General features: G+C 31.4%; 37 protein-coding genes, 3 tRNA genes and 2 pseudogenes (1 of these 42 running past the window's edge). 22 read left to right on the top strand and 20 right to left on the bottom strand.

Features of this window, described 5'->3' with window-relative positions; genetic code table 11:
• Positions 1-400 precede the first annotated feature (400 nt).
• The 3 genes and pseudogenes from cgtA to WOVOC_RS04060 all read right to left on the bottom strand — a co-directional run bounded on the left by cgtA (position 401) and on the right by WOVOC_RS04060 (position 4,194).
• Complete coding sequence (gene cgtA, locus WOVOC_RS04070) at positions 401-1,426, bottom strand: Obg family GTPase CgtA (protein ID WP_025264393.1); 1,026 nt, start codon at positions 1,424-1,426, stop codon at positions 401-403.
• Complete coding sequence (gene eno, locus WOVOC_RS04065) at positions 1,423-2,691, bottom strand: phosphopyruvate hydratase (RefSeq protein ID WP_025264392.1); 1,269 nt, start codon at positions 2,689-2,691, stop codon at positions 1,423-1,425. Before eno ends, cgtA begins: the two co-directional genes overlap by 4 nt.
• A gap of 1 nt (position 2,692) precedes the next feature.
• Positions 2,693-4,194: pseudogene (locus WOVOC_RS04060) on the bottom strand (UDP-N-acetylmuramate--L-alanine ligase).
• Positions 4,195-4,241: 47 nt separating this feature from the next.
• Between WOVOC_RS04060 and WOVOC_RS04055 the strand changes: the two are divergent.
• The 3 genes from WOVOC_RS04055 (at position 4,242) to WOVOC_RS04875 (ending at position 7,462) form a co-directional block, all read left to right on the top strand.
• A complete protein-coding gene (locus WOVOC_RS04055) occupies positions 4,242-4,916 on the top strand; it encodes a septal ring lytic transglycosylase RlpA family protein (protein ID WP_014868903.1) in 675 nt (224 codons plus the stop codon).
• Between the two features lie 840 nt (positions 4,917-5,756).
• Positions 5,757-5,894, top strand: coding sequence for a hypothetical protein (locus tag WOVOC_RS04880; RefSeq protein ID WP_232500391.1), 138 nt, complete (start codon positions 5,757-5,759; stop codon positions 5,892-5,894).
• Between the two features lie 1,373 nt (positions 5,895-7,267).
• The gene (locus tag WOVOC_RS04875) at positions 7,268-7,462 is read left to right on the top strand and encodes an ankyrin repeat domain-containing protein (RefSeq protein WP_025264391.1); all 195 of its coding nucleotides are present in this window, start codon (positions 7,268-7,270) and stop codon (positions 7,460-7,462) included.
• Positions 7,463-8,069: 607 nt separating this feature from the next.
• Here the strand turns inward: WOVOC_RS04875 and rsmH are convergent.
• Positions 8,070-9,044: a 16S rRNA (cytosine(1402)-N(4))-methyltransferase RsmH gene (rsmH, locus tag WOVOC_RS04040; RefSeq protein WP_025264390.1), complete on the bottom strand. Its 975-nt coding sequence runs from the start codon at positions 9,042-9,044 to the stop codon at positions 8,070-8,072.
• A gap of 1,215 nt (positions 9,045-10,259) precedes the next feature.
• Between rsmH and gpmI the strand changes: the two genes are divergently transcribed.
• The gene (gpmI, locus tag WOVOC_RS04035; RefSeq protein WP_025264389.1) at positions 10,260-11,765 is read left to right on the top strand and encodes a 2,3-bisphosphoglycerate-independent phosphoglycerate mutase; all 1,506 of its coding nucleotides are present in this window, start codon (positions 10,260-10,262) and stop codon (positions 11,763-11,765) included.
• Between the two features lie 40 nt (positions 11,766-11,805).
• Here the strand turns inward: gpmI and fabD are convergent, their stop codons facing one another.
• The gene (fabD, locus tag WOVOC_RS04030) at positions 11,806-12,783 is read right to left on the bottom strand and encodes an ACP S-malonyltransferase (RefSeq protein ID WP_025264388.1); all 978 of its coding nucleotides are present in this window, start codon (positions 12,781-12,783) and stop codon (positions 11,806-11,808) included.
• A 128-nt stretch (positions 12,784-12,911) separates the two neighbouring features.
• On the opposite strand from fabD, the gene rpmE reads away from it, so the two are divergent.
• The 7 genes from rpmE (at position 12,912) to WOVOC_RS04700 (ending at position 22,664) form a co-directional block, all read left to right on the top strand.
• Positions 12,912-13,124: a 50S ribosomal protein L31 gene (gene rpmE, locus WOVOC_RS04025; RefSeq protein ID WP_025264387.1), complete on the top strand. Its 213-nt coding sequence runs from the start codon at positions 12,912-12,914 to the stop codon at positions 13,122-13,124.
• 32 nt (positions 13,125-13,156) lie between these two features.
• A complete protein-coding gene (locus WOVOC_RS04020; RefSeq protein ID WP_025264386.1) occupies positions 13,157-13,951 on the top strand; it encodes an NAD kinase in 795 nt (264 codons plus the stop codon).
• Between the two features lie 1,486 nt (positions 13,952-15,437).
• The gene (locus tag WOVOC_RS04005; RefSeq protein ID WP_025264384.1) at positions 15,438-16,469 is read left to right on the top strand and encodes a Fe(3+) ABC transporter substrate-binding protein; all 1,032 of its coding nucleotides are present in this window, start codon (positions 15,438-15,440) and stop codon (positions 16,467-16,469) included.
• An 834-nt stretch (positions 16,470-17,303) separates the two neighbouring features.
• On the top strand, positions 17,304-18,200 hold the full coding sequence (locus tag WOVOC_RS04000) for an aspartate carbamoyltransferase catalytic subunit (RefSeq protein ID WP_025264383.1): 897 nt from the start codon (positions 17,304-17,306) through the stop codon (positions 18,198-18,200).
• A gap of 2,766 nt (positions 18,201-20,966) precedes the next feature.
• Positions 20,967-21,039: transfer RNA gene (locus tag WOVOC_RS03985), tRNA-Val, on the top strand.
• A gap of 24 nt (positions 21,040-21,063) precedes the next feature.
• Positions 21,064-21,960 (top strand): cation diffusion facilitator family transporter, encoded by an 897-nt coding sequence (locus WOVOC_RS03980; protein ID WP_014868895.1) that lies wholly within the window; start codon positions 21,064-21,066, stop codon positions 21,958-21,960.
• A gap of 560 nt (positions 21,961-22,520) precedes the next feature.
• Complete coding sequence (locus WOVOC_RS04700) at positions 22,521-22,664, top strand: hypothetical protein (protein WP_198642984.1); 144 nt, start codon at positions 22,521-22,523, stop codon at positions 22,662-22,664.
• A gap of 1,049 nt (positions 22,665-23,713) precedes the next feature.
• Here WOVOC_RS04700 and WOVOC_RS03960 read toward each other — a convergent pair.
• From WOVOC_RS03960 to yajC, 7 genes are all read right to left on the bottom strand, one after another.
• On the bottom strand, positions 23,714-24,523 hold the full coding sequence (locus tag WOVOC_RS03960) for a P44/Msp2 family outer membrane protein (RefSeq protein WP_025264381.1): 810 nt from the start codon (positions 24,521-24,523) through the stop codon (positions 23,714-23,716).
• Positions 24,524-24,575: 52 nt separating this feature from the next.
• A complete protein-coding gene (mtaB, locus tag WOVOC_RS03955) occupies positions 24,576-25,802 on the bottom strand; it encodes a tRNA (N(6)-L-threonylcarbamoyladenosine(37)-C(2))-methylthiotransferase MtaB (RefSeq protein ID WP_025264380.1) in 1,227 nt (408 codons plus the stop codon).
• A 182-nt stretch (positions 25,803-25,984) separates the two neighbouring features.
• Complete coding sequence (locus WOVOC_RS03950; protein WP_025264379.1) at positions 25,985-26,338, bottom strand: Asp-tRNA(Asn)/Glu-tRNA(Gln) amidotransferase subunit GatC; 354 nt, start codon at positions 26,336-26,338, stop codon at positions 25,985-25,987.
• Complete coding sequence (locus tag WOVOC_RS03945; protein WP_025264378.1) at positions 26,328-27,254, bottom strand: ribose-phosphate diphosphokinase; 927 nt, start codon at positions 27,252-27,254, stop codon at positions 26,328-26,330. Before WOVOC_RS03945 ends, WOVOC_RS03950 begins: the two co-directional genes overlap by 11 nt.
• 566 nt (positions 27,255-27,820) lie before the next feature.
• Complete coding sequence (locus WOVOC_RS03940) at positions 27,821-28,645, bottom strand: 3'-5' exonuclease (RefSeq protein ID WP_025264377.1); 825 nt, start codon at positions 28,643-28,645, stop codon at positions 27,821-27,823.
• On the bottom strand, positions 28,638-29,522 hold the full coding sequence (gene era, locus WOVOC_RS03935; RefSeq protein ID WP_025264376.1) for a GTPase Era: 885 nt from the start codon (positions 29,520-29,522) through the stop codon (positions 28,638-28,640). Before era ends, WOVOC_RS03940 begins: the two co-directional genes overlap by 8 nt.
• A gap of 2,087 nt (positions 29,523-31,609) precedes the next feature.
• Positions 31,610-32,035 (bottom strand): preprotein translocase subunit YajC, encoded by a 426-nt coding sequence (yajC, locus tag WOVOC_RS03930; RefSeq protein ID WP_014868887.1) that lies wholly within the window; start codon positions 32,033-32,035, stop codon positions 31,610-31,612.
• 165 nt (positions 32,036-32,200) lie between these two features.
• Here yajC and WOVOC_RS03925 point away from each other — a divergent pair, with 165 nt between their 5' ends.
• From WOVOC_RS03925 to WOVOC_RS03915, 3 genes are all read left to right on the top strand, one after another.
• Positions 32,201-32,785, top strand: coding sequence for an L-threonylcarbamoyladenylate synthase (locus WOVOC_RS03925; protein ID WP_014868886.1), 585 nt, complete (start codon positions 32,201-32,203; stop codon positions 32,783-32,785).
• 22 nt (positions 32,786-32,807) lie between these two features.
• A complete protein-coding gene (locus tag WOVOC_RS03920; RefSeq protein WP_014868885.1) occupies positions 32,808-33,638 on the top strand; it encodes a DNA polymerase III subunit delta' in 831 nt (276 codons plus the stop codon).
• Between the two features lie 910 nt (positions 33,639-34,548).
• Positions 34,549-35,229, top strand: a complete 681-nt coding sequence (locus WOVOC_RS03915) for a VirB8/TrbF family protein (RefSeq protein ID WP_025264375.1) — start codon at positions 34,549-34,551, stop codon at positions 35,227-35,229.
• A gap of 1 nt (position 35,230) precedes the next feature.
• Here WOVOC_RS03915 and WOVOC_RS03910 read toward each other — a convergent pair whose 3' ends face one another.
• The 4 genes from WOVOC_RS03910 to WOVOC_RS04595 all read right to left on the bottom strand — a co-directional run bounded on the left by WOVOC_RS03910 (position 35,231) and on the right by WOVOC_RS04595 (position 39,286).
• The gene (locus WOVOC_RS03910) at positions 35,231-35,827 is read right to left on the bottom strand and encodes a ribonuclease HII (protein WP_025264374.1); all 597 of its coding nucleotides are present in this window, start codon (positions 35,825-35,827) and stop codon (positions 35,231-35,233) included.
• A 6-nt stretch (positions 35,828-35,833) separates the two neighbouring features.
• Positions 35,834-36,814, bottom strand: a complete 981-nt coding sequence (gene mraY, locus WOVOC_RS03905; protein WP_014868882.1) for a phospho-N-acetylmuramoyl-pentapeptide-transferase — start codon at positions 36,812-36,814, stop codon at positions 35,834-35,836.
• A gap of 68 nt (positions 36,815-36,882) precedes the next feature.
• Positions 36,883-39,006, bottom strand: a complete 2,124-nt coding sequence (locus WOVOC_RS03900) for an FtsK/SpoIIIE family DNA translocase (protein WP_025264373.1) — start codon at positions 39,004-39,006, stop codon at positions 36,883-36,885.
• 4 nt (positions 39,007-39,010) lie between these two features.
• Positions 39,011-39,286, bottom strand: a complete 276-nt coding sequence (locus WOVOC_RS04595) for a YggT family protein (RefSeq protein ID WP_014868880.1) — start codon at positions 39,284-39,286, stop codon at positions 39,011-39,013.
• A gap of 310 nt (positions 39,287-39,596) precedes the next feature.
• Between WOVOC_RS04595 and dnaN the strand changes: the two genes are divergently transcribed.
• A complete protein-coding gene (gene dnaN, locus WOVOC_RS03895) occupies positions 39,597-40,754 on the top strand; it encodes a DNA polymerase III subunit beta (protein WP_025264372.1) in 1,158 nt (385 codons plus the stop codon).
• Between the two features lies 1 nt (position 40,755).
• Here dnaN and truA read toward each other — a convergent pair whose 3' ends face one another.
• Complete coding sequence (truA, locus tag WOVOC_RS03890) at positions 40,756-41,493, bottom strand: tRNA pseudouridine(38-40) synthase TruA (protein ID WP_014868878.1); 738 nt, start codon at positions 41,491-41,493, stop codon at positions 40,756-40,758.
• A gap of 239 nt (positions 41,494-41,732) precedes the next feature.
• Here truA and WOVOC_RS05000 point away from each other — a divergent pair.
• Positions 41,733-41,954, top strand: a pseudogene (locus tag WOVOC_RS05000) (hypothetical protein).
• Between the two features lie 207 nt (positions 41,955-42,161).
• Positions 42,162-42,302, top strand: a complete 141-nt coding sequence (locus WOVOC_RS04995) for a hypothetical protein (RefSeq protein ID WP_410543212.1) — start codon at positions 42,162-42,164, stop codon at positions 42,300-42,302.
• Positions 42,303-44,760: 2,458 nt separating this feature from the next.
• Here WOVOC_RS04995 and WOVOC_RS03885 read toward each other — a convergent pair.
• Complete coding sequence (locus WOVOC_RS03885; RefSeq protein ID WP_025264371.1) at positions 44,761-44,973, bottom strand: hypothetical protein; 213 nt, start codon at positions 44,971-44,973, stop codon at positions 44,761-44,763.
• A 973-nt stretch (positions 44,974-45,946) separates the two neighbouring features.
• Positions 45,947-46,019: transfer RNA gene (locus WOVOC_RS03880), tRNA-Lys, on the bottom strand.
• A 161-nt stretch (positions 46,020-46,180) separates the two neighbouring features.
• Between WOVOC_RS03880 and WOVOC_RS03875 the strand changes: the two genes are divergently transcribed.
• Positions 46,181-46,254, top strand: a tRNA-Ala gene (locus WOVOC_RS03875).
• 177 nt (positions 46,255-46,431) lie between these two features.
• Positions 46,432-48,084, top strand: coding sequence for a 30S ribosomal protein S1 (locus WOVOC_RS03870; RefSeq protein ID WP_014868876.1), 1,653 nt, complete (start codon positions 46,432-46,434; stop codon positions 48,082-48,084).
• Between the two features lie 489 nt (positions 48,085-48,573).
• Here WOVOC_RS03870 and WOVOC_RS03865 read toward each other — a convergent pair whose 3' ends face one another.
• Positions 48,574-48,846 (bottom strand): succinate dehydrogenase assembly factor 2, encoded by a 273-nt coding sequence (locus tag WOVOC_RS03865; RefSeq protein ID WP_014868875.1) that lies wholly within the window; start codon positions 48,844-48,846, stop codon positions 48,574-48,576.
• Positions 48,847-48,944: 98 nt separating this feature from the next.
• Here WOVOC_RS03865 and rseP point away from each other — a divergent pair, with 98 nt between their 5' ends.
• The 3 genes in view from rseP to WOVOC_RS03850 are tightly spaced (at most 7 nt apart) and all read left to right on the top strand, a layout consistent with a single transcriptional unit that may run on beyond the window.
• On the top strand, positions 48,945-50,069 hold the full coding sequence (gene rseP / locus WOVOC_RS03860) for an RIP metalloprotease RseP (protein WP_025264370.1): 1,125 nt from the start codon (positions 48,945-48,947) through the stop codon (positions 50,067-50,069).
• A gap of 7 nt (positions 50,070-50,076) precedes the next feature.
• On the top strand, positions 50,077-52,389 hold the full coding sequence (bamA, locus tag WOVOC_RS03855; RefSeq protein WP_025264369.1) for an outer membrane protein assembly factor BamA: 2,313 nt from the start codon (positions 50,077-50,079) through the stop codon (positions 52,387-52,389).
• Positions 52,390-52,690, top strand: the 5' portion of a protein-coding gene (locus WOVOC_RS03850) for an OmpH/Skp family outer membrane protein (protein ID WP_014868872.1). The gene runs 260 nt beyond the window's last position; 301 of the gene's 561 nt are visible here — the first part of the coding sequence; it begins with the start codon at positions 52,390-52,392; its stop codon lies off the right edge, out of view.

The following is a 52,690-nucleotide window of genomic DNA, read 5'->3' as shown; positions in this document are numbered from 1 at the left end:
CAGAGATAAATTTTAAGCTCTCTAAATACCTTTATTGTAACCAGTAGTATGATTAATAACTAAAGTAAAATTAAGATTTCTTAGTATAAAGAGATTACTTTATTTGTTTATTTAATGATACTACTGGTTACAATAAAGGTATTTAGAGAGCTTAAAATTTATCTCTGCCTACAGGTTTTTATCTAAATTTCAGTTAAAATGAAGTGTACACATTTTTTAATGTACATAGGTGCGTATACACGTGTTTAATCTCTTTCACGTATGCATTACATTTTTTTTGAATCTTTTTTTATGTGGTGGACCTTATGTCTAAAATTTTATACTCTTAATAAAAAACCACTTAAGCTATTAAAATCCTTAATTATCACATGCCTGTATAAGTATTGAATAGGGGGGGAGTTTATATCTTGAAAGGGTCGTATACATTAGTAGTTCTTTTTGAGTCGCTTTTTTTTAATTTCTCACTTAATAATCTTAGAATAGGCTGTAAATCATCATTAATTGATAAACATAGTATTTCTTTATTAAGATAATTAACTAAGTAATTTCTCTTTTTAAGAATTTCTGCTTCTTGCAACAAGTCGCATTTGTTTAATACTACAATTTCTTCCTTTTTAATGAGATTATAATTGTAAAGCTTCAACTCATTGCGTGTACAATTATAAGCTGAAATAACATCATCATGAATTATGTCAATAAAGTGTAGTAAAATTTTGCATCTTTCTATATGTTTTAAAAACTTGTGACCGAGCCCAACTCCAAGATGAGCATCAATAATGATTCCAGGAATATCTGTTATCACAATCTTGCTGTCATCCACCTTTGCTACACCTAAATGTGGCCTGATGGTGGTGAATGGATAATTTTCTACCCTTGTATCTGCATTTGAACAACGAGTTAAAAATTTTGATTTACCTACATTTGGCATGCCAATAATACCGACATCCGATAAAACTTTCAGCTTTAATGTTATGTTTCTTTTCTCACCAAGCTGACCGTAAGTAAAACATCTTGGTGCCTTATTAGTAGAGGATTTAAAATTAGTATTTCCAAGTCCACCTTTACCACCTTGTGCTACTTGAAATTTCATATCAGGTTTGTCGAAATCTACTATTACTTCCTCATTTTCTTCATCGATTATTTGTGTACCAACTGGAACTTTAAGTATAATATCCTTCCCTGCTGTACCAGATCTGCCTCTGCTTGCACCATTTTTTCCATCATTTGCTTTAATGTGTCTCATATAACGAAAGTTAAGTAAAGTATTGAGATTTGCATCGCTGACAAAAACTATGTTTCCTCCCTTTCCTCCGTTACCGCCGTTTGGACCACCAAATTCAACAAATTTTTCTCGACGAAAGCTTGCGCAGCCATCACCTCCATCGCCTGCTTCTAAATATAATTCAACTTCGTCTATGAAATTCATACTAACTTATGATAATATTTGGCGTTTTCTCCCAGTGTGCTTTCTATTCTCATTAGTTCGTTATACTTTGCAAGCCTATCGGAACGCGATAGCGAACCAGTTTTTATTTGTCCGCAATTTGATGCAACTGCTATGTGAGATATTGTTGTGTCTTCTGTTTCACCTGAGCGATGAGAAATAATAGCTTTATAGTCATTTAATCTTGCCATTTCGATAGCAGCTAAGGTTTCTGTTAATGTTCCTATCTGATTTGGTTTGATCAATACAGCATTTGCCATGTTTTCTTCTATTCCTTTACGTATTAGTTGACAATTTGTAGTAAACAGATCATCTCCGACCAGTTGAATTTTATTTCCTAGTCTTGCAGTGAGTAATTTCCAACCTTCATAATCGTCTTCGCTCATTGCATCTTCTATAGAGGTTATTGGATATTTTTCTACAAGGTTAAAATAATACTCAGCCAATTCTTCTGAGGTGAGCTCTCCATTTTTAAATTTATAAACTCTATCTTCATAGAAGGTAGATGAAGCAACATCAAGACCTAATGTGAAGTGATTGTGCACTGAATAACCAGAAAATTCTATAGCGTATATAATCAGGTCAAGTACTTCTTCGGTGCTTTCAATGTTTGGTGCAAAGCCACCTTCATCTCCTACGTTTGTACTGTAACCATTTTTCTTAAGAATATTGCGCAAATTGTGAAACACTTCCGTGGACATTCTGATTGCTTCACTTAGAGTCTCAGCTCCAACAGGGAGAATCATGAACTCCTGAAAATCAAGTTTATTATCTGCATGTACTCCTCCGTTAATTATGTTAATGAGTGGACCTGGTATAACATTTGCCTGTTCGCCTCCTAAATACTTATATAGTGGTATTTTAAAACTATTTGCTGCTGCTTTTGCAACTGCAAGAGACACCCCTAAGGTTGTATTTGCTCCAAGTTTAGATTTATTTTTCGTTTCATCGAGTTCAATTAAAGTTTGATCGATTATACTTTGGTTTGTTGCATCCATGCCAATGATCCTATTTGCTATCACTACGTTTGCAGCTTGAACTGCTTTCAATACTCCCTTACCACAATATCTTTTTTCATCTTGATCTCTCAATTCTAAGGCTTCTAGTTTGCCGGTTGAAGCTCCAGAGGGTACAGATGCTCTACCTATTGCTCCATCACAGAGTTCAATCTCTACTTCAATAGTTGGATAACCTCTACTATCTAAAATTTCTCTTGCGAACACACTGTTGATCATCTTTTTCATTATATTAAACTTTTATTTTTGACATGAGTGTTGTAGTTTCTCTTGCTAGTTTAGCTATGTTATTGCTAAGACCAATAAATAGTACTACATCGCCTGAATTTGTCAAATTACTAATAAGATGTGAAATGAGCAAAGCATCATCCGCAGTCTTTACACTATTAAACCCGTTACTTAATAGAGCTTTTTGTATATCGTCGATCCCGCAACCAGGAATGGGTTTATCTTCTAGAGGATGGATAGGGGTGAGGATGATATAGTCAAACATCATCAAAATCCGTATAAATTCATCAAAAAAATTATGAATACGAACAAAACGAAATAGCTCGATGACTCCTATTACTTTTTCTTTAGCGATTAAACGCGCTGCTGTCAGAGTTGCTTGTATTTCATTAGGATGATGCGCATAATCCTCAATTAATTTGAGGCCTTTGATGTTAGCGATTAAAGAAAATCTTCTTGCTACTCCTTTAAATTCCAAGAGACCTTTTTTAATCTCTTTATCACTGATTCCTAGTTTTATCGCAGTGGATATTGCAGCTAAGGCGTTACTGATTTTATGCATTCCTATTGCATTTGGTAGTACCACATTTTTTATTCTATGGTTATTATTAACTAACACATCGAAACTAATACTAATACTGTTAGCATACTGCTTAATGTTGCTAGCTTTAATATTACCACCTTCAAGCCCAAACGTTATAGAATTACTTGCATCATGATCAATGCTTACAGAATCAGGTAGAATTGCAAAATCTGCTTCATTTGTAAACTGAAAAAATGCATTTTTGAGGTTACTAAATGTTCTATAATATTCTATGTGGTCGTTATTGATACTCGTTATGACAGCAATATTTGCAGGAATTTTTAGCATAGTTCCATCAGACTCATCAGCTTCGATTAAAAAAATGTCACTCTTTCCAAGTTTTAAGTTACTCTGATAGGAGTTTAATATGCCTCCTACAATTACGGTTGCATCAATTCCTATGTTGGTGTTATTCTGGAGCGTGACGCTAGAATCTAAATCTTTTTTTTTGCTACTAGCATCAGCTATTTGGATAGCGGAAAGTGGTCCACTGGAATAATCCAAAATGGAAGCAATCATAGCAGTTGTTGTTGTCTTTCCACTTGAGCCTGAAACTGCTATTACATATTTATCTTTCATAATTTCAGCAAGTATATCTGACCTATGCAAAATGGTTTTGTTGTTATCTTTTGCTGTAACTAATTCAACATTATCAGATTTTATTGCAGAAGAATATACGACCACTTGAGCTTGCTTGATATTATTAGCATTATGACCAATATAGATCTCTATGCCTAACTTTTGTAACCTATCTACATTGGCGTTTGATCGTACATCACTGCCTTGAACTTTATAGTTGGAGTTGTGAAGGATTTCAGCGATTGCGCTCATTCCAATTCCTCCTATGCCAATTAGGTATATTGTTTCTTTTCGAGTATCGTTCATATTTAATGTAAAAGTTTACTTATTACTAAATCTATTATAGTTTAATTTAAAATACTATAGTAATTAAGCCTTTTCACTGAATGTAATGATTAAAAACCTAGTTTTGCTGTGTCTAATATTTGTTTTAGTAAGTAGTTGTGGTCTTAGCAGCAGGTGCAATAGCACTGCAGGTCACTATAAAATCGGTAATAGCTACACAATAAATGGTGTAACTTATCATCCAAAACACTGTAACCATTACGAAGAGGTGGGGATAGCATCATGGTACGGAATAGAAGGCCATAGTACAATTACAGCAAACGGTGAAGTATTTAACCGTCACTTGATTTCTGCAGCGCATAGAACTCTGCCTTTACCATGTTTTATTCTTGTTACTAACTTAAAAAATGGAAGAAAACTTGTTGTAAGGGTTAACGATAGAGGGCCCTTTGTTGAAGGTAGGTTAATAGATCTATCGGAAAAAGCAGCAAAAATTTTAGGATTTCATAAATCTGGACTGACAAAAGTAAAAGTTCAATATTTAAGAAAGATGTCTGAACGATTAGTACAAAAGACTCCTCATTATAGAAAGCAGTATGAGAAAGAAATGCAAAAACGTCACCCAAAACAAGATAATGTAGAAAGTAAAGGATATATCGCATATTTTGAAAATATTCAAGCTGCTAAATCAGTTGCATCGAAGCTTCGTGATCAAGGAATGAAAAATGTTAGATTTTTTTTTAGGGATGGTCAATATTGTGTGAAGGTGAATTATAAATAATAGTGAAAACTGGATTTATTATGAAGAAAGCTATGATATTGATATTTTAGTATTATGGAAACAAAGATCTATATTTTGTATTTTATGTTGTTAGTAGACAAGTTAAATTAAAGGAATTGTTAGAGCTTGCAGAAAAGAATGCTATATCTTTTATAGTAGTCAAAGAAGAAGATATAGTATAGAAAAAAGTCGTTTATTTTAAGAGTTTAGTAAGCATTTTGAACAATGTTACTCATTGTAGGTTTGCCATCAGAACTAGGATGGCATGTTATGATATCTCATCAGCTAATGAATTTTCCAAGTAAATTGCTAGACAATTTAATGTATCTTTTACAGGGTATGTGACTAAAGTGATTTGCTATGAATAGTTGTAAGTGTCTATTGCTGGATATAATGTTATTATACTATTTTAGTGAAGTTTTTCATGATTTTTTTTAAAAATTTAACTTCTTTAAGAAGAATGAAGTATTTTTGAAATACACAGCTGAAAAATAAATAAGCTAATTTTTGTTGTTTATGGATCTGCATCATCTTGTATTGAAAAGAATATATTCAGTAGTGCTGATTTCGTAGGGAAGAGTATGATTAATTTTAACGTTTGAGGAGTTTATCGCTTTCTAGTTGCAGTAAATTTTGACTGAAAATATTTCAGCATGTAGAGAATTTAAGGCATTTATAGTAATCGGCAGAATTCTGAAGTGGTTAGAAGGGGTATGTTTTAAATATAGTTCTGAGGAAAGATATCGAAAACCTTTCTTTTACAAGAGATAGGCTTTTAGTTGAGAAATTTAATCAAATATTCTCGGGTTTTTTCATGTGAAAACAGTTTTTTATAAGCAAATGCTCAGAAATCTTTTACCTTGGGCTGAAGAACAGGAAAAAATTTGTGCTGCTTTAGATATTACAAGATATGGATACATTTCTAAGTATCTACATAAGCTCGAGCTTGCTGGTTTTGTTGCAAAGGATTACACTTAGAGTATGAAGGCTGGTGCTGATTCATGATTGAAGAAGTACAAACTTAAAGATAATCATTTAAAACTTAATCTAAAATATATTTAAAAAAAAATCTAAGGAAAATTAACCTTGTACCTATTTTATTAGATTATTTACCTCCTATTGAAGGTATATACAGCCACCAGACTTTAGTTTGAGAGCTTCTTGGCGGGCTTAGCAATAGAAAGAGCACATATTATAATATATTGGGAATTGATGGAAAATAAGGAAAAAATTTCTTTTGTTGAAGAAAGACAGGTACCGAAGTGTCAAATTGATTATATGTGGTTCAAACCAAATTTTAAAAAATAAAACTGACTGTTTAGTGATGTAAGAGGTGCAAGAGAAGATAGATGAATTAAAATGCTTAAAAGGTATTTTCAATGTTGCCTAGTTCTTGTTTACATTAATGGTATAAGTGATTATGTTATAGATAGCGGTTGTTTCCTGACACAATTGATTTTAGAGAACTATTAAATTTGAAATAATTTTAACTCTGCTTTTTTAATTTTGAATTGTCTAGTGTTGTAATAAAATATAAGCATCAGCTACTTTCATGATATTTTGTTAAATTTTGTAGCAATATTCATGCAAGCTATGGCTTGGAGGGGTACTATTCTTTAATGAAGGGTACTCGTACAACCGTGGTGATGCTTTAGTATGCTACATTTTTCTCACTGATTTACTTAAACTTAATCTAAGTGGAGTATTGTTGATACTAAAGTGGTTTAATTCAGATGGTATGCACATAGGAAAACATAAAATCAATTAGTCGAAAGTGGATTTGATATTAATTCAAAAGGTACAAATGAAGTCGCTTTTTTCATAAATTTTTACAAAAGAAGGTGATATGGTTAGAGTGAAGTCATTGCTAGAGCATATGAAGGTGATTTTATGTAGGTAGTGAAAATAAGAGTCGACTGTATTATGCTATTATGTATGAGTGTAAGAAAACACTAAATCTCTTGTTGATTAATTATAATTAATTTCAAAAATAGAAACGGGTTTGTTCTACCGTGCCTTGCTACGTTGTAAGACGATAAGGAATTAATAAATTTCCTAATCTTAAAAGGCGTAGAAATTAATGAAAGAGATGTTAAAGAAAAGGTTATAAAAATGTAGGGAGCAAAAGATGAAAAAATAATATCTTAACCTTTTCTAGCAGGATATGATAATAAAGTGCAAATAACGAGACTTATTGTAAAAAAACAGCAAGCAAAAACTAACTTAAAAAGATTTATCTGTGCAGAAAATAACTGTGGTTTTGATTCATTAGATATACTATTGATCTTAATAGTAGAAAATGGTAGTATTTTTTATTTTAAAGGAAATAGAAACAAACGATCAAGATTTTGATGGTATATGCTCAGTTACATAAAGCTAATTATAATAATGACACTAAAGTAGTTAGGCTCTTATTTAAACTTAAAGTGAATGTTAATGTTGTAACTAAATGTAACAGAACTCCTTTGCTACTAGCTTTTAAAAAAAGTTCATATAAAAATTGTAAGAATATTATTGGAAGTTGGACTCAATATAAATATCTATGAGCAACGGAGGCATACACTTCTACGTCTTGCCGTTTAAAAGAGTTATTTTGATACAGCTCAGCTGTTAATAGAAATAAGAAGCAGACCTTAACGTAAAATACAAAAATGTCCACACTGTAATAGATATGTTTGTTAACAAAACGAAGAGCTACACGGTAAATACAAAGTTTCTTGTATTTAGCTTTAAACTTAATACTTCTGGAGTTGTTTTTTATTTTTGGCCTATAATCAAATGCAGAAAAAAAGATAAAAGATATAGAAAAACTAAAACTATACTAGAAGACTTATCCTATATTTGACTATAGCTTTATTGTAGAATCTTCGATCGCTTTTTTAAAATTGTGCTCTAACACAGTACGATTTAAAAAAAAATTAAAATTTTTAACTTAACTAATTAGTATCAAAGAATTGCTTTTTAAATGTCTCTTAATGGATATTACTTAAATAATTACATTTTACTTATAAGACTTTTATATTGCTTTGCATTAAGTTAATTTCATATTTTGTTTCTGTTAGATCCTTGTTTAATAATTAGACGTGTAGTTTTACTTTAAATAGTTTTATAACATTGAAAAAGTATCCCTATTGAGGGTAATATAGAAAGTTTTCATAATAACCTTTGTATAGCTCTTAGTTTTGCTGAACGCGCACGTGGATTTGCACTTATTTCTTCTGCGCTTGCCTTGATTACTTTTTTATTCAGAAGAGAAAACGTTCTACAGTTGGTGAATTTTGGCTCACATAAGCCTTTAAAAAAGGTCTTGACTATACGATCTTCCAAGGAATGAAAAGTAATGACAATCAGCTTGCCATTCCTATTTAAGATTTTGGATGCAGCTTTAATACCCTTTTCAAGCTCTCTAAGCTCATCGTTTACCCATATTCTGATTGCTTGAAATGTCCTAGTTGCAGGATCAATCTTGCTTTTTCCGCGAGATACCACGGAACGTACAATGTCTGCAAGCTCAAATGTAGTGTTGATAGTTTTTTTCTTACGTACGTTCACTATTGCTCTTGCAATTTTGCGAGAATAACGTTCACCTCCATAGCTATATATAGTGTTTGCAATTTCTTCTTCGCGTAAGGCATTAACAAATATTGAAGCGTTAATGTGAGAAGAGGTATCCATGCGCATATCAAGCGGACTGTTATGTAAAAATGAAAATCCTCTATTTTCTTCATCAAGCTGCATAGACGATACTCCTATATCGAACACAACTCCATCTACGGTATTACTTTGTATCATCTCGGTGCTTGACCTTACATTTTTTTTCTGAATTCCAGCTGAAACAATGACGGAAGGTTCTGTAAAGTGTTTGAGATTACTACTGTTTAGTATAGTTTGAATATTGCTAAACTTTTCAATAAATAATTTTATTTTACCGTGGTACTTGGTATTCAAACTATTATAAAATTTAATAACCGTTTCATCTCTGTCGATTGCATACACTCTGCAATCAGCTGACTCCAATATTGCTTTACTATATCCTCCAGCTCCAAATGTGGCATCCACATATACACTACCATTTTGTGGTGAAAGTTGCGATAGCATTTCTTTTAGTAAAACCGGTATGTGTGTCATAGCACTTTATTGAAAGCTTTTGTGTAGGAAAGTGAAGATAACTTTCTCATTTAAGTATGGTGAAATATATGATATCAAAATACTTAATATAGTCAACTATATAAAAATGCTAGAATTTAGTAAGATACTATCATTAGTATAGTGTTTATATTTATAAGATAAATTATTATTATATTAAGTAAATTGTGAAAAGCTGATGCAACAGATAATGAAAATAATATTTTTAAGTTTAGCGTTTATGGCTTTTACAGTAGTGGTTATCCAGTTTTCTCAATGATTTATAAAATTTAATTTGTTAACCATAATGATACATATTCTTTATTATAATTTTAGTAGCTATGTTGCTTACTTCTGTCAGTGTACTTATGTATGAATTATTCCTAATAAAAGGACAGGTATAACCTCATGATTCTGTTTATCAAGAAATATGGCTGCGCTGGACTTTTGTAGTTTTTTAACCATTCATATGGATAACAATTGTCAAGGTTACAGAACAAGAGACTTCACAAGCTTTTACATAATTTTCTGTGTATTAATTGGGGGTGATTGCTATATCGTAAATTAAGGAATTGCAACTGATCTTTAGCTTAAATGTTGAGGAATCTGTACTGTGCAAGAAAAGGTAGAAAAGGTTTTAATTAATATCTATTCAAAAACATTAGTGTTTTTTTATGTTTTAAGCATTTAATAACCGTAATTCAGTTGTTTTTTAATTCGATTAGTTATAGAGGTTTAAAAATTTACTAAGTAGAAGAAAGAGCAAGAGAGGTTTCATGGCAGCTAGTTATTCACTATCTCTATCTAACACCATATAAACTGATGCTCTTATTGTCTTGGACGCTTTGTAAGCGCTTCTAGCTTACATGGGTAAAAACAACCTGGAAATGTTGTAAAACATGAGGTACATGTAACGCGAAAAATTAGACATAAGAAGCAGGCTGCCGTAGTACTTTCGTTGCTTAATTTATATAGATTGAAGGTAATAAAACAATCTAGAGTTAAGGTAAGGGGATAGTAAAAGTTTGTTAAGTAATTTTTCGAGTTTTTCGTTTCTGAAGGTTTGCGTATGCTTGGGTATTCTACTAGAAATTTGTTATACGGTTTTATATGAGAGATTTGATATCATAAATGTAGAGGTTGTTAAGAGAGTTTGTTTTTAGTATTATTAGAGAACATTATATTTATAGGATTCCGTTATTAATGTGATAATTTTGTATGAACTTTAAATCAGTCGTTTTATGTATATTGGATGGCTGGGGGAATGGAATAGAGAATAGCAAACATAATGCTATTAGCAATGCTAACCCACCCTGTTGGCAACATATTAGCTCTAATTATCCGAAATGCAGTTTATCTGCCTGTGGAATTGACGTTGGGTTACCAGATGGCCAAATAGGTAACTCAGAAGTTGGTCATATAAACATTGGCGGTGGCAGAATGGAGATACAAAGCCTACAGCGTATTAATCAAGAAATTGGGACAATAGAAAGCAATGTAAATCTGCAAAACTTTATTAATAGCCTAAAAGATAAGAATGGTGTGTGTCACATAATGGGATTGGTGTCAGATGGTGGTGTCCATTCACATCAAAACCACATTGCAGCTTTAGCCAGTAAAATATCGCAATATAGAATCAAAGTGATGATACATGCATTTCTAGATGGCAGAGATACGCTGCCAAATTCAGGAAAAAAATGCATTCAAGAATTTGAAGAAAGTGTAAAAGGCTATGATATAGAAATTGCTACTATCTCTGGGCGTTATTATGCTATGGACCGTGACAATAGGTGGGAAAGGACAGTTGAAGCTTATGAAGCTATCGCATTTACAAAGGCACCGCGTCATAGTGATGTGATATCGTTGATTGATAATAACTACCAAAGCAGCATAGCTGATGAGTTTATTAAACCTACAGTGATAGGTGGTTATCAAGGTATAAAGCTAGAGGATGGAGTGTTAATGGCTAACTTTCGTGCTGATCGAATGATACAGTTAGCAAGTATTTTACTTGGTAAAACGGGTTACAGCAAAGTAGCAAAATTCTCTTCTATTTTAAGTATGATGGAATATAAAGAAGATTTTCAGATTCCTTGTCTTTTCCCTACTACATCTTTTACTGATACTTTAGGACAAATAATAGAAGATAATAAATTGCGACAATTACGTATTGCTGAAACTGAGAAATATGCTCATGTAACTTTCTTCTTTAATTGTAGGAAAGAAAAACCTTTTCCTGGTGAAGAAAGAATTCTCATCCCTTCACCAAAAGTTAGAACTTATGATTCGCAGCCTGAAATGTCAGCTTTTCAGCTTACAGAAAAACTTGTAGAGAAAATTCATTCTCAAGAATTTGCACTAATAGTTGTAAATTATGCTAATCCTGATATGATAGGACATACAGGCAATATGAAGGCAGCTGAAAGGGCTGTCCTAGCAGTAGACAATTGCCTTGCAAGAGTACTCAATACTGTTAAAAAAGTAGGTAATACTGTGCTTATTATTACAGCAGATCACGGTAATGTTGAGTGTATATTTGATGAAGAGAACAATACACCTCATACAGCACACACCCTAAATAGAGTTCCATTTATTGTGTGCTCTGATTCTTGCAGCAACCTAATGCTGAAAGATGGTCGATTATCCGATATCGCTCCTACTGTTTTACAGCTACTTGGGATAAAAAAAACAGATAAAATGACAGGGAATTCGTTGATTGTATAATTTTTTATATCATTCTCTGTTATTTTAACTAAAATGAGGTTTAACTTAAACTAATTTCTAAATTTTCATCTGTTAATAATAACCTATCGAAAAACCTGTTAATATCATCAATACTATTTATATTTTTTGTGTTGATAGATTGATCAATCCTTTTCACTAAATTGGATAAAACCTTATTGGGTCCAATTTCAATGAATTTGTTGATGCCTTGGCTTGACATGTATAAAATCATCTCTTTCCATCTCACTTTACTTATTATTTGTTTAGCAAGTAAAACTTTTATATCTTTGGGATTACTCTCTTCTTTAGCTGTGACATTTGATACAAAGGGAATTAAAGGCCGAGTTATTTTGACGTTCTTTAAAAATTTTAAAAATTTTTCATTAGCAGGTTTCATAAGAGATGAATGAAAAGGCCCACTAACTTGTAATTTAATTAATTTCTTTACACTTGTATTTTTGAATAAATCAGGTAATATTTTAAGAGCTTCTGTAGTGCCACTCACTACTACTTGTCTACCACCATTATCGTTAGCAATTTCACAGATTCCGTCAATTTGGGCTGATTTTAATATATCTTCTATTTCATTTATTTCTGCACCTAATAATGCAACCATTCCTCCTTGGCATTTCAATGAAGCATTGTGCATTGCTTTGCTACGGACTTTAAGCAACTTGATTGCAGACTCGAGAGTCAATGCACCTGCAGCACATAATGCTGTATACTCGCCGACTGAATGTCCACAAATATATTTAGCATCGTGACTAGAGAAGAGAGACCTACCAAGAACGTATTCCATAGTACGTAATGTTGCAATTGACACTGCCATTATAGCCGGTTGAGCATTTTCTGTAATGGTTAATTCTTCAATAGGGCCATTAAAAATTAAACTAGATAACTTTTTGTTTAGTATATTATCTACTTCATTAAATACCTGTCTTGCAACGGAAAATCGACTATATAAGCTCTTTCCCATTCCTATAAATTGAGAGCCCTGACCGGGGAAGGCAAAAATCATAGTAATTATTATTTATTTTTCATCAAGAAGACTATATTGTTTGGTTTTTGTCAATATTATTAAAATAATAATTGACTTAGTGAATTAAATTCACTAGAATATTAACAAGCTGAAAACTTGTAAGCACAATGATGGAAATTGATTATCATAAAGTTACTATAGTTACAACAGACGGTCAAGAATTTGAAACTCGTTCCACTTATGGGAAGGAAGGTGATAAGATAAGACTCGATAGAGATCCTCTAACCCACCCTGCATGGACTAGAAGTTTAGCAAGCGGATCGGCAAGTAAAACTAGCAAAATAGCTAGGTTTAACGATAAATATGGAGATATTTTTTAATTTTCTCCCTGTTTTGGAGGATTGACTGAAGCATGCATAGATACAAAAATATAGGCTATATTGCTTCTCTATCGCCAAAATCACAAAAAGTATCTAAACTATTACAGAAGCTTGATTTTGTCAATATAACAGAAAAAAGTAAGTTTGAAGTTGATTTACTGATAGTTGTTGGTGGTGATGGTTTTATGCTACGTACCTTACATAATTACGTTATAGAAAATAAGAGTGTGCATGTGTACGGGACAAATACTGGCAATGTCGGGTTTTTAATGAATAAGTGTTTTAGTTACATTGAAGATTTAATTGGTCATATAGAGTACGCAACTTCAGCTCAATTAACTTTGCTAAAAATGGAAGCCATAGATATAAGTGGTAATAGTTACCGTTGTATAGCAGTGAATGAAGTATATGTCTTTAGAAAAGCAAACCAAATGGTAGAAATGAATATTGCTGTAAATGGTAAGCTAAAAATAGAAAAATTTAGAGGTGATGGAATAATATTGTCTACTCCAACAGGTAGCACTGCATATAATTTCTCTGCTGGCGGACCAATTTTACCATTAAACTCAAACTTACTTGCATTAACCTCTATCAATAGTTACTATCCAAGACATTGGAACGGGGCATTAATTTCAAATGATGCAATAGTACAAGTTGACGTTAACGATGTAGAAAATCGTCCAGTACTTGTAGTGTCAGATTATAAAGAGTTTCATAATATATCACAAATAAAAATGCAGAAAGACCATGAAAACACGATCACTCTACTTTTTGACGAGGATTGTTCATTAGATGAAAGGATCTTTAATAAGCAGTTCTTATACTAAATTTTTTATATTTACGTTTAAATTAGTATCTATTCTATTTTAATAGATATAATATAGTTGATACAGCGGTGTAATTAATTTCGGAAAGTAGTATGCAAAAAGGACCAATAATGATATCAACTTCTTACAAGCAAGCAGGCAAAGATGCAAGATAACACAAGGAACTAAATCAGCATCTAATGAGAGTTTTCCAAAAAGGTGATGAAAGTGAAATTCTACAATTTGCAAATCCGTTTAATGAATCAAGCTCTGAGAATAAAGGGCAAAAAATATCAAGATATCTGAAGTGAGTATGTTATAACTTGGAAAGATCGGCTTCTGAAGAAGAATATATAGCTCACCTTGAGATGGCAATAAAGCATTAGAAAATTGCTTAATAACAAGTTCGGTAATCCAAAACTTCCAACTCTTTTTGCATCGAAAGACAACTTTGATATTGGAGTAGTAAAGTAAACTAAACAACTCTTTTAATCAACTCAGGCAAGAAAATAAACAAAGTCTGTTCAAGAGTGAAATATTCTATTCAGCAGAAGGGATTTATAATTTCTAGATAAGAGTTGCTATATTTGGTATACCTACAGCTTTAGTGTATATGAAAGATAAAACAAAATTTATTGTGTTTTTTATGAATAGCCAAAAATATATTACTATATCAGTTACTGTGTTTGCTTTATTGCTTACAATTATCCCAATATTTTGTGTAATAAAACAATTTAGAAATACGAATGTCAGCCATAAGAAAAAGTGCGGATGAGATTTTGCTAGAGTAATTAAAATATCAGCTGGAAAGTAAAGCTATGAAATCTGTGAGACTGGAATATAGCAATGGTACTCATTCAAATTTTGCACTTAACACTTAAGAAGCTAAAAACGGTTTCATTAACATTGATGAAAAAGTAATTACAGAACTAACAAAGCAGAATTAGTAGTCAATGATGAACTACTATTTATTGTATTGTAACTAACGTAGTTGCTGTAAATATAGTGCTTTTTTAGGAGCTGCTTGTAATAAATGGTGTTAATAATATATAAAAATTTTGTCAGGATTATTCGAATCATAGTGTGTAGTTATCATTACTTTATAGGCTTGGGTGTACTTGCATTATTAATCATATGCCTTGGCGTACATTACTATAATAAAGCAAATTGTACTAACTTTATATGTTCTCAGGAAAAGATTGATCCTGAAAAGGATAGTGAGAAATTCATTAAGAAAGTCAAGCAAGAAAAGAACAAAAGTTCTTGGAGAGATTTATAGTAGAGACGCTAAATGTAGCAGCAGCTTAATACTTAAGTAATTTGTAGTTCAATCTCACAATTACCGGATATTATTTATAGTATTGGTGGATAAGATGAATTCTCTATATAATATTGATGCCCTAAAATTAAGTAATATCAATATTGTTGTTGCTGAATAAATTTTTACCCTTGCTAAGGTTTTGTTCTTTAGGTACCTTTAGTTGTAGGAAATGATTGTGCATTCAATGTGAAAAAAGCTTTAGTATTGACATCCTTAGTGGCGGTTGTGTTAATAGTTGTTACTTTTTTATATAAAAATGGTGGAAATGACGATTCACAAGTAGTAAACGTTTATTCATCACGTAAAGAGGAATTGGTGCGTACTTTATTCGATGAGTTCACAAAGAACACAGGTATTAAGGTACGTTATGTTATAGCTGATTATTCTCAGCTGCTTTCGCGCATGGAGAATGGTGGTGAAGCTGATTTACTTTTAACTGCAGATGCAGTAAATTTGATTTTAACAAAAAAAGGAGGGCTTTTATCTCAAGTAGATTCAGAGGTTTTAAAAAGTGCTATACCTGCAAAATTTAGAGATAGTGAAAATTATTGGTTTGGTCTCACAAAAAGAACTAGAATATTAGTTTATAACAAAGCATTAGTAGATCCTAAAGAATTAAGTACTTATGAAGATTTAGCAAATGAAAAATGGAAAGGGAAAATATTAGTACGCTCTTCCACAAGTCCATATAATAGGTCATTGATTGCTTTTATGATTGCAAACGATGGTTTTGAGAGAACAAAAAAATGGGTTAATGGAATTGTGAGTAATATGGCAAGAAAACCAAGTGGTGGTGATACTGATCAGATTTATGCTGTAGCTGCTGGTGAAGGAGATGTTGCAATAGTAAATAGCTATTACTTTGCAAGGATCTTTTCATCTGAAGATACGCATGAAAAGAATATCGCAGATAAATTAGGGGTTTTTTTCCCTAATCAGGATAATAATGGTGTGATGGTAAATATTAGTGGTGCAGCAGTAACAAAAAATGCAAAAAACAGGGAAAATGCTATAGCTTTACTGGAATTTTTGATAAGCAAGCAAGCTCAAGAACTATACGCTAAAAAAAATCAAGAGTATCCTATTGTTGAAGACGTTGAAACTTCTGATATATTGCAATCTTGGGGAGCTTATTTACAAAGTAACCTACCTCTCAGTAAACTTGAGGAACATCTGCTTGAAGCTGTCATGATAGCTGACGAGTGTAAATGGAAGTAATACCTAGCGTTTAGTAACCCTCTGAAGTGAAAATCTGCGTTATTGATTTCTCTTCGAATATTTTGTTTCTTGTTCATTTGGTTTTCTTGTACAAGTCTTTCGGTTACAGGGAAAATTTTTGTTTTTCTCTGGGTTCAGTATTTGACTGGTGTTTTCTTCTATAGCTTCTTTAGTTTGGAATTCCTCTTTCGCTAGTTGGCTTTTCTATTTTCATTTCTTTCTTAAAGGTTTTTATCTTATCTATTATCTATTTTCCTATATCTAGTGTTTTATGCCGCTAACAAGTATAATGAGCAAATCAGAGTTATATCACCGATTGGCCACCTAAGTTAGAAGCCAATTGTAATAACGCCAATTTTCTTTGCAAGAAAGCTAGCTTAAGGTGAGAGTTTTTCTAAGCATCTGGTCTCATTTTTTGTTTTCTTGTTATTAAATATGTTAGGTCTATTATTAGAGGTAATGGTTTTCGATTCTATTATTCTTTTTATAATTATTATATCCTAAAACTTCAATAGCTGTACTAATAATAGTAATACCTGGAGCCACAAAGCAGCAACTACGAACGCTGTTCTTTATGGTAGTAATCTAGAGTTTTTACCTTTAATCTCGGCTTTACTACCTTTTTCTTCAGCTTCAGTAGCAATTCTTAATTTTATTTTTGTTATTAGTATATTAGCTTTAATAAAATTAGAGTACTGATTATCAGTTAATACTAGTTTTGATTTTAGTACAATGACTGTGAATTAAGCTGTAGTTTTTGTGAAGAGGCTTGTTGAAAATAGGTAGTGAGAAAGTAAAATAGGTTTGATTAAAATTGTGTCTTAAGAAGAAACTATGGTTAATAAGAAGAATTTGCTGAGTGTACAGGATCTTACAATCAATGATGTAGAAAATATAGTTAAGTTAGCCGATCAATACCTGAAAAATAAAGCTGCAGGTTGCCATATTTTAGAAAATAAAATAGTAATAAATTTATTCTTTGAGGACTCAACACGTACACTTGCATCCTTTGAAATAGCAGCAAAAAGCCTTGGAGCAAATGTTGTAACCTTGCCAATAAAGTCTTCTTCTATTAATAAGGGAGAAGATTTAAAGGATATGGTAAAAACATTAAATGCAATGAATCCTGATTACGTAATAATTAGACAGAAAAATAGTGGTATTGTTAATGTGCTAGCTCAGTACATTGACTGTTCACTAATTAATGCGGGTAATGGGAGTAGTGAACACCCAACTCAGGCTCTTGCTGATTGTTTTGTTATCAGCAGTCATAAAAATCAGATAAGAGATCTTAAAATTGTAATATGTGGAGATATTTTACATAGCAGAGTTGCAAGATCGAATATAAGACTGTTAAAAATGTTTGGGGCGAAGATATGCTTGATTGCACCGCCAACTTTGATTTGTAGATATTTTCCTGAGGTAGATTCAATCTATTATTCATTGATTGAAGGTATAAAAGATGCTGATGTAATTATGCTTTTAAGGTTGCAGAAGGAACGCATGGATAATGGTTGTTTTATTTCTTCAGAGAGAGAGTATTTTTATTTATATGGCCTTGATTCACAGAAATTATTGTATGCAAAACCAGATGCAATTATCATGCACCCAGGGCCGATAAATAGAGGGGTTGAAATTGGTAGTGATATAGTAGATTATGTTATTTTACAGCAGGTAGAGTTCGGATTAGCGATACGTAAGGCAGTGTTACATTATTATAGTTCTTGCTAATAGCAAAGAAATATGTGTTTCTATGGAACTTATGCTTGGTTTAATATGATGGCTTCTATGCATAAATGTTGCTGCACTCAAGCAGCAACATTTATGCATTTATTAGATTAAACTACACTCGTGATAAATCAAGCTACTTATACAATCAAATGTTTTTGCTAAGTCGTTCTTTAGATAGAAGTTATATTCCCCTAATATTAGTTCGATAACGCAATATTATTCTCTTCTAAATTAAAATGACTTAAATCTAATAACAATTCATAATTTAGATTATCTATTTTGCTAATACTACTTATTACTTTGCTATTATCATTAATGTATAGCATAAGCTATAGTTGTTGTTACTCTTTATTATCTTAATAAGTGCTTTATCTTCAAGTGACACTATAAACTTTTTATATTCATCATTATAAATTACAAATTTACTGTTTTCAGAACAATATTTGTCCTCTGACAAAGTACCAAAACTTTAACACAAATTGCTTCTCCGCTTCTTTAGCTCATCATATAAGGCTTTTGTATCATTATAAAATCTATTATAATATTTACCTTATACTTTCCTTCTAAGACTTAATCAGTATTTTTTTCTCTTTTCAAGATTGTGTCTTTTAACACTATTTGTTTTTGCTCTTCATCTTATTTTAATATTGCTGATTTTTTAAGTGATTTTGAACCATGAACTGAATCAGTAAATAAACTTTAGCTCTATCCTCAACTTGCCTTTTTAAAATATAAAACTGCACTTTGTCCTCTTCATTAGCTATTTCTATTGCTCAAATTAAGCATAGTTTAGTCTGATAGACTAATCTTCGGCGTTTAAGTTGGTTTTGGTCAAGTTAGAACCACCTTTTCCTTTTTTAGTTTTTCTCTACTTTAATTTGATAAATCTTTTGCATCATTTTCTCGAAACAAAAATGACCATTCAGAGTTTCTTATCTTCCGCTGCCGCACAAAGCAAATTATCAATGAAATTTAAATACGTTTCTTCGATATATGCAACAACTGCTGCACTTACTGTAATGATTAATAGTTTTTTAATTATCTCCTCTGGAGTAAGACTTTTGTATTTATTTATCACTAGCTAATTTTGTAAAATCAGTAAGTCCTTTTCCTTCTGTTAGTTGTGCAGCATACTCTGCTAAACAGCTTCCATTAATATTTTACCGAGACCTAAGTTAGAAGTCAAATAGAATGTTAACGAATGGATAAATTCATACTTAATAACATAATTATAATATAATGGTTAACTTCTCCGTCATAGAATAAAATCGCTATTATTTCTGCCGTTTTCAGCGTAGGAATATATGCTGCTAATATAATTCGTTATTAGAAGATTGTGTGATACCACCACCTGATATATGAACATCATACTAGCACTTGAGTACTTTTAGTAGCTTTCCTTATCTCAAACAGGAATAGTATAAAGTTAGCAACGTTCTTATGTACTAAAAACGGATTGTTATCTTTCTTCTTTATTCTAAAGATTTCATTGAAAGTTTTTATAGTATCCTCTAATTCCTTGAGAAGATTTTCGTTATTGATAATGCCATCATTATTTTGATCAGTAGGACCTTCAAAACTTTTGTTCTAGAGTAAATCAATGTTCAGATTAAACTCAGTGTCAATATTGCTCTCAGTAACTTTTAGATTTATTCTACCCTGAAATGTTAACCATATTTTTTGTTCATGATACTTGCTGAATTTCGTTTTTTTCTGAGCTTTTCTCATTTTTCCGAATTCATTTTCTGTTGGAATATTATATCATATTAGTTGTACGTTCTCTTAATTTGGTCAATATTCATGCTGGTATAGACAAATTTTTCGAAGATCTTTTCGTATAATACATTATATTCTACATCTGGATATTCTTTTATTTGTTGGATCACTAAATCACTTTTTCATTCTTCTTGAGAAGCTTCTTTAATAATTTCTTAATTTCTTTTCTATTAATATTACTCAGACTTTTTCTTGTCTGTTCTTCAGTTTGACCTCTCTTAAGCCTTTGAAAAGCATGCAATATAATAAGTTTCTTATATATGAATCTATGATATGCGTCAGAGTCTACTATGTAGTCTTGATAACTTTGGTAGTTGACTGAGACTGCCTTCATATATGAAGCTGTAATATTAATTTTATCAGACGTGTATTTATAATTATGGTTCCTTACTAAGTTTATTTATAATTTACATAACATTTTGTATTGTCCTTTGGTCAAAAGGAAGTAACTCATTTGTTGTAGATAAAGGAATGCCTTTCTCTTTGTAAAAGTTATTTATTTTCTTAGTAGTGAAAGTTTCTTTATTGTCTTTTTAGAGATGTATTTATATAATAATTTAAACTGCTTTGTTGAAAAATCACTGTAAGCTTATTTACGCAGATTGGTTTGTAAAAAGCATGGTCATTTATGATCTTTACATTTTCAGAAGTTGATAGTTGTTTGCTTTAACTTTGTTTATTGTCTATAATTTGTTTTTTATGACTCTAGTCCAACTGTTTTACTTTGATATGTAATTAAACATTTTATTATCCATTTCATATTTAATTTTCGAATATATATTTCGATCTTAGCGTAATCTTCCTAGAAAAAGAATAAATTTTTATTTTGGAAAAAAGATATAAATAATTAATTTATTCTATAAAATTATAGAGTATAGTTAAGGTTTTATACAGCTAGATTTCTGAATCATGTTAGGTAGAGCGACAAGCACAATAATTTAAAAGCAAATTGACTTTTATTTTGCTGAAGCACTATACTGAAGCAACAATGGGTAACTAGCTCAGTTGGTAGAGCATTTGCTTGACGTGCAAAAGGTCACTGGTTCGAGTCCAGTGTTACCTACTTTTATCCATGAGAAGGTTTTATATGACAGCGGTGCACAACGGTAAACATTCAGCAGCAGAGTCCAGGCGTTTAATTCATTCCATAATAATAGTAGCAATAACCATGTTTATGGAGGTAGTAGGTGGAATAATTTCACATTCGCTTGCTCTATTATCAGATGCAGGGCATATGTTTATTGATTTCTTTGCCTTAATTTTAAGTTGGATAGCACACAAATTTTCAGCTAAGAAATCTGATCTGCAAAGATCATACGGATATCACAGGTTGCAGATAATTGCAGCATTCATCAATGGTTTAACTTTATTCTTTATTTCAGTAATTATTATTATTGAATCAATAAAGAGATTTATTTTCCCAGTCAACATTGAATGGAGAATAATGTTAATTATTGCTATACTTGGGTTGATTGCTAATGTTATAGTCTTTTTTATATTGCATAGTAAATGTGAAAGCAATATAAATATAAAAAGTGCCGTATTGCACGTTATAGGGGATATTTTAAGCTCTGTAGGTGCTATATTTGCATCTATAATTATTATGTTAACTAAATGGCAAATAGTAGATCCTGTTTTATCGATATTTGTTAGCGTAGTAACCTTAAATAGTGGCTATAAGATTCTTAAAAATTCTTGTCATATCCTTCTTGAAGGTACCCCTGAAGGAGTATCTGCTGAAGGGATAAAGAGCGGGATTGTGTCTAAGCTACCTGAAGTTGTTGATGTGCATCACATACATACATGGTCACTGTCTGATAATTATTTTATAATTACCATGCATGCTAAGGTAAGGCAAGATGCACATCATACTGATATTTTGTATGGGATAAAAAAAATACTATTAAGTGAGTTCGAAATTGCACATTCTACAGTTGAGATTGAGTACGATGAATGTGCGGATGATAAGATATTGAAGATGTAGTTTGATATGCTGCTGATATCAGCTGTAAAGCTTAAAGCAAAAAAGGTTTATGTAGCTTCTCAAGAAAGGTTTTTCAAGTAGTGAAAACAGAATCAATAGTTGAGTTAATATTGGATCAAAGGCTTAGCAAAGCTTTTCTTGTGATTCTGCCAAGTGGAAACAAAGTTAAATCATTTTTAATATTTTTATAGAAATCCATTAGAGTGGTTTTTGTACGCTTTTTTTCTAGTGGTTATTTCTTGGCATTTAGTGCTTCTTTTTATTGTTTCCTGTACATGCTCAAGGACGTAATTAAGAAAAGACCTTACCAAGATAAACTACAAAGAAAGATTATTATAATGCAAGTAAGCATGGCCACTTAATGAGTTTGCGCAAAGACAAAATGCCTATTTTGGAGAATGTTAAACTAGCAGTACTAGAAATTGTGCCTTACCAATAAAATTCCCTGATCTTACGCTAGTAGTTAGCTTATTTGGATCAACGTTAGTAAAAAAGCCCTGTAAGGGTTTGCTGATTGAGATAGGAAATTTTCTGACATTAACTTGAATGTAGGTCTGAAAATGTCAGGTAATATTGTTTTAAAACTAGAAGATAAAAATATAAATGAAGTAAATGTAGTTGACAGCAATAAACTGAGCTGTCAAAGAATAATAGTTCAGTTAAAATTGAGCAGACTCACTATATGCACAGCATTATTATGCTAACTTTGTTAATATTCAACACTTTGCTCGAGGTAGCTTTGTTGTTGATAGCAGCATTACTAGTAGTGATGGGAGAGCAATGTTGATGAGGATTACAATAGTGTTATTGAAATCTCTCAATATAGCAGTGATTTGTAGAATTCATTGGAAAATAATTTGAATATAATAATAAATGTCAATGGCGTAGATGATGGAAAATTACTTTGTTCAATAGAGAAGAAGCAGTAGTATTATTTTGAATGTTAGAAAAGTAGACGTAAAATTGTTGAAGAGTACCTTAATAAGGTTAAGGAGTTAGTATTTCAGGTAATGATAGAAGTAAAAATAGTTGAATTTATGCTAAACAATAAATATCTTTTTGATATCAACTTCAGTGATTTGCTTAATGGAACCAGATCTATAATGGATTAGGATAAACTTTATTGTTAATTTAGCAATAAGTTTGGTGTAAGTGATCTAGAAAATTTAGTAAAAAGTTTAGACAAACTTGATCTTCAGGTATGCTTCTCAAATTCTAGAATATATATTACAAATAATCAATAAGCAATGATTTCTTTCACTGAAAATCATGTTTATTTTATTTCTGATATACAAAAAGATACTAAAAATTTAACTATGCCTTAGTTACCGAAATAAACAGTGTTCCAATAGATGTTGTGTTAATAGCTCAAGCATCAATGTTGATGCTAGTGAAATATTTATGGATATATCCAACTTTATTAAGAGTTAATAGTTACATCAAAAATTCAAATATGAAGTATATAACATAGTAGAGTAAATAAAATTAAAAGTGATGTTAATTATTGAAATCGGGAGAATGAACTCTATATTAAAGGTTAAAAACGGTGAGGTTATAGTAATTAAGTCGACTTATAGGATATAGAGAAGATAAACAGAGCTTTAATGCTTTTAAGGATATATTTATTAAAAATCGAAAAGAATAGCGGATAACGTGAAGGTGGCAGAAGCTGTCATCTTTCTAAAAGAAACAATTGTGTCACTGTTTGGTTTATTAGGTAAAAAAGGCAATATGTGTATATATTAAATTATAATTAAAAATTGAACATCAGGCCGACCTCAATACTATGGGTTGATATATCATCTGCAATAGGTATTGGGATGCTGAAGTAACGATAACCAAGGGAGGGCTTAATTTCTGGGATTATTGAATAATCAACACCAAGTTTCACTTGATAAGCAAACCAAGGAACATTCAGTGGCATTGAATTTTGTGACAATCCATTGATCTTTCTTAGCTTAAAAACTGCTGGTCCTATACCAAGACCAATGTATGGAGCGATTTGTGTATCTTGGATACTAGGGTTATAATAAACATTTAACAAAAATGCAAATATACCAGCCGATCTATAAAATATTGGAGGAGAATTACCGTTTTTAATATCAAACCTAGAGTATGTAGCTTCAAAATCAACTCGGCCGTTTCTTCCAGCATAGTAACCTAAAGATAGGCTGTGTAACCACTGAAAATCGATTTCACCATTAAATTTTTTTACACTTTCAATTTCATCTGCAACTATATTTTTTATTATAGCATCATAACGGCTTTCAACTAATGTGGAGACTCTCTCTCCAATTGCTTTTATGCCGTTCACAAATGGCTTTGAATTATCAGAATATATCTTACCGCTATTAGCGCTGACATAAAAATTAAGTTTTCTGTCTTTAACTAATGTAGGCTCTTTTTCATTATATTTTCTCGATTCATGGCATATAGATTTTTCTATAAGAATTAAATTTTCTATGGATTGTTCATTATTTGAACAACTTTTATTAGCCTGAGCAGAAAAAAAGCCAGTACATAAGATTAGCAATACATCAAGAATAACAGATTTTCTAATCATGAATAAGCTTATAATTTTTGATATTACTACACATTTCTCTTGTATTAAAAAGTCAAGAAAGAATACTTCCGATTAAATGATTTTTTTCTATTCCTATAACATTAGCTTCCACAATACTTTTGACCTGAGCCTTTGATAAGAGCTTTACTGGTGCAAAATTTTCTGCTCTGCCAATATTATTTTGTTCAACCAGAACACTTTGTTTAGTACCTATCAAAGATTGATAAAAATTGTCTATCATTTCTTTATTCATTCTTCTCAAGTTCTTTATTCGCTCTTTACGCACATTCTCTGGCACTTGTGGCATCCGTGCTGCAGGTGTGTTTTTCCGCTTTGAATATGGAAAAGCATGCAAGTAAACTATGTTTGCTTCCTTTAAGAGATTCACTGTATCCTGAAACATTTCATCAGTTTCTGTTGGGAACCCAGCGATAATATCAGCACCAAATGCCATGTCAGATCTTAAGTTTTTTACTTTATGGCAAAATTCTATCACTTGTTCCCTGCTGTGACGACGTTTCATTCTTTTTAGGATTAAGTTATTGCCAGATTGTAAGCTTAAGTGCAAATGTGGTGTAAACCTTGGTTCGTTGACTATTAAGTCCATTAATTCATCGTCGACTTCAGCAACATCAATAGAAGAAAGTCTAAGCCTTCTTAATTCTGGAACATCCTTTAAAACTCTCTTGATCATTGAACCAAGCGAAGGTTTGCCAAATAGATCTGTACCAAAATCAGTAATATCAACTCCTGTGAACACTACTTCCTGATAATCATTTGCTACAAAAATCTTGATTTGCTCAATAATACTGCTTACTGGCATAGATCGGTTATTTCCTCTTGCTTTAGTGATTGAGCAAAATGTGCAACTATGATTACAGCCGTTTTGGATTTTAATAAATGCTCTTGACTTATCTTCAAATTTATTGATTAAAAGAGTACTTGGTTGGTCATCATTGACTAATATCTTATCATTATTTAGCAAATAACTTGAAGCTTTTAGCTTATCTTGATTGTTCAATACTTTGCTTACACCAGGGATATTACTATACGATTCAGGATCTAATTGAACGGCACAACCAACTACAATAATCTCTTTGTTTGGATTATTTTTATGAATCTTACGTATTTTTTGCTTTACCTGACGTTCTGCTTCATTTGTTACTGCACAGCTATGTACTACAATGATATTTTCTCTTTTTGCTTTTCTTAGTTCTTCTTTGATTAGTTCGCTTTCATAAAAATTTAGACGACAACCAAACGTTATTACCTCATTCATGCTAGACTTTAATAGACTTTATAATTTTATTATATCAAATGTTCAAGCAAAGTCATTGAACCTTTCAATTATAATAAACAACTCTATATTTTCATTGACTAAGTTATATTTTTGGGTGAGATTATATTCAAGGCCATATAGATTTTTACTGTTTTTTTAGAAAGTTTAGTGCCAGCCTTATTTTAATCGTTTATAGCCTTTGGCACTACAAAATATCCATGTTCAGATTTTGTGTTGGATAATATTTCTTCTTTAATATTTTGAGAATCGACAACATCATCGTGCACGTGAATGACCTTGTCTATAGCACCATAGCGTACAGGGGAAACACCTTCAGTATTAACTTGCAATAAAGTATCATGTATCCAATTCAACATTGTTAACTCCTTGGAGTAATGCTCAATTTCATCATTTGATAATTTAATTCTTACAAGTTGTGCAATTTTAAGCATTTCTTCCTTTGTAATTGTTACTTTTCTCTTATTTACAAATTCTATTAGTGAAGTGATTACATCCTCTGTTGACTTAATTGGCATCTTTATCTCCTTGAATGAAACGAGTTAAAACATTTGCGATCGAAACAACTTTTATTTTACCAGTTTTTTCGAGTTTATGAAGTATAGTATCTGTAATTACTAATTTATCTAGAGAAGAGGAATAGATTTTTTCAACTGCATTTCCTGAAAGGACGCTATGTGTTACGCATGAAATTACAGATCTTGCTCCGTAACTTTTTAAAGCAGAAGCTGCATTACATAATGTTCCACCAGAATCAACTATATCGTCAACAATAACACAATTTTTACTTGTCACCTCTCCTATTATGTTCATTACTTGAGATGTGCCTGCTTTCTCTCTATATTTATCTATTATAATGATCTTATCACTCAATTTTATCTTATGCTCTTTCTCTAAAGTCTTTGCAAAAGCACGTGCTCTACCGATTGCTCCAACATCAGGTGCAACTATTGCTAAATTTTCTGTGTGTGTAGATTCAACAAATACTTCAAAGCAGCTCAAATTGGTTATTGGTACATCGAAAAACCCTTCGATTTGATTTGAATGCAAATCGATAACTGCGACACTGCTTGTACCTGCAGTTTGAATAAGGTTTGCGGCTAATTTAGCACCTAAAGCAGATTGCATATTATTATTTTTAATAGTCCTATCTTGTCTACTATATCCATAATAAGGAATGATTGTTGTTATTCTTTTAGCTCCTAATCTTTTTACTGTATCAATTGTAAGCAGAAGCTCCATAAGATTATCATTTGCAGGAGAAGAAATTGACTGTATTATATATACCTCTTGATCATAGACATCGTCTTTTACGTGTACGTTCATCTCACCATCTGCAAATCTTGATACCTGAACAATGGATGATTGAATATTTAGCTTGTTAACTATTGATTTTCCTAATTCTTTACTAGCACTACCTATTATTATCTTCATAATTTGCCGATCGAACTTATAGATTATACAAAAATTGTAAGATAATAGAAATATGATTAAGTGCAAAATCCTCTTAACAAAATTTCCTCTAATGATAGAAATATTCATTTTTCTTCAATCTGTGCAGAATTCAGTGAAGTGACTATTGTATAGCAACTAGGGTTTCTTTTCCCTTTTTTCTCTATTTGATAAATTTTTTGGGTGTTTATAAGTTAATTTCAATTATGAATGGACATTTGCTATTTATAATAGGAGACGCTATTTTGACGCGTAGCACTGAAATCTAATCTTTATTATATAACCACTTAATTGAAAGTGAGTTTCCTAAGTTCTGTGAACAAGGAAGTACTTGGAGATGCTATTATAAAGTGACATTGAATTTCCAGCATCACGTACTAGGACGTCATCATAGGTGGCTACTTTCATTACGTCAGTCGTAAAAAGTGTTAGTGCTTGGACTATATTCTCCTGGTAGACTTAAATTATGGTATTCATACAATTGCAGTTTTTGTGTATAGAATAAAGCTATAGTAAGAATAACATATAATTTGAATCTACTAGTTACTTTAGAATTTAATATAAAACTTTCCATCACAGATCATTTTCCATTCTTCTTTAAATTTTTTTAAGTGTGCCTTTTTTTCACATTCCGAGAGCAGCTCTTCTACACTTTTGTTATGACTTTCAGTAGTGATTCTTCCTTGATGATGCATAAATCGTAGGTAAATCAGGTAAGTGTTAACTACATCTGTTTCACAATAATTTCGAATTTTTTGTATTTTACCATTGTCATATAAGTCCATAACTTGTGATCCATCAACTCCAGTTTTACCAGGGAGATTAAGTACTGCACAAACTTCATTCATTTTTACTTTCGCAGAAGCTCCGAAATCAGAGAGAGACTCAAGTAGATCACAATGCCAATCACTACTATATCTTTGATTGTAGCTATTCCACTTGTCGCCAGCTTTATAAAAGTATTCTGCTTGAATGCCATGGACCATGGCACGGTATTTTAGCACCGGCATATCAAAAGTACGTCCATTAAATGAGATCAATCTCGGTCTTTTCTCTGATATGTAACTGAAAAATTCTTTCACTAGTTCTTTTTCACTGGAATTTAGTGTACCACCAGAACTAATTTCTTGTAGTTTGAATGTCTCATAGCCATTCCTGTAGCTTATACTGCAGGATAAAAAACTGATAACTACAATATGATGAAGAAGCTGATGAAGAAAAGGATTGTGTCCATTTGTTATTTCGAGATGATACTTTGTCAATGCATCTCTTTTTTCTTTCACACTACTACCATCACTGATATTAAGGAGATTCTTGCAGGAGTTTACATCTGGTATAGTTTCAATGTCAAACACCAGTAAGGAATTAAGCATTACTTATATATTCCTCAGGGTGGTCAGTCCAAGACCGTACTTTTACAAATAAAAATAAATGGACTTTGCGCTCAAATAATTTTTCTAGTTCAGCGCGTGCATCGATGCCAATTTTTTTAATACAACTACCATTTTTTCCTAGCACTATTTTTTTATGACTGTTCTTTAGCACAAATATGATCTGTTTTATGACTAAACTCTTATCTTTTTTTTCTTGAAATTGTTCAGTTATGATAGCTATAGAATATGGTAATTCCTCACGTAAATTCAGGGATAATTTTTCTCTTGTGGTTTCTGCTGATAAGAAATTTGCAGAAGAATCAGTTACTTGATCTTTCCTATAAAACCAAGGGCTCACTGGTGCAATTTCGGATAAGTAATTCATCAAATTAGAAAGTCCATTACTTTTTAGTGCTGATATTACAAAAATCTTTTCAAATCTATAAAGCAAACTCAAATCTTTACAGGCCATCTTTATCTCAGGCTTTTTTACCAGATCAACCTTATTGATAACCAAAATGCATCTTGCTTTTGTGTGCTGTAATTGTGTGAATATGATTTTGATTCTCTCCAGACTTTTAAAGTAATTGCTTACATCAACGAGTAACAAAGTAATATCATCACTTTTGATTGCTGACCATGCAGATTTAACTAAAGCTTTTTCAAGTTTTGTTCCTGCTAAAAAGATTCCTGGAGAATCAGTAAAGATAATTTGTGTTTCATTAAATATTGTAATACCCTTTATTTGTGTCCTGGTTGTTTGCACTTTTGGAGTAACAATTGCGATCTTTCTGCCTACAATGCTGTTAATTAGTGTAGACTTTCCAGCATTCGGTAACCCGGCTATAGTAACAAATAAACATTTTTGTTTTTTCACGAAACAGATTGTAAAGAAAACTGGAGTTTAGTGTCAAGCATACAACAGTATAGATTTTCTATAAGGAGTTGACCATGGAATGAATGGGGTTCACTAACTGACTTAAGTAGTATTATTTTTTTGTTTATTAGAACCTTTTGGCTTAATTATAAAGGTATAATTCAGAAGAGTTTATTTATGACAGAATAATTTGATGGATATGAAAGTATTGTATTATAGCTAACACTGGATGAATTGTTCGGCAATAACAGACTTAGTTAAATTTCTTGAATAATCAGCATCTAATACTTTTTTTATTGCAGTTGAGTAAACAAGGAATTATATAGCTATACTATATAGATTACTTAGGGATAAAACAACTATCAGTGCCTAGGAGTTTTTGGACCACTATCTATACAAGCTTCTCTTTAAAATGGTGCTTCTTGCTTGTCGCTTAAGCAATCACTTTACTTTTTATTGTAGTAATTTCTTGTATATTGGATAATATCTTAAAAAATAAATTATCGTGTAGGATGCTTATTATAACAAATACAGATGAATCTATTAAAGCAATTGACTGTGTTTATCTTTCCTGCTGTGATGCAGGTGATATTAATATGTGAAAGATCTTTTATCTTTAACGTATCTTCCATTGTAACTCCGTATGAGCTTTTCTGTAGATTAAAATAATGCTGCTGTGCTCTAGTATACTGCCTGATACAGGTTGTACTTTTGCTATGTTTAAAACATGCTTAATATATTTGGGGATAGAGTTAATAGTATTACTTAACTGCTTTATTCTCTTCTTACTTAAATGTACCTTTTATTTTTGTAAACTTTAAAACAAAGCATGCTAAAACCAAAACCGTGAATTGTGCAGAAAGAGTTTTTGCTGAAGCGACATCAATTTCTGGTCTAGTACGAGTATGTAATACAACATCTAAAATTTTTTAGCGTTACTGTTTAATGTATTAGTTATGCTAATGGTTATTTATTCTGTGATTTTCCATAGCGTAGCGCTTCTATGATATCTGTAGTTTTGCAGATTAAGATAAATAACCTTAGACTTCTTTCTTCTAATCTTATGTTGCTATGTCTAAATTTTGATATGAAATTTCTAAGTATACCAGGACTTGAGCAACACCTTTCAGGTAATACTTCGCTATTAATATAGCGAAATAAGATGATTCACGTTCGACTATAGTAATATGACTCAGCTTAGAAAATAGTTTTTCGTTGGCAAATATTGATTCTGTATACTTTTTATAAAATTGATTTTGTTGTTTTATTTAATGTGCGAGGTTGCTTGAAAATTTCTTTTAACGTGAAGCTAGGGGTAACCATTTTTGCTAATTAAAAAATTGCTCGAACTATTACTTTCTGTGTTACGTTCAAACCGTACATCGTTATTATATATGACAACTATGCTGGAATTTATTACTGCAATGTCACCATCTTCCGGATGGGATATTCTTTTTAAGTGTGCTTAAAGTATTAGAATCTGACGTAGTAAATAAAGTATTATAGTTATAGCTTATTGTTAAAGGTAGATTTCTTTTTGCAACAAGTAAAGCATCTGGGTATTCTACAAATAATAAGACTAAAGCGAATGAGCTATGCAAATTGCTTGAGCTCTTAGATAGAGAATCAATAGGCAAAAGCCCATTATTAAGATATATAGTTAATATATTTAGTATAACTTCCGTATCAGTGTCAATATGAAACTGTATTTCCTTTTTTCTAAGTTATTTTTTAGCAAGTTACAATTTTCAGTTATGCCGTTATGGAAATAACAATATTATTTGTATAGATAGGATGAACCTTTTTAAGGTCTGAACTCTGTGCCCAGCGAGCATGTACTATGCTAACTGTGTACCGCTGGACATTTTGCTATTATCAACAACCTCAATAACTTTTCAACTCTGTCTTTTGATTTTTAACTTCCATCTTGCTTTATTGTTTATATTACTATGCTTGAAAAAGAATACTTGCCATATTCAAACCTCCGCAATCCGATTAGCAAAGTTGGTATTATCAAATTGTCATCACTTACTACACCAAATATCCCACACATAACAAAGTTTTAGAGTTACAAAGCGTTTTTACTTTTACTTTGTTTTATCCCTTTTTACTTTTATCTGACTGACTTTTATTTTTTTGTCTTCCTTCTCGATTTTATTCTTTTCAGTTGGTTTGACTACTACTTTTCGAACTTCTTTATTTAAAACTTCAGATATAGCAGATTTTAGAACTTTTATTTCGACCTTTGGCGCTATTTCTATTACAAACTGTGCATTTGCTTCGTCAAGCTTGTTGACTTCGCCTATTATTCCACCGGAAGTAACAACAGTATCACCACGCTTTACTTGATCTATCATTTTTTTAAGTTCTTTTAATTTTTTGTAGTGTGGGCGAATAATAAAAAAATAAAACACTACAACTATTAAAATCAGTGGGATAAGATTAGCAAAAGATGCACCAATGCTTGATGCATTGCTAGCTTTATCTGCTGCAAAAACTTTAGAAATGAACATATTTAATCCTAGTTTATTAGTGGTAAATTTAAGTAAGCCTGCTTGAGTATTAACTATAATATCATTTCGTGTCAAGTTTGGTAGAAGAAAGTAATATTGTAAAAGTTACGTAAAATTGTTTACTTCATATAAAAAATAATTACTGTGGATGTAAGTTTTAACTATATGATACCTAGAATAGTGAATGCTGTACGGAATAACTTGTTGGTATGTTTTCCAACAGAAACGATTTATGCTCTTGCTTGCAATGCACTAGATAGCAGAGCTATAAAAAAGATATACCAAGTGAAGAAGCGTTCTCAAAATAAACCACTATCTATATTCGTTAATGATATTTCCAGTTTGGCGAGAATAGCAAAGCTAGAGGAAAAGTATACTAATTTAGTAAATCATTTTTCTCCTGGGCCAATTACCTATATTTTACCACTTAAAAATAACAACATATTGCCAAATGAATTCTTTAAAGGTAGCGTAGGTATAAGAATTCCTGATCATCCTATTGTAATTTCAATATTGAATGAACTGAAAACTCCACTAGTTGCAACTAGTGTAAATATTTCAGGAGAACAAGGTGCATATAAAGCTAGCGGTATACCTAAATCTATTAAACAACATTTATCAGCAGTAGCTGAAGATGATAAATTAGTTTCTGGTATAGAGTCTACTATTATTGACTTAACTCAAGATAAGATTGAGGTTATAAGGGAGGGTATGATTTCGCTTCAAATGATAAGTGAGATATACTTTTGAGTAGAAATATATTGAAAGAAGAATGAAAAAGGTAATAGGGCACGATCAAGCTAAGAAGAAGTTAATGAGTAACTTATCTGTTCAATCTTGGTTAATCTGCGGTAAAAAAGGTATAGGAAAAGCAACACTAGCAAAATCTTTTTCTAATTGGTTTCTTGTGGGAGATTGCAATGAGGTAGCGTTAGATTTGCACATTGTTGAGGGTGATATAATAGGGGTAGAAATGGTGAGAGAAATGAAAAATTTTCTGCACTTAAGCCCTATTCAATCGAAATACAAGGTTGCTGTAATAGATGGTTTAGAGGTGATGACAAAGAATGCTAGAAATGCAATATTAAAAATACTAGAAGAACCGCCAGAAAACTCTAAGGTATTTATAGTGAGCCATAAGCCATACAATATACAAACTACTATTAAGTATAGGTGCTTTCAGCTAAATTTACTGCCACTGACCTACGATGAAACAAAGCAAATTGTTTCATCTCAATGTAAATTTGATGATCAAACGTTTAATGAAATTATTACTTTATTTCCTGGGATACCGGGAATGATAATAAGTGCAATAAGTAGCGATAATTATGAATCGTATAGGTCCTTTTATAAATTTCTTCCTAATTTAAATAATCCTGAATTGATTCATAAAGTAATTAATAGCAAAATTGAGCTGGAATTAGTATCATATATGATTCAAACCTTCATTTTAGAAAGTATAAAGAAAGGTGTGAGTGATGTTGGAGTTCTGCTAAGTCAATGGAAAAAAATAGATGAGCTTTTTGTTGCTGCTAAGCAACTACACTTAGATAGAAAGCATGTTTTAGCTAATGCAATTAATATCATAACATCAATTTTATGAAAATATAGTATAGTACTTTTAATTTGAATTTATGGTTAAATCCTGTTAATTTGGTGTTTGAGGTGCCCAATTTAATTGGGAATAGATTAAGTATACGGTAATCAGTAGAATTTTTAGCGGGTGCTATGTTGGGGTATATGTAAAAAGAATCAAACTTGGTTAAAAATATAGTTGCAGGTTAAGGAGTAACATTAAATGAAAAAGGGGAAGTAGTTGTTAAATGGTATATTTACGAGGTTAGCTTTGAGCTAATACTGCAATCAGTGTATTTATCTTGCCCGAAGGGTGTTCGTTGTTATATACTCGGTGATAGGTTTGTTATACGTAATCATATTATAAAGAAAAAATAAAAATTCCTGATGGTTTCCATTATTTAAAGATTATTAAGTTAAATGATAGTAATTGATGTTTTGTAATATCATAAGTTATGAGTTTTTTGAATATAAAAAGTATGGTCCACAATGTTTCAATTTTTTAGATGAATATAAATTCGTAGATTTTAGTAATGTAAAAAAGATTGTAATTTAAATTTAAGGAATATTTTGGTTATGTACTTAAGTTTTTGCTACATGGGGGCTTATCAAACTTAGGTTACAAGATTGTATTATTGGTTTTATTTGAGTCTATCAAAGATAGATAGTAATAAAAGCTGGAATCCTTGTTAATGAGTTTGTTATTTTGATGATCAAGATAAGTTACGTTATTATAATTGCCACAAAAGAGTGTAGATGATAATATCTCTGATCTTGGAAGTTTTGATGCAAAAAGATAAATATAGATATTAGCAGAATTGATAAATTTTATCTTATCGCAGAACGAGGTAATATAATCATTTATTTTTTAAAAAAATTAGATATGATTCAAATTTTTTGAATTTTATTATTGTAGTAATTAAACTTAATTCTTTATTATGGAAGACAGACTGTTTAAATCAGTAAAAAACAAGAGTTATTTTAATAAAGCAGTTGAATGGTATTGTCATAGATATCTGTTTTGTGTAGTAGAAAGGTCTTGGATGGCGGTTATGGTATTATTTCTTTTGGTATGCTTATGTTTATTACTACTGAATATATACTTGTTGTTTCCTGTTAAAAAAGATTTAAACTTTGTTAGATATGCAACTCACACAGAAGGTGAGTTTTCTGTAATGCATAAGCTGAATTCTAATAAGAGGAAAGACGAATATATTTCTACGGCTAAGTACTTAATAAGTAAGTATATTAAGGTATATGAATCTAATAAAGATGTTGAACCAGAATACCAAAAAAATTTTATAAAAAACAATTCTACACATAGAATCTATCAAAGTTTTCAAGAAAAAGTGGATAATGAAGCTAGTGATTTGTCTTTGTCTAAAAGAAAAATTACTAATATAAATGTGATAAAATTATCTGTTAACCGATCAGTTGAAGATCTAGTAGTATTCTCAGGAAATGCTACTGTGGTTTTTATAATTGAGCAAAATAAAAAGGCGAGAAATCAAGTCGTTGATATCAGCTTTATTTTGTCCAACATAAAAGCAACTCTAGATGGTATAATTCCATTTAAATTTATTGTTGATGGTTATAAATATGAGGTAAACGCATATTAGTTTAGCGCAGTTTTAAAATGGGCATAAAGCTTTCTCTATGATGTTCTGTAATACCATATATCTTGATGGTTTCTATGTGCTCTTTTGTTCCATATCCTTTATTTTTATACCAATTATATTCTGGGTACTGATGATGCAATTCTTGCATCAGTTGATCTCTTGTAATTTTTGCAATGATCGATGCTGCCGCAATCGATATACTCAAATTATCACCGTTTACTATAGACTTTGTTTGCCATTTTATTTTAGGTGGTTGGTTACCGTCAACTAGCACGTAATCTAGTTCTAATCTTAAGTCCATCAACGCACGTTGCATTGAAAGTTTTGTTGCTTGTAAAATATTATATGAATTTATTTCCTTCACACTTGCTATCCCTATACCAAGTTTTGCAGTAGATGTTATTTTTTTATACAGAACTTGCCTACTTTTAGCAGTCAATTTTTTTGAGTCATTGATTCCTCTAATGATTGTATTTCTGTCGGTGAATACTACTGCTGCGGATATTACTGGACCAGCTAGTGATCCTCTTCCAACTTCGTCTACTCCTGCTACTATTCCTGATAACTCATTTTCTAATGTAAAGTCTGGGTATGTCATAAGCTTCTATAACAAGAAAGCTACAGTAAAGGTTGAACAAGTAATAGCAATTATCCAAAATTTTACAACTATTTCATTTTCTAACCACCCATTCTTTTCAAAATGGTGGTGTATTGGTGTCATGAGAAAAATTCTTTTCCCTTTTCCATACTTAAACTTTGTATATTTAAAGTATGATATCTGAATGATAACAGACAAAGTTTCCATAACAAAAATTGCTCCGATAATAGCGAAAAGCACTTCCCTTTTAATTAGAACACTAATCAATCCTAAGGCTGCACCGATTGATAAGCTGCCAACGTCACCCATAAATATTTTTGCTGGGTGGGTATTAAACCACAAGAAACTTAAAATTGCTCCTATAAAAGCAATACAGAATAAAATGATGCTCATACTTGCTTGAGTTATGTGCGCGATTAATCCCAAAGAAACAAAAGAAGTGATAGATTGAGTTGCAGCAAGGCCATCGAGGCCATCTGTGAGGTTTACAGCGTTAGCAGAACCGACAATTACAAATGTAGCGAATGGGACATATAGATAGCCAAAGTCAATTGTTATTTCCCTAAATAAAAACGTTTTTGTAGAACCTTCAGCAAGATATGGCTTAAATATAAACATAATAACAAGAACAACTATAAATTGGATAAATATTTTAGTTTTCGCTCTTAGACCTTGGTGGGTGTATGCTTTTAATTTTAAATAATCGTCAATAAATCCGATCAGAGCAAAAAAGAAAATCATAAATACCAGTAATAGAGTTTCTGGCGTTAATTGAGTCCAAAGTAAAACTGGTAATGAAGTAGAAATCAGTATTATTATCCCACCTATAGTAGGAGTGTTTCTCTTTGTGATTAAATGACTTTCTGGTCCGCATGACCTAATCGGTTGTCCACCTTTGCTAATTTTTTTTAGAAACTTTATAAAGTAAGGGTAGAAAATAAACCCAAAAATGAACGAGTTAAAAAATATTTTTGTAGGCAAACCCATTTATTTTGCTTCAATTAGGTATTATATCACCTACTTATAGGTACCATAGTGGGATGGTTTGAAGGGAGTCATTCTGTTAATATTTCTCTTTTTCCTGAGTAATTTGGAGCGCTGACAACGCCCTCTTTTTCCATTCTTTCAACAATACTTGCAGCTCTATTATATCCTATTTTAAGCTGTCTCTGAATGTAACTAGTTGAGATTTTTCGATTCCTCTGGATGATAGCCACTGCTTGTTTGTATAGATCATTTTCTTCATTATCTGTTTCACCATTAAATTCTGCAGAAGAATTTTCATCTTCTTTTATGATTTCCTCCATGTAACTTGGTTCACCTTGCTTTTTTAGATGATTGACTATATTTTGCACTTCATCATCGCTTACAAATGGGCCGTGAACTCGAATAATCTTACCACCAGAGGCCATATAAAGCATATCACCCATACCGAGCAATTGTTCAGCTCCTTGTTCACCAAGTATTGTACGGCTATCTATTTTAGAGGTAACAGCAAAACTGATTCTCGTTGGAAAGTTTGCTTTTATCACACCTGTTATTACATCTACAGATGGACGTTGTGTTGCCATTATAATATGTATTCCTGCAGCACGAGCCATCTGAGCTAAGCGTTGAATAGAGCGTTCTATATCCTTACCAGCAATAAGCATTAAGTCTGCCATTTCATCTACAATCACTACAATGTATGGAAATGTTTCTATTTTAATCGGCATTTTTTCAAATAGAGGCTTACCTGTTGTTGAGTTGAAGCCAATTTGTACAACACGCTCTAGTTCTGTTCCACTATTCATTGCTTCTGTAATCTTTTTGTTATAGCTTATTATATTACGCACGCTTAAATATGACATCATGAGATAGCGATTTTCCATTTCTTTTATTATCCACTTAAGAGCAATCACAGCTTTTTTTGGCTCTGTTACTACTGGTGTTATTAGATGCGGTATTTTATCGTATATTGAAAGTTCAAGCATTTTAGGGTCAATCATTATCATCTTACACTCATTAGGATTTAATCGATAAACGAGTGAAAGAACCATAGTATTAATCGCAACTGACTTACCTGATCCTGTGGTTCCAGCAATAAGCAAGTGTGGCATTTTTGCTAAATCGACAATAATTGGTTTCCCGCTTATTTCTTTACCGAGTGCAATTGGAAGATTTAAGTTTGTATTTTGATACTCTGGCGATTCAAGTAAGTCACGTAGCATTACAATCTCTCGTTTCTTGTTTGGTAGTTCTATTCCCATGGCATTTTGTCCACGAACTATTGAAATTCGTGCAGAGACTGCACTCATTGAACGTGCAATATCATCTGCAAGACCAATTACTCTTGCAGATTTTGTACCAGCTCGTGGTTCAAGTTTATATAAAGTTATAACCGGTCCATAACACACATTGATAATTTTTCCTTGTACACCAAAATCATTAAGAACTTGTTTCAATAAAGATAAGTTCTTATTGCTCTCTGTTTCATTCAGCTGATTTCTTTGTAAAGATTTCTCTGCTTTGGAAAGTAAATGAACACTTGGAAATTCAAATTTACTGAGAGGTATAAAAATCTTTTTGGTGGCTTTGTTCTGTCTTCCTTTTAGTTGTTGTTTAGCAGTAATTTGAGATCTGTGTTTTTCTTCTATTACTGATGGAGTAATTAAATATTCAATAGTTTTATGTAATCTGAAAAATAAAACCTTTGCAGAGAGATATGCTACTTTTTTATATAAGAAGAGTAAAAAGTTAGTCATTCTCTTCCAGCCAATTAACCCTATTATACCTATTGATGCTGTTATTGTAAATATATAAAACGGACAACTACTAATTAAAGCATTTCCCACTATCCCACTGTGCATGTACTTTGCAGTAATGCTGAGTGAAAGTTGTGATAATGTAGCGCATATTCCTAGGTTGATTAATGTTAAGTAGAGAATTTTTGATAACTTTTTTGATGGCCTGAAGATCAAAAAATAAACTACAGTTGTAACTACTGTAATACTAGCTAATCCAAGAAATTGAACTAGTATATCAGCTGAATATGAACCCACTACCCCACCTAAATTTGTTACTCCTTCATCTGTGACTGTGTTTAAAGATGAGTCTTTATAATTATAGCTAAGAACTGATATATATATATATATTAGCAACAATAGATATATTACTGACTTCAGGCATTTTTTTAGCATCTACTTAAAAGTAGTAATTTATTGTATATTTTACAAAGTGAATTGTTAACAGCAATATCATTACAGATAAATCTAATCCGTTAAACGGCCGTATGTATCTTCTGATAATCTTTAATGGTGTGTGGGTGAATCGGTTTAAGGTTTGCATCATGCTGTTTATGGTCTCATTATACATGTTGACTATATTAAACTTAATCAACCAGTTCAAGATAACCCAGCATATCAGAGTAAGACTGTAAAGATCAAGTAGCAAGTTAAGTAAATATATAATTGGATGCATACACCGCCTATCACACAAGAATTACATATAAAGATAAATATTTATGAATTCTAAATCAATTCCCTTTCTGAACTCAAAATTTTGTTTTCGTTGCTTTTATCTTTGGTATATTATAATCTGTTATATAACAAATTCGCCCATAGTTTTATACTTAAAAACGTTCATACAGTTGTATATAGCATTTAAAGTAGGTTTTTTGACTAATGAGTAGCAGAGTTCTAGTTTACCATCTTGCCATAAGTCTTGATAAATAGAACTTTACTTTAAGTAGAATGTGAATATCATTTAGAACATATTTTTGGGAATTAGTATGTCAGAGGTTGCAGGTATAAATGTAGAAATCAAAGAGCAGAGTTTTGTCTGTGGGCAAATACGTTTTAGCGTGGGTCGTACAGACCTTTTAAATACGTTATCCAGAATGAGTGGAGTAGTTGAAAAGCGCAATGCAATAGATGTTTTGGCGTGTATAAATATCAAAGCGCAACATAGCAGCATAAAATTAAAGGCCACTGATCTTGATATTTCAATATTTGCCTCACTTGCTGCAGATGTGTTAACGGAAGGAGAAGTAAAAATCTCAGCGCATACTTTACATAATATAGTAAAAAAGCTACCATCTAATTTAGATGTTCATTTTGAAATGAATGATCAGGAGAAATTATTGATATCTTGTGGAAATGCAAACTTTTCCTTACCGAATATAATTTCAAACAACTTTCCTATCCTTGAGGAAGGCAGTCGTAAACATGATTTTACTTTACTAAGTACGGATCTAGTAGATCTATTAACTAAAACAAAGTTTGCAGTATCACTAGATGATACAAGGTACAATTTAAATGGAGTATATCTGCATACAGATAAACAGTTTCTATGCTGTGTTGGAACTGATGGACATCGATTGTCATGTGTGAGAAAACCAAAACCTGAAAATATTAATAGTGAACTTGGTGTAATCATTCCACGTAAGGCTGTTATGGAACTGCTGAAAGTATTAGATGATTGCAATGAAGTTAACATAAAGCTTTCAGATAGAAAAATTAAATTTACGTGTGGTGAGTATATTCTAATATCAAAATTGATAGATGGAACTTTTCCAGATTATAAGGCTGTTATTCCGGCATCTCAAGATAAACAAATGATTGTTGAAAGCAGTAGGTTAGCTAGTGTTATAGATCGAATTTCTGTTGTCGTATCTGATAAAATAAAGTTTATTAAATTCTTGTTACAAGAAAAACTATTAACGTTGCACTCAAATTCTCAAGAATGTAGTGATGCAACTGAATCTATAGAGGTAGATTATAATGGAACCTCTGTAGAAATAGGGTTTAATTCGCGTTATTTGCTTGATGCTTTATCTTGTATAAAAAATAAATGTAAATTTAGCTTAGCTGATGGTAACAATGCTGCAATTATTACTGATGAAAATGATCCAAGTGCATTATATATAGTAATGCCAATAAGGACTTAAGCTAGTAATCTATCTTCACCAAGTATAAGCCGCAAGGCGGTGCAGTAACGCCAGCAGCTTTTCTTTTGTGTTGGTTTAATATATTTAACATTTCTTGTGGATTAGTTTTATTTTTCCCAAATTCGACTAAAGTGCCGACAATGATCCTCACTTGTTTATGTAAGAAGGAAATAGCAGATATTTTAATGTATATATGACTTCCATTTTGGATTATCTCGATATCATCAATTGTTCTTATCGGATTTTTGGCTTGACAATCTTTTGAGCGAAAACTTGAAAGGTTATGCTTTCCGAGCAGGTGTTTAGCGGCCTTACGCATAATGTCTACGTCGAGTGGATTAAACACTTGCCACACATAACCAGCTTCTAAAGCTGCAGGGGCATAGCGATTAATTATTCTGTACTCATAATGTCTTTTTTTTGCTGAAAATCGTGAGTGAAATGCATCATTTACAGTTTCTACATTAAGAACAACTACAGGAACTGATTTCAGATGATAATTTATTGCAGTCCTTATTCTATGGAGCTTGAATTCTCTTTCCATATCAAAATGAGCAACTTGCTCTAAAGCATGAACTCCTGCATCAGTTCTTCCACCGCAATGTAAGGTGATTTTTTCGCCGCTGAAATTAAATATTGCGTTTTCTATGGTTTCCTGAATTGAGTTAGAAGAGTGCTGTTGTTTCTGCCAGCCAGAAAAACTGCTACCGTTGTATTCTGTTGTTATTTTGTATCGCACTATAAAGTCTATCTGATTTTCTATTTTAATATAATTTAAGGTAGCTAATTTTTCTATAATAATGTTTTTTCGTTATTAAAAAACCCTTGGTAGATCATTACTATTTAATTAGTATAGGAATTATATAAATTAATAAATGTTCTATGATAAGCGACTCATGAGAAAGAAATAATGATAAGCGAAGAGTATTAGACAATGCGATAAGTCAAATTGAAAAAGTATTTAGTAGGGGTGTAATAATGAAACTGAAGCAAAACCTTGTGGGGGAAATAGATCAGTGTTATATAGGATCAATTTCACTTGATTTAGCTCTTTGGTATTAGGTTTACTAAAGGGAAGTATAATTGAGATACTTTGTCCTAAGAGGTTCCGGTAAGGCCACTCTTGCTTTGCATGTAATTGCTGGATTCAAGAAGAAAGGAGGGTTATGTAAGTTTATTGATGCGAAGCATGTGTCATGATCATGTATTTGAATGTCATATATGCTCGTAAACTTGGAATAAACGCTGGTAGTTTAGTGATTTTATAACTAAAAACTGGAGAACAAGCTCTATATGTTGTTGAATGTTTGGTGTGTTCTGTTGCAGCATTTACTTTAAGAAGTGAAATTAAAAGAGATATTGGTGATTAACGTATGGGGCTACAAACAAGAGTTTTAAAGTTATGGTCTGCAAAAATTTACCTCTGCAGTTTCAAAAGTAAACCGCATATTAATATTTATTAATCAAATTTATATGAAAATAGGAGTAGTGTATGGGAATCATGAAACTACCATAGGCGGAAATGTATTGAAGTTTTATCTTCTGTAATGCTTGATATCAGGAAGGTTGGTGTAATGAGGGATAAGGAAAATGTTACAGTAGGAAACGAGAGTTAAAATTATAAAGATAAAGTTGCTCCTCTATTTAGAGAAGCAAAATTTTACATAATATATGATGATAGCATATCAAGACTTAGGGAAATACTAGATGTAGGAGTGAAACTTAGTGTGCTCAAAAAACTGGTACTTATTATTCATACAATAATACGTGCCTTGGACAAAGGAAGGGAAATGTAAAAATTACCTCAAAATGAATAAAGGAGTTGTAAATGAAATAGAAATCAAAATCAGGGATTTATTTAGAAATTTAGGGTAACTCTGTTATGGTAAAAGAGGAAAGCGAGCAACTTTTAGAAAATCAGTATTCTAGTTTTACCTATTTACAGAAGTAAGTGGGTTTACAAAAGCAACAAAAAAGCGCGAAGATAAAGAAAGATAAATATAAATAGGTAAATGACTTTATCCGAAAAAAACTCCTTTTTCTTCCTATTTTTAACTGATCTAAGTTTCTGTTTGTGCTTATCCTTTTTTTACTTTATTACAATTAAGTACTAAGTTTTAATGTTAGTATATAATACTACAACTGTCAATGCAGAGATGTTATCGCTACACTAATTATTGCCTAAGATAGCTAACCTAGTTGTGAAATTGAACACAAAGTACTAATTGTGTCAGCTTGCTAGCAAGACCAGCACAAATAATAGCAATGTACAGTGTTAATATTCTTTTAGTAGATCATCTTTTCAGTAAATTTTTTGTTTTTTTTACTTTTGTAAGATTAGCATTTTCGCGCATTAATCTATAAGATTTATTTTCTTATCGATTTTGTGTGCTTATTTATCTGATTTAAATTACTTTACTAATGGTTGTTTAATATTGCCTTGCAACTTTACTTATTAATTTTGTCTTTTTGTTTTAGAATTTTTTAATTTTTCTGGTATATGATATTTAGTTCTGCTTTCTTATATAACTATTGAATTTCTTTATCTTTTTCTTGTGACAACTTTTCTACTCAATTAATAAATTTTACTACTTTTTTCTTTTAACCTTGTTGTTGCTTTTCATATCACTTTTCTGAATGGTAGTAACGTTGTTAATTCTACTTTTACTTACTTTTTTTGATGTTATTATTGTATTTGCTAGTTTTGGCTATGTTGATAATATAGCTTTTATATTTTCTAACGTTTTGATACTTTGCCTACTGATGTAGCTAATATATTATTAGGCTTTGTTGCGCTACTATTTAGTACAACACCTTAAAAAACCTGAAATCAAGTAATATTTTTACTGTGGCACAAAAAAAATTATGTTAGCACACTCACAAATAAAAGTTTTCAAATGAGTAAGAAGACTGCTTGATAGAACATTAGGTGTATGTTTTGCTTTAAATGGAATATAATGTTCTGTCTTTAAAGACTTACTAAAAGCTTTACTTTAAGTAACTTTGGATTTACCTTAACAGTACTTTAGCCTCACTACTGGCTTACCTTTTCTGTAGCGGATGTATTGCTTTACACAAGGCTCACTATTAGTAAAATTTAAACTTTCACTATTGCTTTGACTTTTTTGAAGCCTGTTTAGGTAGAATAATTTTTTCAGAAGGTTAGTGTAATTTTCCTATCTTCTAGTTTTTTAGTTTTTCTTGATTTTTTACTTCTACTATTATTTGGTCTTTATTTAATTTACTGGGATATAATTTTGTCTTTCATTTCTTAAATTAGGGTAGAGGAGGAAGTTAATGTTATATTACTACCATTTGTATAAGGTCAGTATAGTGGCTTATGCACTGCTATTGTAATTTCTATTTTACTCTTGTCTATCTTTATTATGCTTCTACTATGGTTATGTTTCTTCTTGAGTTGATCTTTTTTACTCCATTAATAATCTTTATAACATGTATTGTACTACCTCTCATGAGTATTCCTGAGTAGATAGTAAAATATCATATTATGCATTTTTTATCCCTGCAGTAACTACATTTTTATAGCTTTTGCAAACTCTTTAATGTAATTCATATACTCTGAATGAACTTTCTTCATATTGTCTTTGTTACCCTTGAACTTTAATTCTAGTTCATTGATTACATTTATACTATTTAATCCATAAAAGATTACTCCTCTTAGTACTAATTTATATATTATATATTAATAATTTTAGGATTTTTTTTCTGATTTGAATTTGCTAATTTTTTTTGTTTTTTGCTACATAATCCATGAAGCTATATCTACTTTTGTATACTACTTCATGTAAATGGTCATGAGTTAGAAAAATTAAATCTTGTTCTATATTCTATAGTTTTGATTATAATCTATTCTAATTTTATTTATATTTTGACTTTATTCATTTTACCTAAATACTTCTCTTCAGTCTTTTCTCTTGGTTTAGTACCAAATTAGTCTACAGAACTTCAAATTTGGTGAATAATCTCTTTTATCTAATCCTTTTTATTATGTTGATCCAACATCTAATAATAAGCTCTCTGTTCTTTTGCAAATGGTTCGATTATTGCACAAAACTTCTATAGAATGTTGATGAACCTTTGATTTTTCTTTATCCTCTAAAGAGCTAAACCCTTTTTTAGGATCCTGATTATTCTTATGTTTGTTCAACAACTCTTTCAATTTATTAGAATCTGTTAATGTATTATATAATTTTTCCATTAAATTCTCTTGTTCCTTACTTGAAAAGTGCACTTCAGCGTATAGTAGTTATGGTTGGTGAATTTATAACATCTAGTAAATTTTCCTGTTTCTGTCAGATGTATTAAAAATTCTTTACTTAGAAGAGTAATCTATAATATTATCACAACCGGAACGAGCAGCATGACGCAAAGGTGTTTTTCTGTATCAATCTCTTCCTATATGTTAGGATTAGCACATGTTCCCATAGGTGAACTTGTACATTCTCTTACTTCATAAACTAATCTATACCTGGTATTACATATAATATTATTAACTTAGATTCTTCTCTTTAAAATTTAAGAATTTTACAGATCTTAATTATTTTTGTTCTCACATAAAGAATTATTCAGTTTTTAAAATGTGGCCTTCGTGATCTCTGTAGGCAAGATCTTTGGATTTCTAAAAATTCCTAGTAATTTCTTACTCAACTCCTTTTGATCATCTGTTAAATCAGATATATCGGAAGACCATATATATTGATTATCAAATTTGTTCTCCTCCAATTTCTCATATATGTTTTAGCATTCTATTTTTAACTTCTAATTTTTCAATCATGTTGCTTTTGTTTAGATAATTTTTAGTGCTTGTTATATGTGAAGTTTCTGATAACTGTTTATATCAGATGATTTTTATCATGCTATAATAAAAATATTAGTTCCATAAGAAGATAACATATCGTTACTAACTTAGTTAAGTTAATTGTATCATGCAGGAAATAGGTCCTCTTTGGCGCTACAAAAATTCATTTTGTTAACTTATTTACTTTTTTAAAATTATGAAAAAATATTCACCTTTTTGAGAAAAATACTCAAAATTAACAGATTATTAAGAAGTAAGAAGAAAGTGAGAATTTTAAGATAAATAATTAAAAGCAAAGTTAATGATTATAGGTAATTTATATATGCTGTTATGCTAGAACTTTCATAGAAGGAAGCCTATAAGATATATCTGATGATCCCGGCGCGGATTGAACGCGCGACCTACTGATTAAAAGTCAGTTGCTCTACCGGCTGAGCTACGGGATCGCTTCATTTTTTAGCTGTACCAAACGTCAATACATCTTTTGTCTATTTTAATCAAACTAGTATTTTCATACATAATATATATACTATAATATAGCTTCTTGACAATAGCTTAGTACTTCTTGTACTCTAGAGTATAGGTTAGTTTATTCTCATAGACAACTGGGGGCATAGCTCAGCTGGGTAGAGCATCTGTTTTGCACGCAGAAGGTCAGCGGTTCAATCCCGCTTGCCTCCACATCAAAATGTTATTCGGGTGTATTGCAAGCTACTATAGTATCTTATTTGACTAGTTGTGTCTTGTGTAGCTCAGGTAATCCTTTACAATACATTAATGAGTTAATAAAAAACTGCTTGTAACTAATTATTAATATTATATAGTATATTATTTCTAATTAAATTTAAATGAAAAGGTATGAATAATAATGATCCAGCTGTAAATCTATCAACTAGTATTAAAAAATTATCGTCAAACAGGTTCGTAGAAGAGGTGTGTCAAAGTCAGTTTGAAGATCAAGGTAATATTTTATTTGAAGGTTTTTTTGTCAAGAAAGTTAAAGAAGGAGATGTAGTAGAAGGTGTAGTTACACAAATAAATCCTAACGACGTTGTAGTTGACGTTGGCTTAAAGTCTGATGGGAGAATTTCAATTAAAGAACTCGGTTGTAGAGATGAGGTTGGTGTTGGTTCTAAAATTAAGGTGTATGTAGAAAGAATCGAAGATTATTATGGTAACGTAGCTCTTAGTCGTGAGAAAGCAATTAGAGATGAAAAATGGCATAAGTTGGAAGAAGATGCAGCTACACAAACTGAGGTAAGTGGAATTATTAAACGTTCAATTAAATGCGGCTTTATTGTTGATCTTGGCGATGGAATAAGTGCTTTTTTACCGATGAGCCATGTGGACTTAAAGCAAGCGAGAGATGCTAAGCATCTTATTGATACTGAACAAAAATTTATCGTGCTTAAAGTGGATAAGAAACAGGGTAACATTGTAGTATCAAGAAAGCTGGTATTAGAAAAATTGCATGCTGGTGAAAAAATTAAATTTTTAGAATCCTTAAACGAAGGTGATATAATAGAGGGAAAAATAAAAAGCATTACTCATTACGGTGTATTTGTTGGTATTCATGAGTCAGACGTAGTTGGGGTTGTGGATGGGTTATTACATATTACAGATATTTCTTGGAGTAGAGTGAGCCATCCATCTGCAGTTTTTACCTGTGGTCAGACTATAAAAGTTAAAGTTATAAAAATAGATAAAGAAAATGCGAAAGTTTCTCTAGGTATAAAGCAATTAGAGGATAACCCTTGGCATGATATAGAATTAAGATATCCAGTTGGTAGTGTGTATAAAGGTCATATAACAAGTATAGAGGATTATGGAATATTTGTTGAACTTAAACCTGGAATTGAAGGTTTAGTACACTCGTCAGAAATAACTTGGGTTAAGAATAATTTACCAATTAGTAATCTTGTAACCAGAGGACAGGAAGTGTTTGTTAAGATTCTCAGTATTGACACTGTTAAAAATAGAATGAGTTTGAGTATTAAGAGATGTGTAAGTAACCCTTGGCAAGTATTTATTGACAAATACCCTCCTGGCTCTATTGTTTCTGGTAAGATTAAGAATAATACTGGATTATATATATCTATTACCTTTGATGATTATGAAATAGATGAGAATGTGGAAGGGACAATTTATGCACAGGATATAAGTTGGTCTAAGAATGGTTTAGATCAAATAAAAAAGTATAGTGTTGGTGATATAATAGAAGCAAAAGTAATAAGGGCTAATGTAAATCGAGCAAAAATTTACCTTGGTATAAAGCAAATAGAGCATGATCCTCTTATAGAATTAATAAAAAAAGTAAAGGTAGGTGGCAAAATGCAGGCTATTGTGAGTAAGAGGGAAGATAGCGGGTTAGTTGTTAAAGTTGAGAATGATGTGACTCTCTTAATAGATCAAGAGCATCTACCAGAAAATAAAAAGTTTTCTATGTCAGAAGAAATAGAAGTGGAAGTGTTGGGCATTGAAGCCTATAATATAATACTATCTGCTAAATAATTAGAGTTTTAGCTTCGTATAAGTGGTAACGAAATCTAATCTAATAATAAAGATGGCAAAGATATATTCTTTCCTAGATGAGATAGTCATCAAGGCTTACACAGTTGATAGATTTTTGAGGTACTTTTAAGTTCCATAGTAGAATTGAAATTATGGTATTTGTTTTTTTAATTAGGAGTTATAAGTCAAAAAAGGTAAACCATTTGGTGCATAGAAGTTTACAAAAAGTCAATATCTCAAAATATATTTTCTTAGCAGTAAAAAGTTGTTTAACTTGATAAGTGAGGAGAATTTATATTGTTAATAGAATAAAAATGATGGTTAAGTTATTGCTAGGGATTTTTATGTTATATGTAAGTATTAGAAGTAGTTATATGGATAGTACACAAAATATCTTATGAAAGTGAAGAGAAGAATCGATAGCGTGGAAAGCACAAAAATGAAAAAAAACAGGATATACTGAAGTACTAAATAGGGTAGATAAGATCGTTAAACGCATAGGGGATTAGCTTCAATAAAATAAATAATTAAATTCATTATCTTACTGCTTACATTAGAAGGGAAGTCTACTTTACGAGTCATGTAATAATATAATTCATAGTCATCAAGATCAACTATCCTCTCATATTCAATGAGTTCGTTTAGGGAGAATTTATCAAGATGCTTCAGTGCAAAATACCCCAAGAGTATATCAGTTTCTTTGCACCCTCTGTGCCAGCTTCTATACATCAATTTTCTTCTTAATAAAGAGATATCCGTCATTGGTATTAAATTTTCCTTGATTTAAAGGTAAAATTAAATGCTTGTCAAGCGAGCACGTTTTAATATACTTAATGTTTTGTTCAAGATCTGAGATACAAGTGGAGTTAGTTTCTAATCTTATTCATCAATTTAGTGATGGAATATATTATTTTGTGTCATTTTCCTTAATTATCTCTATTATAATATTTGTGCATGAGTATGGGCACTATATTATCGCTAAGGCGTGTAAAGTTAAGGTTGAATCTTTTTCCATAGGCTTTGGCCCTGAAATTTTTGGTTTTTATGATAAGTTTGGAACTAGATGGAAATTAAGTGCCATCCCACTGGGTGGGTATGTTAAAATGCTAGGAGATAATAATACAGCAAACGTTCCAGTTAGTCAACAAGAGCTAACTGAGGAAGAAAGGTTATATTCGCTTCATACAAAACCACGATATAAGAAAACAGCAATAGTTTTTGCAGGGCCACTTGCAAACATGATGCTAGCTGTTATAGCTTTTACGGTATTTTTTAGTATAACAGGCTATTATCGTACTCCACCAGTGATTGGGAGTGTAATCGAGGGTAGCGTAGCAGATCAGGCTGGTTTATTGCCAGGTGATATTATTACACAGATTAATGAATATGGAATAAAATATTTTGAAGATATTTCACGTGTGATGATGTTAAGCCCAGAAGCCAAAGTGGAAATTAGATATAGTCGAAATAACAAGGGACATAAAACTACCCTAACTCCATTAATAACTGAGGATAAAGATATTTTTGGTGATGAAATAAAAAGAAAGACTATAGGAATTACTTCAGTTAACATAGCGGGGCTAAAACGGTCATCTTTTCTTGGAGCTGTGAGTCTATCAGTAAGTGAAACTTACCACGTTATGTACTTGACAATTAAAGCTCTTTTTCAAATTGTTATTGGTAAGAGAAGTATAAATGAAATAGGTGGACCAATAAAAATTGCGAAGTACTCAGTACAATCAACTAAAAAGGGATTTGTTATGGTTTTATATTTTATGGCGGTCCTTTCAGCTACTTTAGCTGCAGTTAATTTGCTACCAATTCCACTACTAGATGGTGGACACTTATTTAATTATATTATAGAGGCAATTATACGTAGAGATTTAAGTCCGAGGTATCACAAATATGCAGCTACTTTTGGTGCTACCATATTATTTTTGCTGATGGTAATTGCAATATCGAATGATATAAGGCATCTTTTTTAAGATAAACATGAAAAGGCTGTTTTGCATGCTAATAGTAATTTTTATTTCTGTTCCTGTTCTACTCGTTGCTTTAGAAAACGATAACAAAACTAAAATAAATGATATTAAATGTATTGGTAATAAGCGAGTTGGTAATCAAACAATAAGGTTTTATACAAAATTAGAGCCTGGTAGTTATGTAAATGATAATAGCCTAGACTCGATTATAAAAGATTTATATAAAACAAAGTTGTTTGCTGGTGTTAACGCTTACATTGATGATGAAAAAAATTTAGTAATAAAAGTTCAAGAAAATCCACTGATCAATAGGATAACATTAAAAGGTAATAAGCTATTTAAAAGCAAAGAACTGCTAAATAATGTAATTCAGTCAAAACCTTTGACCATTTTTGCTGAAACAAAGTTACAAAATGATCTATTGAACTTAGCCACAACTTATAGAAATAGTGGTAAGATTGGTGCTAAAATTGAGTATGAACTAAACAAGCTTGATGGTAATAGAGTGAATTTAGTTTTTAAAATAAAAGAGGGTAAAACATCTAGAATTAGGGATATAAGATTTATAGGTAATAAAAACTTCTCTGAGAATGAGTTGAAGCAAGCTGTTAAAATGCAAAGTGATGATATATTTAGTAAGTTATTTATGGTCTTTTTTAAAGGTAAAAATCATTATTCACCACAATATTTGTTGATCAATGAAGAGTTGCTCGATAGTTTTTATTCCTCTAAAGGTTATATTAAAAATAACATACAGCCAATTGTTGAGATCGATAACAATGATCAAGTTGTTTTAACTTTTTTAATCGATGAAGGAGAGCAGTACTTGTTTGGAAACAATAAAATTAATATTAAAGCTAGAATCCAAGACTCGATCATAAAAGAGGAACTATTAGGGCTGATAACTAAAGAAGATAATAAAGTATTTGATAAGATTAAAGTTAATAGTGTAGTAGAGAAGATAAACAAATACTTAAGCGAGAGAGGGTACATATTTGCAGAGGTTAATCCAGAATATACACAGCGTGGTAATGTTATAGATGTAACTTACAAAGTACTGCCAGGCAAGAAGATTTATGTGAATCGAATCATAATTAGTGGTAATGACCGCACTTTAGATAAAGTAATCAGAAGCAAGCTTAGTATAGCGGAAGGTGATGCATATAATACATCTAAGATCCAAAAGTCATATAGAAAACTGGTTAGTAGTGATTTTTTTGAGACAGTAAAAATAGATAGCTATGCGATTAACGATAATGCGGTGAATCTCGACTTAAATGTTAAAGAAAAAAATACTACTTTGTTATACTTAGGAGGAGGAATATCTTTCCCTGGTGGAGCATTTTTAAAAACTGATTTTAAAGACCGTAATTTGTTTGGTGGTGGAAGAGAACTCTCTTTTGCCCTTGAGAAAGGCCAATATTCATTTTCAACTGATTTAGAAGTTATCGAAAGCAACTTTAACGACTCTGATACATCACTGGGTGTAGGTATATTTTATGAAGGTGATATGGGTTTTTTTGCAAAGTTATCATATAAAGTTACAGAAAACTTAACTAATTTTCTCCGCTATTATTATAAATATAACCATATACGGATGGATAATAAGGGTAGAAAAGATAATAGCGGTATTTCTAAAATAATACTTGACCGAGAAGGCGAGCATCACATTTCATCACTGGGGTACACGTTAGCTTATAGTAAGCTGGATAACCTCTACACTCCAAGAGATGGGTATTTATTAAGCTTAAGCCAGGATATTTCAGGGCTAGGAGGGAATGTAAATTTCCTCAAATCTGAGTTTTTGTCTTTTTATATACATCCTATATTAAGGAATATTGATGATGATACAATACTACGCTTTAAAATAGCTGCAGGTCATGTTTTTTCTTATGCTGCTAAAAAGCTAAGTATTGGCCAGCACTTTTTTAAAGGTGGTAATGAAATTAGAGGATTTGACCTCTCTGGTATTGGACCAAGGACAAAAGATAAAAATGAAAGCTTAGGAGGTAAAACTTATTTCAACTTAACACAGCAAGTGGATTTTCCACTGCTAAAATTATATGATTATGTTGCTATTAAAGGGTCATTATTTGTTGACTACGCAACGCTTTTTGGCCTAGATGATAAAAGTAAGGAATCTGGGTATGAGAAGGACTATTATGACAGCAAGCTTGTGAGGATATCACCTGGTTTTGGTTTTTCAATGCCTTCTCCTTTTGGTGGTAGATTTAGATTAGATTTTGGTTTTCCTCTAGTTAAAGAGCCATATGATATAGTACCATCGTCAAATATTAAGTTTTCTATTGAAGCGGGAGTTTAAATGAAGTACACACAATTGCTTATATCAGTTATTGCCTTAGTTATTTCATTGTTTGCAAGTTATAAAGCTGTAAAACAGCAACCTCAGAATGCATTCAATGCAAAAATTGTGATTGTTGATAGTGATAAAGTTATCAATGAATCTCTTGCTCTACAAAATATACAACAACAAATAAAAAAGCAAAGCTCTAAACTGCAGCAAGAGTTTGAGAGTGAGCTAGAAAAATTTAAATCCTCAAAAGAAGAATTTGAACTTTTATCGGAGGAAGCAAGAAAGGAAAAAGCCGATCAATTTAACAAGT

This window comes from Wolbachia endosymbiont of Onchocerca volvulus str. Cameroon, assembly GCF_000530755.1.
Classification (GTDB): domain Bacteria; phylum Pseudomonadota; class Alphaproteobacteria; order Rickettsiales; family Anaplasmataceae; genus Wolbachia.
This window is presented reverse-complemented; position numbering and strand designations above follow the sequence as displayed.

What these genes read in the sequence shown, in the direction of transcription:
- WOVOC_RS03960 (WP_025264381.1), bottom strand. Translation starts at nt 24,523, where the DNA reads ATGATTAGAAAATCTGTTATTCTTGATGTATTGCTAATCTTATGTACT.
- bamA (WP_025264369.1), top strand. Translation starts at nt 50,077, where the DNA reads ATGAAAAGGCTGTTTTGCATGCTAATAGTAATTTTTATTTCTGTTCCT.
- WOVOC_RS03940 (WP_025264377.1), bottom strand. Translation starts at nt 28,645, where the DNA reads ATGCTTAATTCCTTACTGGTGTTTGACATTGAAACTATACCAGATGTA.
- WOVOC_RS04700 (WP_198642984.1), top strand. Translation starts at nt 22,521, where the DNA reads ATGTCAGGTAATATTGTTTTAAAACTAGAAGATAAAAATATAAATGAA.
- rsmH (WP_025264390.1), bottom strand. Translation starts at nt 9,044, where the DNA reads ATGACACACATACCGGTTTTACTAAAAGAAATGCTATCGCAACTTTCA.
- WOVOC_RS03980 (WP_014868895.1), top strand. Translation starts at nt 21,064, where the DNA reads ATGACAGCGGTGCACAACGGTAAACATTCAGCAGCAGAGTCCAGGCGT.
- WOVOC_RS04055 (WP_014868903.1), top strand. Translation starts at nt 4,242, where the DNA reads ATGATTAAAAACCTAGTTTTGCTGTGTCTAATATTTGTTTTAGTAAGT.
- gpmI (WP_025264389.1), top strand. Translation starts at nt 10,260, where the DNA reads ATGAACTTTAAATCAGTCGTTTTATGTATATTGGATGGCTGGGGGAAT.
- WOVOC_RS03945 (WP_025264378.1), bottom strand. Translation starts at nt 27,254, where the DNA reads ATGAAGATAATAATAGGTAGTGCTAGTAAAGAATTAGGAAAATCAATA.
- WOVOC_RS03870 (WP_014868876.1), top strand. Translation starts at nt 46,432, where the DNA reads ATGAATAATAATGATCCAGCTGTAAATCTATCAACTAGTATTAAAAAA.
- WOVOC_RS03885 (WP_025264371.1), bottom strand. Translation starts at nt 44,973, where the DNA reads ATGGAAAAATTATATAATACATTAACAGATTCTAATAAATTGAAAGAG.
- cgtA (WP_025264393.1), bottom strand. Translation starts at nt 1,426, where the DNA reads ATGAATTTCATAGACGAAGTTGAATTATATTTAGAAGCAGGCGATGGA.
- mraY (WP_014868882.1), bottom strand. Translation starts at nt 36,814, where the DNA reads ATGGGTTTGCCTACAAAAATATTTTTTAACTCGTTCATTTTTGGGTTT.
- WOVOC_RS04875 (WP_025264391.1), top strand. Translation starts at nt 7,268, where the DNA reads ATGGTATATGCTCAGTTACATAAAGCTAATTATAATAATGACACTAAA.
- WOVOC_RS04020 (WP_025264386.1), top strand. Translation starts at nt 13,157, where the DNA reads ATGCATAGATACAAAAATATAGGCTATATTGCTTCTCTATCGCCAAAA.
- mtaB (WP_025264380.1), bottom strand. Translation starts at nt 25,802, where the DNA reads ATGAATGAGGTAATAACGTTTGGTTGTCGTCTAAATTTTTATGAAAGC.
- dnaN (WP_025264372.1), top strand. Translation starts at nt 39,597, where the DNA reads ATGTCAGAGGTTGCAGGTATAAATGTAGAAATCAAAGAGCAGAGTTTT.
- WOVOC_RS04595 (WP_014868880.1), bottom strand. Translation starts at nt 39,286, where the DNA reads ATGCATCCAATTATATATTTACTTAACTTGCTACTTGATCTTTACAGT.
- WOVOC_RS03950 (WP_025264379.1), bottom strand. Translation starts at nt 26,338, where the DNA reads ATGCCAATTAAGTCAACAGAGGATGTAATCACTTCACTAATAGAATTT.
- WOVOC_RS03915 (WP_025264375.1), top strand. Translation starts at nt 34,549, where the DNA reads ATGGAAGACAGACTGTTTAAATCAGTAAAAAACAAGAGTTATTTTAAT.
- rpmE (WP_025264387.1), top strand. Translation starts at nt 12,912, where the DNA reads ATGATGGAAATTGATTATCATAAAGTTACTATAGTTACAACAGACGGT.
- fabD (WP_025264388.1), bottom strand. Translation starts at nt 12,783, where the DNA reads ATGATTTTTGCCTTCCCCGGTCAGGGCTCTCAATTTATAGGAATGGGA.
- WOVOC_RS04880 (WP_232500391.1), top strand. Translation starts at nt 5,757, where the DNA reads ATGCTCAGAAATCTTTTACCTTGGGCTGAAGAACAGGAAAAAATTTGT.
- yajC (WP_014868887.1), bottom strand. Translation starts at nt 32,035, where the DNA reads ATGTTCATTTCTAAAGTTTTTGCAGCAGATAAAGCTAGCAATGCATCA.
- WOVOC_RS03920 (WP_014868885.1), top strand. Translation starts at nt 32,808, where the DNA reads ATGAAAAAGGTAATAGGGCACGATCAAGCTAAGAAGAAGTTAATGAGT.
- WOVOC_RS03910 (WP_025264374.1), bottom strand. Translation starts at nt 35,827, where the DNA reads ATGACATACCCAGACTTTACATTAGAAAATGAGTTATCAGGAATAGTA.
- WOVOC_RS03865 (WP_014868875.1), bottom strand. Translation starts at nt 48,846, where the DNA reads ATGACGGATATCTCTTTATTAAGAAGAAAATTGATGTATAGAAGCTGG.
- WOVOC_RS03900 (WP_025264373.1), bottom strand. Translation starts at nt 39,006, where the DNA reads ATGCTAAAAAAATGCCTGAAGTCAGTAATATATCTATTGTTGCTAATA.
- WOVOC_RS03925 (WP_014868886.1), top strand. Translation starts at nt 32,201, where the DNA reads ATGATACCTAGAATAGTGAATGCTGTACGGAATAACTTGTTGGTATGT.
- WOVOC_RS04000 (WP_025264383.1), top strand. Translation starts at nt 17,304, where the DNA reads ATGGTTAATAAGAAGAATTTGCTGAGTGTACAGGATCTTACAATCAAT.